The following is a 57,671-nucleotide window of genomic DNA, read 5'->3' as shown; positions in this document are numbered from 1 at the left end:
GTGGATCTGTTCGCCTGCGGCGGTCGAGCCGGTAAACGAAATCGCGCGCACGGCGCGCGCGCTGGTGATGGCCGGGCCAACCGCCGACGCCGGGCCGATCACCAGGTTCAGCACGCCCGCGGGCAAGCCCGCCTGCACGAAGGCCTCGGTCAGCCGGTAGCCGGACAACGGCGCATCCGACGACGGCTTGAACACGACGGTGTTGCCGGCGATCAGCGCGGGCGCGATCTTGCGGGCGGGAATCGAAATGGGGAAGTTCCACGGCGAGATCACGGTGACCACGCCCAGCGGCTCGCGCTGGCTGTAGACGACCATGTCGGGATCATCGTTGACGAAGGTTTCACCGGTGAAAGACTGCCCTTCCACCGCATAGAACCGGATCGTCTGCGCCGAGCGCATCACTTCGTCCTTGGCCAGGTTCAGGCTTTTGCCCTCTTCCCGGGTCAGCTCGCGGGCGAAGGCGTCGGCGTGGTCTTCCAGATATTGGGCGGCGCGAAACAGGATGGCAGCGCGCTTGGAGATGGGCACGTCGCGCCAAGCGGCGAACGCGGCGTCGGCGGCGGCCACCGCGCGGCCGGCATCTTCGGCGTCGGACAGGGGGAACAAGCCCACCACGTCGGACGTGTCCGCCGGATTGATATTCGGGGCCGTGCGGCCGGTGGCGCTGGGCACCCAGGCGCCGCCGATGTGATTCATGAAGGCCTGCTGCGAAAGATCGTCCACGGGTGCGCTTCCTTTATTGATACGGAGTGGCCGGATTGGTCGTCTGAGATAGCTTATGAACATTGTATACTTTAATCAGTAGGCGACGATCCGTGGAAACCCTGGCTGATGGGTCAGGGGTCACCGCCAGAGATAAGAAAAAGGGCCCCGCAGGGCCCTTTTTGCCTTCCGGTCCGGGTCAACTCCAGATCAGCACGGCGCAAATCGTCGAAACGAACAGCGCCAGCAACACTGGCAGCAGTAATGCCCGCACGAGCGACAGCACGTTCACCCGCGCAAACCCCGCCACCGCAATCAGTGACGACCACGCGATCAGCGTGCCGCCGCCCGTCCACACCGCGCCCATCTGGCCCACCGCCGCCAGCGTGGCCGGGTCCACGCCCACCACCGGACCCAGCGCGCCAGACAGCGTGCCGGTCAGCGGCAGGCCGGCGAAACCCGAGCCGTCGATGCCGGTGATCATGCCCACCAGCAGCACGCCAAAGGCCACCAGGAAGTGGTTCTCGGGGATCAGGTGCTGGCCGGCCGAGATGACTTCGAACAACAGGCCCGGGGCTTGCGCCTGCGGCACGCCCAGGATCTGCGCGGCGGTTTCATTGGCGCCCACGAAGAAGAAGCCCGCAATCGGCAGCACCGACCCCATCGCCTTGAAAGCGAAGACGAAGCCGTCCGTGACGTGTTCGGGGCAGACGTCCAGCATCTTGCGCGGGCCTTCGGCGGCTAGCGTCACGAACATCATCACCACGAAGGCCACGCCGCCCACCAGCGCCGCCGCATCGCCGCCGCGCAAGGCGGGCAGCGACGGAAACATGCGGGGCAACACCATCACCGCAATCACCGCCAGGAACGCCAGCGGCGTCACCACCGCGAAGGTTTTCGACCAGCGCACACGGCGGCGCTCTTCGTCGCTGATGGCGGGGCCGGTAGGCAATGCCGGATCAGCGCCCATGGTGCCGCGCGCCAGCTCGGCCTTGTCAAAGGAACCCGATTGCTCGATGCGCGCCAGGCTGCCGTCTTGCGCGCGGGCCTGCCAGGCGTCCAGCAGCGCGGCGTTGGCGGGCACGATGTGCTTGCGGATCAGCAGGTAGGCCGTCACCAGCGCCACCGCGCCGGTGATCAGCGACAGCACCAGCGCGCGGTCGGCCACCACGGCCGCGCTGACCGCCGCGCCCGCCGCCTTGGCGCTGATGCTGGGCGCCACCCCGATCACATAGTCGGACGACAGCGCCATGCCCTGGCCGGCAATGGCAATCGCCATGGCGCCGGCCAGCGGGGGCAGCCCGGCCGCGATGGCGGCGGGCAGCAAAATCGCGGACACCAGCGGCACGGCGGGCGTGGGCCAGAAGAACAGCGAAATCACATAGGTACAGAGCGCGATGATCACGAACGACGAGTGGCCGCCCCGCATCACCCGCCGGAACGGCTGCACCATGCGCACATCCGCCTGCAAGGTCTTCAAGGCGTTGAGCAGGGCGGTCATGAAGGTAATGACCAGGAAGATATTGAAAAGCTCTTTGGCGGCCACGAAGCTGGCCGAGAAGATGCCGATCAGCGCGCTGATCGGATTGCCGGTGATGGCAAGCACCACCAGAAACGTGCCGATTACCGATGGCACAACCACGTTGGCCCGCAAAATCATCGTCAGGATGATGGCGGCCACGCTGATCAGATACATCCAGTGAGCAGCGTTGAGCACGACGTCCGCTTGCATGCGCGATTCCCCTTGTGACGTGGCTGTTAGGTCGCCACAATCGGTATACTATATTTCGTTGTAAGCCATACCAACCGAAATATGCAGCGCCTAGGGAAACCGATAATTCTGAAAAACCCATGAATAAGCGCCGAAAATCAAGGGATTACCCTAGGATTTGCGGTGCGTTCGCGAACCGGGCACTTAGGCCTATCTGACTATCGTATACAAAAAGGAACATAGCCCTAGATGCTATCCACCCTGACGTTCCCGGATGCCTGGCACTACGCCGCCATGGCGGTGGTGGTGTTCGGCGCCGCCGTGGCGCAAGGCGTGGGCGGCATCGGCTTTGCGATGTTTGCCGCGCCTGTGGCGGCGATGTTCTTTCCGCAGCTGGCGCCCGGCCCGTTGTTGACGCTTGGCGGCTTCATCTCGTTATTGACCGCGCTGCGCGAACGCGCCTTCATCGACTGGTCCGCCGTGTCCTATGCGCTGGCCGGCCGCGCGGTCGGCACGCTGATCGCCATCTACGCCATGGCGCGCTTCGCCCCGCAAACGCTGGGCGTGCTGTTCGCCTGCATGATCCTGGCCGCAGTGGGCTTAAGCGTGGCGGGCTTGCGCTTTACGGCCACGCCGGGCCGCGTGTCGGGCGCGGGAGTGGCCTCGGGCATCATGGGCACGATGACCTCTGTAGGCGCGCCGCCCATCGCCATCGTGCTGCAACACACCGCGCCCCCGCAGCTGCGCGCCACCTTGGGCGTGGTGTTGTTCCTGGGGTCGATTTTCTCGCTGGCGATGCTGGCGCTGGCTGATCGCTATACGGGTTACCACGCGGGGCTGGCGCTGAGCCTTGCGCCCTTTCTGCTGGCCGGTTTTGCGGTCTCCAACCGGTTGCGCACCCTGTTGCCACCGCATGCCGTGCGCAGCGTTTTGCTCGCGGCTTGCGCGCTGGGCGCGATAGGCGTGTTGGCCAAGGCGTTCTGGGGTGCTTGATTTGCGTCGCTTCCGAACCTGCATTCGGCTACACCCGGTAATACAATGGAGAATGTATCCATTAATCCAACCATGCTCGCCATGACCACTTCGCCTGTCAGCACCCAAGCCGTAGAGACGCAGTCTTCCGCACCGCTGAAGATCGGCGAGCAGCACCCCCAGTTGTTCGCCGTCATTCGCGACAAGCTGCGCGAACGCATTCTTAGCGGCGAATTCACCCCCGGTGACCGCCTGGTGGAAGGCCGCTTATCCGAAGAGATGGGCGTGTCGCGCATTCCCGTGCGCGAGGCGCTGCGCGCGCTGGCCGCTGAAGGGCTCGTCACCATCGAGCCGCGCCGCGGCGCATCGGTATCGGTGCTGTCCGACGCCATTGCCTACGACATGGTCGAAGTGCGCGCCACCCTGGAAGGCCTGAACGCGAAACTCGCGGCGCAGCGGCGCGACGCCAAAACCGTTGAACGCCTGCAAGCGTTCCTGCGCGAAGGCACGGAAGCCGCCCGCAGCGAACAGCTGGACAAGTTCCTGGCGCTGAATTCGCAGTTCCACGAAATGCTGGCCACGATTGGCGGCAACGTGGTGCTGACCGATCTGATGCGTTCGCTGCGTGACCGCACGGCGCTGCTGTTCGCCCCCAGCAACATGCATCGCGCCAAGGCGAACTGGGACGAGCACTCGCAGATTCTGAACGCCGTCATCGCCGGCAATGGCGACCTGGCCGCGCTGCTGGCCAGCCAGCATGTACACAACGCCGCCAAGGCGTATACCGACGCGCAGCAACACGGGTCGGCGGACTAAAAAAGGCGCAAAGAGAAGAGGGGGCCGCAAGGCCCCCGTCTTTTCATTTTCGTCTTGTCGTCGCGCGTCTAATCACGCCGCGTCTTTTCAAGTCGCCGCTTCGATCGGATCGGACGCCGCGCCCACCACTACGCCCTTGCCGTTCTGCACCACCCACGACACCTTCACGTCGCCGTTCACGAAGGTCTGACACGCCATGCGGTAGCCGGCCTCGAAGTCCTCGGGCCGCAAGTGCTTGCGCTCTTTGGGTTTGATGGCGTCGGTGTGTTCCAGCCCTTCTTCAATGCGGCACTTGCACGTGCCACACAGGCCGCCCCCGCATTTGAACGGGATGCCGCCTTTCTCTTTCAACGAGACGCGCAGCAGATTGCTGTTCTCGGGCGCCGTCGCGACTTTGCCGCCGTTCGAAATAAATGTGATCTGAACCATGATGCTCAATGCTCCGCGACAGCGGCGGCGGGCCGCAGCGTCAAGGTCGATTCCATACTGCCAAAGCGCGTCAGATGCGCGAGCTCCTTGCGAGCCGCCTCCACCGACGAGAACTTCTCCAGAAACTTGGACGGCACGCGATTCACCACGTAAGGCGGCGTCTCTTCGGTGACGATCAGCCGGGTATCGCCATGCAGGCGCGCAATGCGAAAGACCGCCAGCGCGCGCCCGTAGAACACGTAGTCATAGGTCTCGATGATGTCCACCTCGTCGCCGACTTCGGTGCGGAACACGCCGGGCTTGGTCGTCAAAATCACGTATGCGGAATCCATGGCCGTCATGCCTCCACGTCCTGAAGCAATTCCACATCGCTGCTCAGCCACAACTGGCACGCCAGCCGATAGCCTTGATCGATACGATCACCCAGCTGCTTCTTTTCTTTCCAGTTCACCGGCGGCAGATGCTCCGCCCCCGCCAGCACGCGGCACGCGCACTTCGCGCACTTGCCCATGCCGCATTCGTAGCGCAGATGCGGATACGGAAATTGCTTGATGCCGGCCCGCACCACCAGATTGGTGTTGTCCTTCACCTCGTCGGTGTAGGTCTGGCCGCCTTTATGAAATACAACGGTAGGCATGAGTCTGTCGTCCAGGAACTGCGGGCCGGTTGCCCGGCATACACCGTGCAACCGGCGGGTATCGGCCAGCCAGGCAATCAGGCGGCCAGGCCCAGCTCGGGCAGCTTGATGTCGCTTTGCACGTAATCCGTGTAAAGCGCCGTGGTGTACAGCAGCCGCATCTGCGCGCCGATTTCGCAGATCTTCAGGCAGCGCTGCTGAAGCTCCACCGTATTGGCATGCTCCAGCACAATCTGATAGCCGCGTTCGCCGTGGATCTCGTCCGACACGATGTGCAGATCAAAGAACTCCACCTCTTCATCCGTGAAGCCGTACTTGTCGCGCAGCGTCGGCGTCTGCTTGCGGTAGATCGACGGCACCTGCGATTCCAGCCCCACCACCAAACCCGCCACCGCCACGATAGGGTCTTCACGCATGGCCACGGCGTAACACCAGCTTTGCAGGGCGCGCGTAGTGGGCGACATGTTGTCCGGATTCGTCACCCGTTCGCGGGTGGTGCCGCAGGCTTCGGCAAAGCGGATCAACAGATCGGTATGGCGGTCGCCGCCGATTTCTTCTTCGTACATATTGGCCAGCAGGAAGTCCTTGGCCTCGGTATAGGTGTCGGGCGTGCGGGCGTACAGATAGCCCAGGTAGTCCGCGAAGGGGCCGACGTAGTGATAGTGGTTTTCCGCCCAGCGCTGCAAATGCTCGCGGCTCAGCTTGCCTTCCGCCCAGGCAATGGAAAAGGGCGACGCATTCGCGCTCTTGCCCTTGATCGCGTTTTCCAACGCGGTGCGGAATTCATCTCGGTTCATCAGTTCTGCCATGACACGCTCCAGTCCAGTGGGAGAGATTCCAGGCTGGCTCAGCCCGGCCATGAAGAACATTGTATACCGTCTACCGTTTCAAACTGCTAGGGCAATCCCGAAGATGCACAACCTAAACAGGGTCAGACCGTTGCATATCAATGACTTGCCGCGTAGCAGCCAAACGCGGGGCAGGGTTTACGAGCAGGGCCTCGACGAGTACAATGAATACATTATCAATGCAATACGGAAATACCATGACTACCCACCATCCTCTGGGAGACGCCCCGATCGGCCAGCAACTGTTGAGCCACTACGCCCGCCGCGACGCGGTGCGCCACGCAACCCCGCTGTTCCCGTCGTCCTGGGCCGAACTCTTCGCCCCGTTCCGCGCCGCCCGCCTGCAACCGCTGCGCGCAGCCGCCCCCGCAGTCCGTCGCAACGACGACGAACCGATCTGCCAAGCGTGATCAATCGGAATCAGCCGGGGCGAGCGCCCCGGCTACATCGCCCCGCCGCCTAACGGCGGGCGCGCAAGCTGGCCCGCATCCGGGCATTCAGCAATTCAGCCTTCTGCTGCCGCCGCTCTTTACCCAGCGTCAGCATCAACACCACCACAAACCCCACCGTGTAAGCCAGCACGTCCCACCAGTCGGGCACGCTGCCCAACACCACGCGCAACACCGGCTGCTCAAGCTGCCACCCGTACACGCGCGCCAGATACTGGCCAAACTCCACCGCATACCCCGTCAGCAACGCCGCCACCGCCAGCGTCATCACGCGCGCCCGGATAAAGGTGCGATACACCAGATACGCCCACCCCACGGCAATCACATCCCCCAAAAACCCACGCAAGAACGGATAGGGCGCGCCATACAGGGCAATCAGCGCCAGCAGCGCGGTCACGGCAAGCAGGGCGGCAAACGCGCGCCCATTGAACGTCAGGGTCATGGCAAACAGTGCATCCAAACAGAGTCCAGCCCGGCAAGCGCCGGGCCACCGCGCAGCGTACTAGAAATCAAGGGAAAACCCGACTCAAGCCCGCACCAAATGCGTCACCAAAAGTTATCCCACCATATCCACCGCCTATCCACCCAAAATCCACCGCCTTACCCACACCCTTATCCACAGCCCCCACAAACAATCCCCCCAAAACGCGCAGCGAACACCCACACGCACAGCACAGCCATATGCCAAAACAGGCCGCCCGCGCGGCCGACTTTGGCGTCCCCGCAAACTCTTCCCCACCCAGCAAGTCCTGCCCAAAAACGCCAAGCACACCCCCCGCCCCAGCGCCCGCAAAGTTTCCGACAACGCAGCCTGGGGCGTGGGGGGCAGGGGGTGCGCGGGGAGTCGATGCGCCCGAGGGAATCTGAAGGAAGCGCCGCAGGCGCTGACGAAGATGACGAAGGGGCCGTCCGGAGCGAAGGCTCCGGACCGCAATCGTTGACCCGCGCACCCCCTGCCCCCCACGCCCCAGGCGGATCAAGAACCCAACCCGCGACCAAACCAACAACCCCAAATCAACCCCCAACAACCCCCAATTTCAGGCGTACCATACCCCTCACCCCGCCGTAAAAAATCCCCCCCAAAAAAGACAGACGAGCCCATGCTCCAACCCGTCTCCCCCTCCGCGGACCTTCCCGCCGCCCCCCCTGCCGCCCCGGCAGAACCCCTGACCGTCAGCACCCTCTCCCCCTTATCCTTCCCCGCCTTCCGCATCATCTGGATCGCGAACCTGTTCGCCAATCTAGGCACCTGGGCGCAATCCGTCGCCGCCGCCTGGATCATCACCACCGAACAGAGCAGCCCCCTGATGGTCGCCATGATCCAGGTCGCCGCCGCCTTCCCGCTGGTCGCGCTATCCATCCTGACCGGCGTGCTCGCCGACAACTACGACCGCCGCAAAGTCATGCTGACCGGCATGCTGCTGGAACTGTCCGGCGGCGTCTTCATCACCATCCTGGCGTTCGCCGGCCTCCTGCACCCCATCACCCTCATCGCCTCCGTCTTCTGCATCGCCATCGGCAGCGCCATCGTCACCCCCGCCTGGCAAGCCGCCGTTGGCGAACAGGTGCCGCGCGCCCACGTCGGCAGCGCCGTCCTGCTCAACAGCGTCAACTACAACGTTGCGCGCGCCGTCGGCCCCGCCATTGGCGGCCTGCTGCTGGGCGCCATGGGCGCCCCCTGGGTCTTCCTGCTGAACTGCTTCTGCTACGGCGGCCTGATCTGGGCCATCTGGCGATGGAAGCGAGACCTGCCTGAACGCCGCCTGCCGCCCGAAGGCCTGTTCGAAGGCGTCGTCGCCGCCCTGCGCTACACCCAGCACTCCACCGTCACGCGCGTGGTCATGCTGCGCTCGTTCGCCTTCGGCCTGTCGGCCAGCGCCCTGTGGGCACTGCTGCCGCTGCTGGCGCACGACCAGGAAGACGGCAGCGCCTTGCTCTACGGCTACATGCTGGGCGCGCTTGGCCTGGGCGCCATCCTGGGCAGCGCCTTCGTGCGCCGCGTGCAGGCAGCATGGGGCTCGGGCGGACTTGTCACCGTCGCCGCAGGGCTGCTGGCCGTGTGCTTGCTGGCGCTGGGCCTGACCGGCAGCCTGTGGGTCGCCTTTCCCGCGCTGCTGGTGTCAGGCAGCTGCTGGATCGGCGTGCTGGCCACCTACAACACCACCGTCCAGATGCTCGTGCCCGACTGGGTCAAGGCCCGCGCGCTGGCGCTCTACCAGACCGCCATCTTCGGCGGCCTGGCCGCGGGCTCATTCATGTGGGGCCACTTCGCCGGCACCATGGGCGTATCCGGCGCGCTGGTCACCGCCGGCATCATGCTGGGCATTACCGTTGCGCTGCTGTACCGCTCGCGCCTGCCCGAACACGTCGACACCCAATCGCTCGCCCGGGTCGACAGCACCGAACCGGCGCTGGCTGCCGCCGGCTTCAACACGCAACATGGCTCCGTGCTGGTCGCCGTGGAATACCTGATCGAACACGACAGACTGCCGGCGCTGCTCAGCGCCGCGCATCCGCTGCGATTACTGCGCCTGCGCAACGGCGCGCAGCAATGGCAGCTGTTCCGCGACCTGGAACGTGAGGGCGTCTGGCGCGAAGTCTTCCTGGTGGAAAGCTGGATGCAATACCTGCGCATGCTCGACCGCCTGACGCTGGCCGACAAGATGGTGCTGGACGAAGTCCGCGCGCTGCACAGCGGCGACAAACCGCCCGTGGTATCGCGCAATGTCAGTTATCTGGCCATGAACGAAGCGCAAGGCTTCTCGCTGCGCCGAGACCCCGAATCCCTATGACCCGCGAGGCCCGTCGATGCTTACCTCTCTTTGGCGCACATGGCGGGCCGCGCGGCACGGCGGGCCTCAGCTGGACGTCATCCTGGCGAACGCCAACCCCGACGCCCCCTTAGCCGAACGCAACCTGTGGATGGTGGACCTGTGCCGCTGGCTCGACCGCCCGGGGCGGCCAGCGCGCACACCCGCCACCGACGCCACCACCAGCGCCACCCCCGACGCCCCCGTCCGCCACCCCCAGCACGCGCGCCTGCGCTACGTGCTGCAAGTGCTGGAAAACAATCCCGAGCGCGCCGCGCCCGTCGCCGCCACGCTGCGCTCGCTGGTGGCCGACAACGATCCCACCTCGTTGCTCTGCGACACCGGTGTGGCTTCACACCCTGGCTTCTGGGGCGAATTCTGGGAACGCGCGCAGGCGCGCCTGTTGCCGCCGCCGCCCAACCGCAGCGACATGTTCGGCCTGTTCTCGCTGATCTTCCGCCGCGCCGGCGACGCGCAATGGATCGAGACGCTGGACGACGACACGCTCGCCCGCATGCGCGCACTATTTCGCATCAGCGACGGCGTGGCGCGGCCCGACCCCATCGCGCCCGAACCGCCCACCCCGCGGCTCACGCAAGCACTAACCAGCAGCATCCAGGTGCTGGTCAGCCAGGTGCGCGCCACGGGTCTGAGCCAGGACATCCGCTCGCGCCTGCCCGGCCGCGTGCAAGACACGCCTTTCTTTGCGCTGGCCGCCGCCGCGGCTGAACTGTGCGACAGCACCGCCGACACTCCCCGCGAGGTTTTCGGCCGCCGCCTGAACATGTTCCGCGCCTTGCTTGATGGCTGCCGCGCCGCCTCGCAAGGCGTCTACGACGAGCTGGAAAAAAACGGCGTATCCGTCGAAGTCGTGTTCCAGATCGAACGCATGAAACTGCGTCTGGACCGCATCGAACTGCTGCTGAGCGTGTGGGTGGACCCCACGCAGCGCCACAAGTATGTGCACCTGACCGCCGAGCTGATCCGCTCAACCCAAGCGCGCAGCAGCATCCGCCATCTGGCCGCGTCCTCGTTTGCGCAGCTGGCGCGCCGCGTGATGGAGCGCACCGCCGAAACCGGCGAGCACTACATCGCGCGTGACGCCACCGAATACCTGACGATGCTGAAAGCGTCGCTGGGCGGCGGCTTCATCATGGTGTTCACCGTCTACCTGAAGTTCTTCATCGTCTCGCTGCATCTGGACAAGTTCATCGAAGGGCTGCTTGCGTCGCTGAACTACGCGGGCGGCTTCCTGGTGATCCACTTCGCCCACTACACGCTGGCCACGAAGCAGCCCGCCATGACCGGGCCGGCGCTGGCTCACCGGCTGGATGATGCCTACACGCCGGAAGGGCGCGACGCCTTTCTGGACGACACGCTCGCCATGATCCGGTCCAACGCGGCCGCCATCCTGGGCAACCTGGCCGTGGTGTTTCCGCTGGCGTGGGCCGTGCAATGGGTGGCCGTGAACGCGCTGGACCATCCCTTGATCAACGCGGAGAAGGCGCAGGAAACGCTGGCCTCGTTTTCCATCTGGGGCGCCACCCCCATCTACGCCGCGGCCACCGGCGTGCTGCTATGGCTGTCCAGCCTGATCGCCGGATGGGCCGACAACTGGTTTGCGTTGCACCGGGTGCACGACGTGATGGCATACAACCGCCGCGTGCGGCATCTGTTTGGCGAGCGCGGCGCCGTGCGCTGGGCGGGATTCTGGCAACGCAACGTGTCGGGCATCGCGGGCAATGTGTCGCTGGGGCTGATGCTGGGCCTGGGCCCGGCCATCGTGAGCTTCTTCGGCCCGCACGTGGAAGTGCGCCACGTGACGCTCAGCGCGGGGCAGATCGGCACCGCCATCGGCACCTTGGGCTGGGACGTCGTGCGTACGCAAACGTTCTGGATGGCCGTGGCAGGCACCGCCATGACGGGGCTGTTGAACGTGGGCGTAAGCTTCGCGCTGGCGTTCAACGTGGCGCTGCGCTCGCGCAACCTGCGCCGGGGCGATCGCGATTCGCTGTCGGCCGGTGTGCGCCAGCGCATCTGGCAGCGGCCCGCCACGCTGTTCTGGCCGGTCAAACCCCGGCCCGCGCCCGAGCAGCCTTGAACGTGGTGTGGCTTAGAACGTGATGGTGGCGGTGACGACGTCCTTGTAGTCCCCCGGCCGGGGCGTCGCTTGCGCCGGCACGCGGCCATACACCGTGTACGTTTGATTGGACCCCGTGCCGGTTCCCGCCCGCGGCGCGCCGCCGCTGGCGTTGCCCCAGATCGTGGCGTAAGCCGCGTCCTGGTAGAGCTGATAGCTGACCGTGTCGGCCTGCGTCGCGTGCTTCATCTTGCGCGCCAGCACGTTGTTGGCGACGGAGCCGCCATCCAACGCCACCGAGTACGCGTTGTTGTTGGTGCACTTCACGGTGATCTGGCTGGTGGCGGTGGTGGCAGAGCTCAGCACCCCCTTGGGCGGAAACGCCATGTTGGTGGCGTTGATCGTGCAGTTCTTCTGCACCAGCGCGGTCACGGTCAGGGGAATGGAGATGCGCGTGGGCGAGGTCAGCGGGCAATTCGTCAGGCCGCTCAACAGGCCGATCGACACATCCACTGTTGCGGTCGTCGAGTACGTTTCGGAATAGCGCGTGTCGGCATTGTTCACGGTCTTGACCAGCGGCTGGTTGCCCGGCACCTTGCCGTAGAACCTGAACGTGGTGGACGCCGTGCCGCCCAGCAACGGGCCGATCAGCGTCACCGACGTGGGTGCGGTCGTCAGCGCCGTGCCCCATACCTGGCTGGTCGCGGCATCCGTGTACAGGTTGTAGTTCATGCGGTTCACACCCGCGCCCAAGGTGCGGGGGTTGTTCGACGTGCTGGTGTTGCCCAGCCCCAGGTTGAAGCAGAGCCGCGCCGCCAACGACAGGGCGGTGAAGTCGCACGTCACAACGATTTGCCCGCCCGAGTTCACCGTATCCGCTGACAGCAACGGGTTGATCGTGCCGAAATCCATTGTGCCGGTGGTGCCCGCGCCCAATGCGCAGGAGCTTGCCTCTGCTGTTGCGGCCGAGCCCATGCACAGCGCCGCCAGCAGCCACGGCGCGTATCGGCCCCGCGCCGCCCTCATTGCCACCCCCAAGGCCGCCGTCATTGCCGCCTTCATGGCCGCCCCCGCGCCAACGGTTCGCAGACAAACGGCCCCAAGGTGGGCAGCGGCCGTTTCGGATCATGTTCGTAGTCGAACTCCACGGTGCACGACACGCCCGCGCCTTTGACGCGCAAGTGGTTGCGCGCCACCAGGTCTTCAACGAACGTCAGGCCTTCGTATCCCAGCACCGAACGCTTGCCGCTTTCCACGTGCGCCACTTCGGCGCCCACCGGCACGAACGCGCCGTCCGGCAATTTCAGAATGACCGAGGCCGCCGCGTATTTCTCGATCTGGAATTTCGCCAGCACGCCAGAGCCGCCTTGCGGCACGACGACGGTCTTGGTGGTGTCGAGCTTCACGTCCACCGGCAAGTCCTCGGGGTCGATGGCGATGCGGTTGGTCTGATAGGAATTCAAGTCGGGCACCAACAGGTAGCCGCTGCGGTTGGTTCTGCCCAGCTTGCGGTTTTCGTGCAGCACGGCAACATCCGGCTCGCCATCGGTCGACACCAGCGCAAAGCTGTCGTTGATGCGGCGCGTGGGCAGCACCGTTCCGTCCATCAACACCAATGAACCCGACGCCTGCAACGCGCCCTGCGTGCGGCCGCCGTAGTCCTGCACGATGCCGGCCACCTGGCCGTAGCGCCCCAGATACTGGGCCTGGCCCTGGTTGTAGCCCATGCCGCCCACGCGCCCGTTCTGCACGCCCCAGCCCCAGCCGCCCTCGTAAGCCACACTGCTTTGCGCCCCCACGCTGTAGGTCGAGTCGCCGCCTTGCCGGCCCACCGACGCGTTCAACTGGGAACGTTCGCCCAGCATCATCGTCAACCCCAAGTACACGCCACGCGTGTTGGACTGCGTGAAATCGTTATAGGCGCTCAGCGTCATGACGACACGGCTGTGCAGATTGACCATGTACGACGCCGAGCCCAGCTTGGCGGTGGGCAGTTGCGGCATGCGGTAGCCGATGTAGCTCACGGCCACGCTTTGCGAGGTGGTCAGCGGCAGCGACACCGTCACCCGCTCTGTTTGCGTCGGCACCGGCGCATCTTCGCGCGAGCCCAGGTCGCCGTAGTCGCCCACCACGCGCGTCACTTGGGAATCGATACTGAATTCCGGGCGGATGTACTGATACCCCAGGCTGATCTGGCCGCCGTCATACTGGCCCGCGCTGCCCGACAGCGAGCCGCTCAGCACGCCCGCCTGGCCCAGCTTGACCATGGCCCCCGCGCCCACGTTGTACAGGCCCGCGCTGGCTTCGCCGTGCGCTTCCAGCGTCAGGTCATCGCTGTACCCATAGCGCCCGGACGCCGTCGCCACCGGCTGGTTGTCGTAATCGAACGAACGAATGCTGAACTGGCGCCGCACGAATCCGGCTTCAAGCGAATAGCTGGACAGTCCCCCGGCCAGCATGCGGGTATCGATATACAACGGCACCGACGTGCTGACCGTGCGGCCCAGCGCATCGCGCGTAATCAGCGTGGCCTGGCCCGCGCCCGTGATGCCGGGAATCTGGTTCACCACGAACGGCCCGGGCGGCACATTGCCCGAATACTGCTGCACGCCGTTGATGTAGAGCGCCACCGATGACGGCACCACCGACGAAGCGCTTAACGATGACACCGGGAAGGTAACCAAGTCGGGGCGCAGCGCAAAATTCCGGCCCCACTGCACGCCCGCCATGCGCACCGACCGCGACCAGTTCAACGACGAAGAAATCGTGTCGCCCAGCCGCAGCGTGCGCAGGGTTTCCTGATCAGAGCGCGTCCAGTAGGTGTCATAGCGCACGTAGCGGTCGCCTCGATCCCCCTCGCCGCCGAAGTAGGCCGTGCCGGTGTTGCTGAACACACCATTGGAATCAAAGTAGCGCTGCTCGGTAAACAGCGACAGCTTGTACATGGCGTCCGTTTGCGTATACGCGTCGTAGTTCAGCACCAGCCCGCGGCCCGCGGTGGCAAGCGGCGTAGCCGCCAGGTTGCGCCCCACCTGATAAGGCGTGCGCAAGTTGTCGGGCAGCACGATGTCCACCGTCTGCGCCGCCGCGTTGTAGGAATAGCGCAAGCCCGCCACCCGGTCCAGCGCGACCTCACGCGTGTCGGGCAGGCCCAGCTTGGACACATCCACGCCCACCGAACGCAGCGCATCGCCGCTGGCGGACAAGCGGCCTTGCGCATCGCGAAAGCGCAGCAGTTGCGAAGTGTTGACCCCGTTGATGCTGACCTCCAGAAAGACATCCCGCTCGGCGATATTGCCGAACGACAATAGATCGGGCGATTCCGCCGCCAGGGCCGGCGCCCCCAGAAAACAGAGGGCAAGGCACCAGGCGCGTCGCCCGCGAACACGGGGAGCGCGTACTGCCATGTGCTGCCTTCCTCGTTGGTGCCGGGCGTGCCGGCGCGCGATCAATCAACGCGAGGCGTTACGGTGACGACGTCACCGTTGATCAGGGCTTTGATCCGCACCGGTCCCGATGCGTTTTGTTTTGCGGGGATGCGCCATTCGCGTTCGCGCTGCGCCAAGGCGTATCCCACCAATCCTTCAATACCCGCCACCGGTTTGCCTGCGCTGTTGAGCACCTGCAACGCCGCCACCTGCGCGTATCGCGTGCCGGTGTTAGCCAGCCGCAGCACCCAGTCGCCGCCCGCGCGCGTGGCGTTCCAGGCCAGCTCGGGTTCGGGCGAGGGCGTAGCGCCCGCCACGAACACGGGCACGGAATACCGCAGGCGCAAAACCACGCCATTGATGCCGGGCGTGGCCGGGTCGGGGATTTCGTCGATAACCAGCCGGTAGCCGCGCTCCAGCGGCGCGAGTTCCTTGGATGCGCGCACGAGCCGCACCAATTGCTCGCCGCCGGGCGGCACCTGAATGATGGGGGGGCTGGCCTGAACTTCTTCGGTGGGCGTCAGAACATCGTCGCCATTGGCCTGCTCCCAGCGGTAGATCCGAACCTGTCCATAGACGGGTGTCGTGCCGGGATTGCGCAGCATGATGCCGCTTGCCGCCTGCTGCGGCGCGATATCCACCAGCACCGGCGATATCTGCAACGCCGCTGCGGATAGAAGCCCCGACCAGCCCGCCATGCACAACGCCAATACCGCCCGACACAGCCTCTGCATTGGCGCGCCCACTAGAAGTAGACCGTGGCGGTGACCGTGGACGAATAGTTGTCAGGGGCGGGCGTGGTCTGGGCCGGCACGATGCCATTGACCACCAGCGGCTGCGCCGTACCGTTGCCCACACCGCTGACGCGGTCGGCAACCTGGGCGTCGCCCCACACCACGGTCTGGCTGCCCGGCTTGTACAGCTGGTAGGAAACGGTGGCGGTGTTGGCGCCGGTGGCGCTCATGAAGCGCGTGGTCGCGGTGGACCCGGTGCCGGTGCCTGCGCTCAACCCCACCGCATAAGGCGTGGTGTTGCTGCACGTGACGTTCAGCGTGGTGGAGCCGGGAACGGCGGCATTCAAGACGCCGTGTGCGCCAAACGCCAGATCATTCGCGGCGATCGCGCAGTTGGCGTTGATGGTCAGTGTGACGTTGAAGGTGGCGGTGGCGGTGCTTTGCGCGGAAACCATACCGGGCGCGGCGCCAGCGCCGATTAAGGACAACGTTGCTGCATACCAGAACAAGCGTTTCATAAGGAAACCCTCCACCAAATAGTTGCACCATGCGACGTACGGAAAATAATCGTACGTCGAATAAATAAATCCGGCACGACTTCGTTTCAATTTACCTGCGCCATTATTACGTTTTCTAACTAAACCCACGCATATCGGATTATCCGAAGCCGTCAGTTTATCTATGAAAACTCAAACAAGTTCGCCACATACATTTAGTTATATTTATGCACCGAAGCCCGTGTCCCACCGTGACAATATTCAAACAAACCCGTTCGGGCGGTGCGAATAACTGATTCAGTAAAGGCATTAAGCCATGTGACCATGCGGTCGCATTATTAATGCCTGACCGGCCAAACCAAACACCATTGGCGCCGCCACGCCCTTCGGCTGACGAAGCGTTGAATCGCGATGCGGCATTAGAATCAGTGCTCTTGATTCCGGACGCCCCGCCCGGAACCCTCGCTGTTACCTCCGCCCCATGCTCTCGTTCTCCCGCAACACCGTTTATCCGGCTGGCGCCGGCTTGCCTGCATCGGAACGCCTGGGCGCGCTGTTAGCCGTCATGCTGGCGGTTTGCATGGCCAGCCTGGACACGGCCATCGCCAACACCGCGCTGCCCACCATCGCGCGCGACCTGCAAGCCAGCGACGCGGGCTCCATCTGGGTCATCAGCGGCTATCAGCTGGCGATGGTGGCGGGGCTGCTGCCTGCGGCGGCGCTCGGTGAAATCCTGGGCCATCGGCGCGTGTACATCGTGGGGCTGGTGGTGTTCACGTTGTCGTCGCTGGCTTGCGGGCTGGCGCCGTCGCTGCCCACGCTGGTGGTGGCGCGCATCTTGCAGGGCTTGGGCGCAGCGGGCGTGATGAGCGTGAACGGCGCGCTGCTGCGCTTTATCTATCCGTCGCACATGCTGGGCCGCGGCCTGGGGCTGAACGCGATGGTGGTGGGCTTGTCGTTCGCCGCCGGCCCCACGGCCGCATCGGCCATTCTGCTGCTGGGGTCGTGGCACTGGCTGTTCCTGATCAATGTGCCGATCGGCATTCTGGCGGCGGTGCTGGGCCTGCGCGGCCTGCCCGAAACCGCCCGCGCGCCGCACGGGTTTGATGGCGTCGCCGCCTTGCTGTGCGCGCTGACGTTGGGTTTGTTCGTGCTGGGGTCCAACGAACTGGCGCATGCCGCGCCGTGGCCGCGCGTGGTGCTGGAGTGGGGCGGCGCCATCGCCAGCCTGTGGCTGCTGATGCGCCGGCAAGCGGGGCATCCCGCCCCGATCCTGGCCGTGGACCTGCTGCGCCGGCCCTTGTTCGCCTTGTCCGCCGCCACCGCCGTTTGCGCCTTCGCCGCGCAGGCGCTGGCGTTCGTCTCGCTGCCTTTTCTGTTCCAGACGGTGCTGGGCTACAGCCAGGTGCATACCGGCTTTCTGATTACCCCGTGGCCGGTCGTTGTGGCCATCATGGCGCCGATTGCAGGGCGCCTGTCCGACAAGTATCCCGCCGGCATCTTGGGCGGCGTCGGCCTTGCGCTGTTGGCGCTGGGCATGGTGCTGCTGGCATTGATGCCCGCCACGCCGTCGGTGTGGGACATCTCGTGGCGCATGGCGATTTGCGGCGCGGGCTTTGGTTTTTTCCAGTCTCCCAATCTGCGCGCCATCATGACCTCTGCCCCGGCATCGCGGGCCGGTGGCGCAAGCGGCATGATCGGCACCGTGCGCCTGTTGGGCCAGGCCACCGGCGCGGCGCTGGTGGCCGCCTGCTTCCATGTGTCCACCACGCACGGCGCGATTGCCGCCTTGTGGCTGGGCGGATTGTGTGCGGCGCTGGCCTGCATCGCCAGCTTTTCCCGATTGCGGTTTGACGCGTCGGAACCCACGCAGGCGTCCGCGACGCGGTAGGACGGCAGGGCCGTCCGCAGGGGCGATCCAGCGTGGGCTTGGACCGGGGCAACGAAGCCGCCGACTAAGCCACCGACTATGCCGCCAACCCAGCCGGCAACGCATCGCTCAGATGGCACCAAAACGCAACAATGTTGCGCTATCTTTCAATATATTCAAGCAACACGCCGACATATTCGTAAGTTGTGAAACAGCCGCTAAATATCCCAGCGGCGAGGTCGTAATTGTCGTTGCAGCACTCGCTGTATCTGGGAACGACACGCATGACACAGTTTTTGAAAGACATCACGATCCGCCGCATGATTCTGTGCACTTTGCTCATGATCAGCGCCCTGATTACCGGCCTGTCGGCCATCAGCGTCAACGGATTGCACAGCGCCGGCGAGGCGCTTGCCGACAGCAACGAACTCCTGCACGAAGTCTCCGCCCTGTCCCGGGTCAATGATCAGATCATGCGAGCGCGCTTGCGCCTGTCGCGCCAGCTGGAATACGCCAGCGATGGCCAGGCGGCCCAAGCCGCCGAAGAAGGGCGCAGCATCGACGCCGCGCTGAACGAAGCCCGCAAGCAGCAAGCGGTCTTTATCGAACTGGCCAAAAAGGACGCGCCCGCCGCCATCCTGGAGCCCATGCAAGCGGGCTTTGACGCGCTGGTCAACGGCGGCATCGCCGTGCAGCGTCAGCATCTGGACGCGGGCGACATCCCGCGCGCCCGTGCGCACGCGGCAAGCGCCGTCGTCGCCTCCAGCCGCGCCTTCGGCAAGAGCATCGAAAACTACGAGGCTTACGCCAAGGAACGCGAAACCCAGTTGTGGGCCGATGCGGCCAACAAGCGCCAGCAGGCTTACATCGGCATGGGCGTTGTGCTGGGCATCTGCCTGTTGCTGCTGGTGCTGGGCGACCGCTATGTGGTGGTGTTCGTGCGGCAACCGCTGGAATCCATCAAAGCCCATTTCCGGCGCATCGCCAGCGGCGACCTGACGGCGCCCATTCCGCACTATGGCGCCAACTGCGTGGGCCAGATGATTCCGTACCTGCAAGAGATGCAGGCGAGCCTGGTACACACGGTGCACGCGGTGCGCGAAGGCGTCATCGAGATCAACACGGGGTCCAGCGAGATCGCGGCCGGCAACCAGGACTTGTCCAGCCGCACCGAGCAGCAGGCGGCCTCGCTTGAGGAAACCGCCGCCAGCATGGAGCAGCTGCTGTCCACCGTCACCAGCAACGCCGAAAATGCCCGCCAGGCCAACCAGATGGCGGCCACCGCCAGCGAAGTGGTTCAGCGCGGCGGCCAGGCGGTCAAGCAAGCCGTCAGCACCATGCGCGAAATTGCGCAGGACTCGGGCCGCATCGAAGACATTGTCAGCGTGATCGACGGCATCGCTTTCCAGACCAACATCCTGGCCTTGAACGCAGCAGTGGAAGCGGCGCGTGCGGGCGAGGAGGGCAAGGGCTTTGCCGTGGTGGCGGCTGAAGTGCGGTCGCTGGCGCAGCGCAGCGCGGGCGCCGCCAAAGAAATCAAGCAGCTGCTCAACACGTCCGGCGCCACGGTGCAGGCGGGCTCAGTGCAGGTGGAAGCTGCGGGGCGCACGATGGAAGAGATTCTGTCGACCATCGAACGCCTGACCCTGCTGGTCAACGACATCGCATCCGCATCGCACGAACAGGTGACGGGTATCGACCAAGTGAACACCGCGGTGAACCAGATGGATCAGGTCACGCAGCAAAACGCGGCGCTGGTCGAAGAAGCGGCGGCCGCCGCGTCTTCGCTTGAAACGCAGGCGCAGCGTTTGCAGAGCGCGGTCAGCGCGTTCCGTTTGCCGCCGCTGATCCAGGACCAACGCGCCATCGCCATCGCGGCCTGAGGGCGGCGGCCGGCTAGGTGCGGCCGGCCAGGTGCGGCCGGCCAGGTGCGGCCGGCCAGGTCCGGCCGGCCAGGTGCGGCCGGCCAGGTCCGGCCGGCCAGGCGCACCCAACTCGGCGCCCCCAGCTCGGCGCTCCCAGCTCGGCGCCCCCCACCTATTCCTTCACGTAGCAGGGGTATTGCGACTGCTGCGCGCGTGAACGCGCCGGGTCCACGTCGACCACCACGATGGATTCCGTGTCGGTGGATTGCGCCAGCGGCTCGCCGTTGGGCTGGAAGGCGAACGCGCGGCCACCGAATACCTGGCCGTCGGCGGTGCGCCCAGCGCGGTTGGAACTGACCACGTAGCAACCGGACGTGATGGCCGCCATCGCGCCCGCGGTCAGCCAACGCCCGATGGATGCGCCGCTTGCGCGCGGCACCACGATCAGCTCTGCCCCGTCGCGTCCGTATCGACGCGACCGTTCGTTGAACATCAGCTCGGTGCACAGCTGCACGCCCAGACGAATGCCGCCCACGTCGACGACTTCAAACCCCTCCATCGCCGGACGAAACCAGGTGGCTTCAAAGAACCCCGGCTCTTCCGGAAAGTACTGCTTGTGATGCAGGCGCGTGTAGCGCCCGCCCTGCAAGGCGAAGGCTTCGTTTGCCAGCCGGTCGCCTGCGGGTATGGGGCGGGACGAGACAATAGCCGGCACCGGCAGAGCCGCCAGCGCGGTCAGGCCCGCTTCGTGCATGCGCACGGATTCGGCCGCACGCGCCGGATCGTAGACGGGCGAGCCCGCGAGCCACTCGCCAAAAGGCATCTCGTTCGTGACGAGCAGGTCGGGTTCCAATTCGGCAATGCGCTCGGCAATGCCTGCCCACGTGGGGCTATCGGGGGCCAGATCCACCGGCCCTTCCATCATGCAGATCCGCATACGTTCTCCTGGATGCGCGGCGCGCCCGGCATCGGGCACGGTCAGGCCACATCGTAGAACGCCGCGCGTGGCGATAGTGCGGTAGCGGCGCACGTGGTCCGTATCTGTCGCGTCGTGGTCCGTATCCGACGCGTCGTGGTCCGTATCCGGCGCGTCGTGGTCCGTATCCGGCGCGTCGTGGTCCGTTTTCCGCCGCAGCCGTGTGGCCGCGCACGGCATCCCCTTCGACCGCAAAGCCGTGCGCGTTCCGCGCGGTTCAGGCCAGCGCCGCCATGTCCAGCAACGCGCCGTGGCGAATCACGCGCTTGGGCAGGTCCCCGCCAATCCAGTACGCCAACTCCGACGGATGCGCGATGTCCCACGCGACAAAGTCCGCCACCTTGCCGGCCTCAAGCGCCCCATGCGTGGCCTGCAAGCCCAACGCGCGTGCCGCGTGTACGGTGGCGCCCGCCAGCGCCTCTTCCGGCGTCATCTTGAACAAGGTACATGCCATGCTCAGCATCAGCCGCAACGACAACACGGGCGACGTACCCGGGTTCAGGTCGGTGGAAATCGCAATCGGCACACCATGGCGGCGCAGCAGTTCCAGCGGTGGCAGCTGCGTTTCACGCAAGGCGTAGAACGCGCCGGGCAACAACACCGCCACCGTGCCAGCCTGGGCCATGGCCAGCACATCGCTTTCGGTCAGGTATTCAAGATGGTCCGCCGACAAGGCGCCATAACGCGCCGCCAAACTTGCGCCATGCAGCGACGACAACTGCTCGGCATGCAGCTTCACGGGCAAATCCAGATGCCTCGCGGCCTGGAACACGCGTTCGACCTGTTCAGGCGAAAACGCCAGATGCTCACAGAACGCATCCACCGCATCCACCAGCCCTTCGGCGGCCAGCACCGGCAACATGCGGCGCGCCACTTCGTCGATGTAATCGTCGGGCCGCCCGCGGAATTCGGGCGGCAGCGCGTGCGCGGCAAGGCAGGTCGCCTGCACCGTCAGCGGCAGCGTCTGGCCCAGCCGGCGCGCCACGCGCAGCATCTTGCGTTCGTTGGGCAAATCCAGCCCGTAGCCCGACTTGACCTCAAGCGTGGTGACGCCGTCGCGCAGCAGATGCAGCGCACGCTTGCGCGCGCTGACATAGAGTTCGTCTTCCGAGGCTTCGCGGGTGGCGCGCACGGTGCTGGCAATGCCGCCGCCTTGCGCGGCGATCGTTGCATAGTCCACGCCTTGCAGGCGTTGTTCGAACTCGGTGCTGCGGTTGCCGCCAAACACCAGATGGGTATGGCAGTCGATCAGGCCGGGCGTAACCCACGCCCCGCCCAGATCATGGACATGCGCCGCATCCACGCCTGGCAACTCGGCCTCTGGCCCGATCCATTCGATACGATCGGCGCGCGTCACGATGGCCGCGCGCTCAATCACCGCATAGCCGCCACCCGCCATCGTGGCGGCGTGGCAGTGTCGCCAGACCTGTCTCATGCACATCTCCTGAAAGCAACTACATCAGTCCGAACCTTGCGCCAACGGCACGGAAATGCCGCCGTCACCCGGACGATTGGGATAGACCCAGAAACGGTACGCCACGCAAAGCAGCGCAATCCACACCACGCCCACGGCCAGCGCGGCCTGCGTGCGCGGGAAATAACCCAGCACGGCAATCACGAACACCATGAACGCAATGGCCAGCAGCGGACCCACAGGCCAGAACGGCACCGGGAATTTCAATTCCGCGACCTCTTCCGCGCTCATCTTGCGCCGCATCGCCACTTGCGACAACAGGATCATCAGCCAGACCCACACCGTGGCAAAGGTAGCGATGGAAGCGATCAGCATGAACACGCCCTCGGGAATCAGGTAGTTCAGCAGCACGCCCAGCAGCAGCGCAATCGACATCACCACCACGGTCATCCACGGCACGCCGTTCTGGGAGACGGCCGCGAACCCGCGCGGCGCCTGGCCTTGCTGCGCCATGCCATACAGCATGCGGCCCGCGCCGAAGATGTCGCTGTTGATAGCCGACACCGCCGCCGAGATCACCACGATATTGAGAATGGTGGCCGCGGAGCCAATGCCCAGGCTATCGAAGATCTGCACGAAAGGGCTGCCCTTGCTGCCGATCTGGGTCCAGGGGAAGATCGACATCAGCACGAACAGCGTCAGCACATAGAACAGCAGAATGCGCATCGGCACCGCGTTGATGGCGCGCGGAATGGTGCGGCCCGGGTCCTTGGCTTCGCCCGCCGTGATACCGATGATTTCAATGCCGCCAAACGCAAACACCACCACCGCCAGCGACGCAATCAGCCCGCCCACGCCATTGGGCATGAAGCCGCCGTGCTCCCACAGGTTATGCACACCGGTTGCCGCGGTATCCGCGCTCAGGCCGAAACCAAACAGCATGATGCCCAGGCCGCCCGCGATCATCGCAATGATGGCGCCCACCTTCAGCAGCGACAGCCAGAATTCCAGTTCGCCAAACACCTTCACCGACAGCAGGTTGATGGCGCCAATGAAGAACACGATCGACAGCACCCAGATCCAGCGCGGCACGTCGGGGTACCAGAAACCCATGTAAAGCCCGAACGCCGTGATGTCGGCCAGGCACACGATGATCATCTCAAACGCATAGGTCCAGCCCGTGAGAAAGCCCGCAATCGGGCCGAGATAGCTGGTGGCGTAATGCCCGAACGAACCCGACACCGGGTTGCGCACCGCCATTTCCCCTAACGCGCGCATCACCATGTACACGGCGGCGCCCGCCACGATGTAGGCCAGCAGCACCGACGGGCCAGCCTCTTGAATGGCCTTGGCTGATCCGTAGAACAGCCCCGTGCCAATGGCCGAACCCAACGCCATGAACCGGATATGTCTGGCGTTGAGTCCCCGTTTGAGATCCTGCGGTTGTGCTTGCATGTCTGTCTCCGTACTTGTTTTATAGGCGTACAGCATCAAACGCCGCGCGAGCGCCTTCTATGGGCGCGTGCGCACGGCGCAGCAATGGCGGCCGTCAAACGACGGCCGCAACATCGAAATCAAAGGCTGGGCAGCAGGCCGGCGGGCATCAGGCCATTCATGACATGCGCGCTGAGCAGGCCGCTGGCCGCCGCGATGTCAGGCGCGAAGAAGCGGTCTTCTTCGTAATGCGGCACCTGCTCGCGCAGCGCGCGGCGCGCCTGCTCAAGCTTGGGCGACGTCTTCAAGCCTTCGCGGAAGTCCAGGCCCTGGCAGGCGCCCAGCCATTCGATGGCCAGGATGTCGCGCACGTTCTCAGCCATGGCCCACAGGCGCTTGCCCGCGTTGGGCGCCATGGAAACGTGGTCTTCCTGGTTGGCGGACGTGGGCATGCTGTCAATGCTGGCGGGGTGCGCCAGCGCCTTGTTGTCGCTGGCCAGCGCGGCGGCCGTGACCTGGGCGATCATGAAGCCCGAGTTGACGCCGCCCTTTGCAACCAGGAACGGCGGCAGCTGCGACATATGCTTGTCCATCATCAGCGCGATGCGCCGTTCAGACAGCGCGCCAATTTCCGCCAGCGCCAGCGCCAGGTTGTCGGCCACCAGCGCCACCGGTTCCGCATGGAAGTTGCCGCCAGAAATCACGTCGCCTTGGGCGGTGAACACCAGCGGGTTGTCGGACACCGCGTTTGCTTCAATTTGCAGCACCTGCGCCGCATGACGAATCTGCGTCAGGCAGGCGCCCATCACTTGCGGCTGGCAGCGCAGGGAGTAGGGGTCTTGCACCTTTTCGCAATCCGCATGCGAATGGCCGACTTCGCTATCGTCGCCCAACAGTTCGCGGTACACGGCCGCCACGGCGATCTGGCCGGGCTGGCCGCGTGCGGCGTGAATGCGGGCGTCAAACGGCACGCGCGAGCCCAGCATGGCTTCCACGCTCAGGCTGCCGCAAACCAGCCCCGCAGCCATCATGTCTTCGGCTTCGAACAGGCCACGCAACGCGTAGGCCGTGGACACCTGCGTGCCGTTCAGCAGCGCCAGCCCTTCCTTGGCGGCAAGCGTCAGCGGCACAAGGCCTGCACGCGCCAGCGCCTCTTGCGCAGGCAGCCATTCGCCTTGGAAGCGCGCGCGGCTTTCGCCCAGCAGCACCAGCGACATATGCGCAAGCGGGGCCAGGTCACCCGATGCGCCGACCGAGCCTTTCAGCGGGATGTGCGGGTAGACGCCCGCGTTCACCAGCGCAATCAGGCTGTCGATGACGTGGCGGCGGATACCGGAATAACCACGCGCCAGGCTGTTGATTTTCAACACCATGATCAGGCGAACCATCGCGTCATCCAGCGCCTCGCCCACGCCCGCCGCGTGCGAGCGCACCAGCGACGTCTGCAAGGCTTGCAGGTCTTCGCGCGCGATCTTGGTAGAGGCCAGCAAGCCAAACCCGGTGTTGATGCCGTACACGGTACGGCCTTCCGCGATGATGCGTTCAACCGTCGCCACGCTGGCGTCGATGGGGTCCGCCGCACTGGCGTCCAGCGTCAGGCGCACGGGCTCGTGATACACACGGCGCAGATCCGACAAGGTCAGGTGGCCGGGCTTGATATGCAAATCCATTCTTGATCTCCTACGCCGGTCAGCCGGCTTCATGCAATGTCGTGGTTACGCGGGTTCATGCGTGGGCCGCCGCGCCGACGCGTCGCACGCATCGGCCTCAGGACGCGGCCCGCGCCGCGCAAACAGGTAATAAAGGATGCTGGGCACGATCAGCCCGATGATCCACGAGATATCCACACCCCCCAGCCGCTCGACCATCGGGCCGGTGTAAAGCTTCGTCGAGATAAAGGGCATCTGCACCAGCACGCCAAACGCATAAACCAGAATGCCGGGCATATTCCAACGCCCGTAACGCCCGTTCGGGTCGGACAGCGCCGGCACGTCGTAGCGCTCGCGGTTGACGAAGTAGTAGTCCACCAGATTCACCGCGCTCCACGGCACGAAGAACGCCAGCAGGAACAGGATGAAGGACTTGAATGCGTTCAGGAAAGAATGCTGGCCGATCAGCGCCACGGCCGTCGCCGCACCCACGATCAGCACCACCGCCACCGCACGCTGGCGCCGCGTGATCTCGACATGGCCCCGAAAGCCGCTGACGATGGTTGCGATGCACATGAAGCTGCCGTACGAATTCAGCGTGGAAATCGTGACCTTGCCAAACGCGATGCTGAAGTACAGCAGCGCCGCCATCGTGCCCGTGCCGCCCAGCCCGACGATGTACGCCACCTCGCGCCCCGCGAACTGGCCCGCCGCCATGGCCGCAGCCAGCACGCCCAGCACCATCGCAATCTGCGCGCCCAAGACAGACCCCAGCCCCACCGCCAGAAACGTCTTCACCGGAGACGTGCGGCTGGGCAGGTAACGCGAATAGTCCGCTACGTAAGGGCCATACGCGATCTGCCACGATGCCGCGAGCGACACGGCCAGCAGGAATTTGTCCCAACTGAAATGCCGGATCTGCAGCAGCTGGCCCACGTCTCCCACCGCAATAACGCGGCTGAACAGGTACACGAAGGCGATCAGCCCGAACACCGTGGCGATGCGGCCGATGATGTGGATCACGCGGTAGCCGAACAGCGTGGCCGCGATGATCACGGCCGCGAAGATCAGGATGCCGGAGGTGTCGCTGACGCCGAACAACTGGCCCAGCGCCTGCCCCGACAACACCGTGCCCGTGGCGGTGAAGCCCAGGTACATCAGGCACACCAGCACGATCGGTATCGCCGCGCCGTACACGCCGAACTGCACGCGGCTGGAGATCATCTGCGGCAGGCCCAGCTTCGGGCCTTGCGCCGCATGCAGCGCCATCACCCCGCCGCCCAGCACCTGCCCGATGAACAAGCCAATCAGCGACCAGAAGACGTCACCCCCCAACACCACGGCAAGCGCCCCGGTGACAATGGCCGTGATCTGCAGGTTGGCGCCCATCCACAGCGTGAACTGGCTGTAGAGCTTGCCGTGCCGCTCAGATTCCGGAATGTAGTCAATGGAGCGCCGCTCGATCAGCGGCGCGGCGCCTGGCTCACCGTGTTGCGCCATCGCGTTGCCCCGAGGTCACCATGGGCAGGTTCAAGCCCTGTTCCTTCGCGCATTCGATCGCGATGTCGTAGCCGGCGTCGGCATGCCGCATCACGCCGGTGGCCGGGTCGTTGGTCAGTACGCGGGCGATGCGTTCGGCGGCGGCGTCGGTGCCGTCGCACACGATCACCATGCCCGAATGCTGCGAGAAGCCCATGCCCACGCCGCCGCCATGATGCAGCGAAACCCAGGTTGCGCCGCTGGCGGTGTTCAGCAGGGCGTTCAGCAGCGGCCAGTCAGACACGGCGTCCGAGCCGTCGCGCATGGCTTCGGTTTCGCGGTTGGGGCTGGCGACCGAGCCGGAATCCAGGTGGTCGCGGCCGATGACGATGGGCGCAGACAATTCGCCAGACCGCACCATTTCATTGAAGGCCAGACCGAGCTTGGCGCGTGCGCCCAAGCCGACCCAGCAGATACGCGCCGGCAAGCCCTGGAAGCTGATGCGCTCGCGCGCCATGCTTAACCAGTGGTGCAGATGCGCGTCGTCGGGAATCAGTTCCTTGACCTTGGCGTCCGTTTTGTAGATGTCTTGCGGGTCGCCCGACAGCGCGGCCCAGCGGAACGGGCCCACGCCACGGCAGAACAGCGGCCGGATGTAGGCGGGCACAAAGCCGGGAAAGTCGAACGCATCGGCCACGCCTTCTTCCTTGGCCATCTGCCGGATGTTGTTGCCGTAGTCGAACGTGGGAATGCCCTGATGCTTGAACGCCAGCATCGCTTGCACATGCACTGCCATCGATTGCTTGGCGGCCTTGATGACGGCGGCAGGTTCGCGCTTGGCGCGTTCGCGGTAGTCGTCCCACGTCCAGCCGGCGGGCAGATAACCGTTCAGCGGATCATGCGCGCTGGTCTGGTCGGTGACAAGGTCAGGCTTCACGCCACGGCGCACCAGCTCGGGCAGGACGTCGGCGGCGTTGCCGCACAGCGCGATGGACACCGCGCGGCCTTCCTTGGTGTAGCGGCCGATGCGCGCCAGCGCGTCATCCAGATCGGTGGCTTGTTCGTCGACATAGCGTGTGCGCAGGCGGAAATCGATGCGGCTTTGCTGGCATTCGATGTTCAGCGAGCACGCGCCGGCAAGCGTTGCCGCCAGCGGCTGCGCGCCGCCCATGCCGCCCAGGCCCGCCGTCAACACCCAGCGGCCCGTCAGGCTGCCGCCATAGTGCTGGCGGCCGGCTTCGACAAAGGTTTCGTAGGTGCCTTGGACGATGCCCTGGCTGCCGATGTAGATCCAGCTGCCGGCGGTCATCTGGCCGTACATGGCCAGACCCTTGGCGTCGAGCTCGTTGAAGTGTTCCCACGTGGCCCAGTGCGGCACCAGGTTCGAGTTTGCGATCAGCACGCGCGGCGCGTTGGCATGCGTCTTGAACACGCCAACGGGCTTGCCCGATTGCACCAGCAGCGTCTCGTCGTCGTTCAGTTCCTTGAGCGATTCAACGATTTTGTCGTAGCAGTCCCAGTCGCGCGCGGCGCGGCCAATGCCGCCATACACCACCAGTTCTTTGGGGTTCTCGGCCACGTCGGGGTCGAGGTTGTTCATCAGCATGCGCAAAGGGGCTTCGGTGAGCCAGCTCTTGGCGGTCAGTTGATTGCCGCGCGGGGCGCGGATGACGACGTCGCGATATCGGGTCGGTTGGTCCAAGAGGCTCTCCTTGATCGGTTCGGCCGCGCGAACGACGCGGCGCGGCGGTTGCCCGAATCATAGGATGCCTATGCTTGTATATACAAGATGAGAAGACCATTATTTGGCTCAGGGATTTCCCCAATGAAAAATGCCGGACCTTGATCAGGTCCGGCATGTTCGATAACCAATGGGATCACCCCGGCCAGGGGTCAGGCGTTCAGCAAGCGCGGGGCTGCAATTCAATGACGCAGGCATCCACCGCGCCCGCGGCATCCAGCTGGTATTGCGCGAGCCCGCTCTGGCCTTCCACATGCAGGCAGTCATAGCGCGACGGCAACGCGTGCGCCGCGCCGTTGATGCGCACCGTCAACTCCTGGCCCGCATTCAGCACCAGCACGCTGTGCGCCGCGCTGTGAAAGGTGCAGGCCGCCGACACCCATTGCAGCCGCGCGTGATAACGCGCCGGCGCATAGAACAGATTGAAATCGCGGATGGCGCCGCCGAGCAGCCGGCAATCCACCTGCGCATCACCCAAGAACGCGTAGGCCTTGCGCGGCGCAAGCGGCGCTTGTTCGTGGCCATCGACCGTCAGCTGGATGCCCTGGCCTTCCAGCACCGTGATGATGCGCTGATACCCCGTAAACGCAGAGAAGCCGCCGTCCTGCGCCACATCAGCAATGGACAGGCGCCAATCGAACGCCGCCGTGCTGCCGCCCGGGTTGCAGGCAACCTCTTGTGTCGTGCCGCCGCCGTTGCGCCACGGCATGCGCGGATAATCGGCCGCGCGGTACAGATGGATGTCGGGGGTAGTCATGTCGTGAACTTGCCTTCCAGGCGGTGGCGTGAGCCGGGGTGGATCAGGCGCGCCAGGGTGACGGCGCGGTCGCCCGACCACGTGCGGCGGCTGATCAGCAAGCAGGGTTCATCGCGTTCGATCTGTAGCAACTGGCATTCTCGCGGCTTGGCCAGAATGGCTTCAACGACGTGTTCGCCTTCGCTCAAGGGCGCAACACGCGTCAGGTATTCGTAGGGCGTGCTCTGCGTGAAATCCTGCTTCAGATAGTCCGGCGCAAGCCGCACATTGACGTAACGGTCTTCCAGCTGAATCGGCACGTCGTCTTCGAAATGGACGATGATGGAATGGAACACCGGCTGGCCCGCACGGATCTCCAGCGCCTGCGCCTGTTCCGCGCCCGCCGCCTCTTCGGCCAGGCGCACGACGCGGCTGTGATGGCGGTGATTGCGCGCCGCAATCTCGTCGGCAATGTTGTTGACGGCAAACAGCGCCGACCGCGCCTTGGGCTGCGCCACAAACGTGCCCACGCCCTGCATGCGCACCAGCAGGCCCTCGGACGTCAGCTCGCGCAGCGCGCGGTTGATCGTCATGCGGCTGAAACCCAATTCATCGACCAGTTCGCTTTCGGACGGCACACGGTAGTGCGCGGGCCAGGCGCCGCTGCGTATCTGCTGCGCAATCATCTGCTTGACCTGTGCGTATAGCGGGGCGGGCAGGGCGTTGGTCTGGGCGGGCAATCGAGGGGGGGAAGAAGCCACGGGGGAGTCCTGGTGTGCGACGGGAAAAATCGGGTTCTAGTATAGACAGGTACACATGTCTTGCGAACGGGAACCGAATTTCCGTATACTCCCCCCCTGTATCGTTTTCGGAGCCTGCCGTGCCGCATTCGCCGGAAGAAAAGAAGCGTGTCGTCACCCGCCTGCGCCGTATCCAGGGGCAGGCGTTAGCATTGGAACGCGCGGTCAATGAAGGCACGGAGTGCGGCGCGCTGTTGCAGCAACTGGCCGCCTTGCGCGGCGCCGCCACCGGCCTGATGGCCGAAGTGCTGGAAAGCCATCTCCGGGAAACCTTCCTGCAATCCGCCCAGGGCGGGCCGCCAGACGCGAAGATCGACCCCGCAGCCGAGGTCGATCAACTGATGCGCATCGTCCGTTCCTATTTGAAGTAAGCCCACCCGACATTCGTGGAGTAACCGCTATGAAATCACGCGCAGCAGTCGCATTCGGACCCGGCAAGCCGCTGGAAATTGTTGAAATCGACGTCGCCCCGCCGCAGCGCGGCGAGGTGCTGGTGCAGATCACCCACACCGGCGTCTGCCACACCGACGCCTTCACCCTCAGCGGCGACGACCCTGAAGGCCTGTTCCCCGCCGTGCTGGGCCACGAAGGCGCGGGCATCGTCGTGGAAGTGGGCGAAGGCGTCACGTCCCTGAAACCCGGCGACCACGTCATTCCGCTCTACACGGCCGAATGCCGCGAGTGCAAGTTCTGCCTGTCCGGCAAGACCAACCTGTGCCAGAAGGTGCGCGCCACCCAGGGCAAGGGCCTGATGCCCGATGGCACGTCGCGCTTCAGCTACGAAGGCAAGCCGATCTACCACTACATGGGCTGCTCGACGTTCAGCGAATACTCGGTCGTCAACGAGATCTCGCTGGCCAAGATCAACCCCGCCGCCCCCCATGAAAAGGTCTGCCTGCTGGGCTGTGGCGTTACCACGGGCATTGGCGCCGTGCACAACACCGCGAAGGTCAAGGAAGGCGACACCGTCGCCGTGTTCGGCCTGGGCGGCATTGGCCTGGCCGTGATCCAGGGCGCGGTGCAGGCCAAGGCCGGCCGCATCATCGCGGTGGACACCAACCCGAACAAGTTCGTGCTGGCCAGCGCCATGGGCGCCACCGATTGCATCAACCCCAAGGACTACGACAAGCCCATCCAGGACGTCATCGTCGAACTGACCGACGGCGGCGTGGACTTCTCGTTCGAGTGCATCGGCAACGTGCACGTGATGCGCGCGGCGCTGGAATGCTGCCACAAGGGCTGGGGCGAAAGCATCATCATCGGCGTGGCCGGCGCGGGCCAGGAAATCAGCACGCGTCCGTTCCAGCTGGTCACGGGCCGCGTGTGGCGCGGTTCCGCCTTCGGTGGCGTGAAGGGCCGCACGCAGCTGCCGGGCATGGTCGAAGACGCCATGAGCGGCAAGATCGATCTGGACCCGTTCGTGACGCACACGCTGCCGCTGGAACGCATCAACGAAGCCTTCGACCTGATGCATGAAGGCAAGTCGATCCGCACCGTGATTCACTTCTAAGCGTCACGTTCGCGGCAGGTTCCGGCAGGCCCGGCGCGCAATGCGCCGGGCCTGTTTTTTTATGACGCGCCCAAGACAAGTTCGCGCGCGTTCATGACACCGCTGTCATTCATCTTCACGTCATCTTCGGCCGCAACCATTCGCCCTTCATAAACGAGGGATCACACGAATGATTACGTGGAAGAGGAATGCGGGCGCGGCCATGCTGAGCGCCCTGTTGCTGGCCGGTTGCGGCGGCAATGACGATGATGACGACACGTCCGCCAGCCCGGCGCCAGAACAGCCCGCGCCCGAGCAACCCGCCGCCAGCCGGCCGATGGAACTGACGATCCTGCACATCAACGATCATCACTCCAATCTGGACAGCAAGAAAAAAGATCTGAAGCTGAAGAACGCCGCCGGTACGGCGGTGACGGCGAATGTGGACGTGGGAGGTTTCCCGCGCGTCACCGGCGCCATCAACGCGCTGTCGGCGCAGTCCGCCAACGTGCTGAAACTGCACGCGGGCGACGCCAACACCGGCACGCTGTACTTCAACCGCGCGGGCGAAGCCGGCGAGGCCGATGCGGCCATGATGAACACGGTGTGCTTTGACGCGATGACGCTCGGCAACCACGAGTTCGACAAGGGCGACACCGGATTGAAGCGCTTTATCGACCTGCTGCACGCCGGCACATGCCAGACGCCGGTGCTGAGCGCCAACGTCACGTTCGCCGACGCCTCGGCGTTGAATCCGTCACGCGCCCCCGGCATGGTCAAGCCGTCGATCGTGTTGCAGCGCGACGGCCAGGCGATCGGCCTGGTTGGCCTGACCATCGCCAACAAGACGCAGCAATCGTCCAGCCCCGACGCGGGCACGCTGTTCTCGGATGAAGCCGCCGCCGCGCAAACGCAGATCGACGCACTGCGCGCCCAAGGCGTGAACAAGATCGTGGTGATGAGCCATATCGGCTACGACTACGACAAGCAGATCATTCCCAAGCTGAGCGGCGTTGACGTCGTGGTGGGCGGTGATTCACACACGCTGCTGGGCCCGGATTCGATGGTGAGCTACGGCGTGGGCACGCCGTCGGGCGCTTACCCGACCGTGCTGCAAAACAAGGACGGCAAGCGCGTCTGCCTGGTGCAGGCCTGGGAATACTCGCAGGTGGTGGGCGAACTGAAGGTCAGCTTCGACGCCAACGGCGACGTGACCGAATGCGCCGGCACGCCGCACGTGCTGATGGGCGACGCGCTGACGGTGGGCGGCGCCGCCCCCGCCGCCGCCGACAACACCGCCATGCTTGCCGATGTGGCGGCCAGCGGCTTCCTGCGCATCCAGCAGCCGGACGCCCAGGCCACGGCCGTGTTGCAGCCGTTCAAGGCAAAGGTGGACACCTTCAGCGCCAGCATCGTGGCCTCGGTTCCGCAAGAGCTGTGCTCGCGCCGCGTGCCGGGGCTGACGCGTGACCGCAGCCGCTCAAGCGCTGACTGCAACACCCTGGGCAGCGTCGACCTGCGCGGTGGCGACATGCAGCAACTGGTGGCGCAAGCCTATCTGGATGTGGCCAACGCCAACTACGGCGGCGCAGACATCACGCTGCAAAGCGGCGGCGGCGTGCGCGTGGCGCTCAAGGGCAATGTGACGGCGGCCAATGTGATCGAGGTGGTGCCGTTCGGCAACATGCTGTGGCGTCTGGACGTAACCGGCGCCGAGGTCAAGGGCATGTTGGAAGACGGCATGCAGGCAGTGTTTGGCGCAGGCGGCTCCACCGGCCCGTACCCGTACACGGGCGGCTTGCGCTGGGATGTGAACGGCGCGCAAGCGCAGGGCAGCCGCGTCACCAACATCGAAGTGCTGGATGCGGCCACCAGCACGTGGCAGCCGCTTAACGCCGCGCGCACCTACAAGTTGTTCGTGTTGAGCTTTAACGCAACCGGCGGCGACGGCTACAAGACGCTGGCGAGCGTGCCCGCCGAACGCCGTCAGGACATCGGCGTGCTGGACGCCGACGTGCTGCAAAGCTATATCGACAAGCAAGCCAAGGACCCCGTGTCCGGCCTGCCCGTGCTGAACCTGCTGCCCGTCAGCCTGTACAGCACCAAGTCGTATAGCGAATAAAGGAACGGATCAGGAGGTCAGGCCGAATTGCCGGCCTGGCGTCTGGCCTTCCAAGTACACCTTTTCGGTCTGGCCGACGAAGCGCGCCAGCGAAAATTCCCGCAGCGCCGTGTTGCGGGCTTCTTGCCCCATCTTCACGGCGATGCTGCGGTCATTCAAAATCGACGATACCGTCGTCAGCACGCTGCTGACTGAACCGGGCGGCACCACCCAGCCGTTGCGGCCGTCGGTCACGTTCTCGGTCAATCCGCCCACCTTGCTGACGATGACGGGCTTGCCGGCCGCCATCATTTCGCGGCAGGCAAACGAAATCGTCTCAAGCCGCGACGACAGCACGAAGCCCACATCCAACGCCGCCAGGAACGGGCGCACGTCATCCAGCAGACCCGTGAAAATAACCTGATCCGTCATGGCCAGATCGGCCACGCGCTGGCGCTGCTCGTCATCGGGCGCCTTGCCGGCGATCAGAATCACGACCTGATCCCGCTGATGCTCGGGCAAGAGCGACACGGCGGTCACCATGTCCAGCCAATTCTTGTAGATGGCGGTGCCGGCGTTGCTGCCGATCACCAGCCGGCGCTGCATGCTGGCCGGCAACAGGGCGGCACGCGCCGCCGCCGCTTCTTCTGCGCTGGCCGGTTGATATTGCTGCGTGCAAACGCCGTTGTGCACCACCCGCAGGTCTTCATCGCGGAACACGGAATCTTTCATACGGCGAAAGGTATGGCCGCACACGCAGATGACGCGGTTCGTGCCCCACTTCGCGCGCATGCGCACGCCCAGGCTGTTCGAGGCCCGATCGGTGTGTTGCGTGTAGACGATGAACGGACGCTTGGCGCCCATGCCCACCGTAGCCAGCATGCACAGGCGGTGGTCGGCAGACCCATTCACATGGATGACGTCGAACTGCTCTTTGCGCAGCAAGGTGCGCAAGCGGCGCAACGCGCTTAACTGCTGAAACGGGCGCCCCTTGAACTCCAGGTCGATGGAATGCACGCCGGGCAAGGCATGCGCCTCGGCCAGCAGACGGCTGCCGCGCGGCGCGGCAACCGTAATGTGCGCGCGCTGGCGCAGCATGCGCGCCAGCGACATCACATAAGTGGTGTGGCCGCCGCCATCGCCCTGATGGAAATTGGTGTAGAGAATCTTCATGATGTAAGGCCCGAGAGCAGTTGCGGGGAAGGCGGAGACTCCCCTTGATTGAGCAAACAGCTCCAATGACGCTTTTCGAATACGTCATCGCCCAGACGGCTGCCGGGAGACAAGTTGTAGACCTTGACGCCACGTGCGGCGAGCAAGCGGCTGGCCGCGCGGAAAGCGGGTTCGATGTGGCCGGTGAATTGGCGGTCAAGTGCGGTGGCCAACTGCGCCCCGGGTTGTTCGTAGAAGCGCGGCCCAGCCGCCGCGGTCAGGTCCAGGCCGTGCAGGTACACGGTGTGCGCCCCCATCCAGGCCAGCAGCTGCAACGCCGTGTATGCCACGGTGCCGCCGCCAAAGAGGCCGCGCGCGGGGTTCAGGCTGAAGCCGTGCGCGTGTTCAGGGTTGTGCGCGTCGAACAGCACCAGCTCGGGGTCACGCGCCAGTTGCGCTTCGAGTTCATCAGGTTGCGCGCGCGGTTGCAGCGCGCGCTGGTGCACTTCTTCGAACAGCGCGATGCGGCAACGGATGGCGCCGGCATCAAACAGGAAGGCAATCCAGCGATAGACCTCGGGCGTGACGAACAGCAGCAGGTCTTGCGACAGCACCTCGGCCACAAGATCGCGCCGGCGCTTGACGAAGCCGGCGTCCAGCATCGCGTAGTAATCGAAGCGCAACGCCGGATGCTGGCGGCGCAGCGCGATGGACCCGTTCACGCCCATGACGGAACGTAGACCGCATTGCGCGTAATCGATCTGCGCAACCGACGGACCGCTAAGAATCAGGTGTGCGTCGCCGTGAATGGCGCGCGGCACCTGTCCCATCGGCAGCGTGGCCGGCCCGCGCACGCCCACCAGATCGCACGCCACCAGTTGCTCACTGCCTTCGCGCCGCACCTTCACCAATGGCCACAGCGTCTCGTTGTGCCGATAGGCTCCGCCACGCGTGTAGCGGTAAAAATAGCGAAAGCCTTTGGTCAACGGACGCGAGCGGAGCAGGCGAGGGACAAGCGCAAAACGGGTCATGAATGGGTGCCACTGAAAGCGCGGCGAAACCTAGCGAGAGGCGGATTCTACTCAGCCGCCCCCCCTCACGACGGGTTCGAAACATTTGAGATGTAACAGCATTGGCGGCCGCCATTTGCCCCTTAATTTGGCGGCTGCCACCTGGCGTTTCCGGGCTTCCCACATAGCGGAACGGGGGCAGCCAAACGCGTCGACATTGCACCAGAACCGTGCATGCGCACTGTGCCTTCGGCACTAGCCGGCCTGATCCGGGCGGGACGCGCCAACGTACCTTCCATTACGTTTTGCGCCAAAACGAAAGGCGACTGCAAGCAAGCACCGCAGCCGCCGGTTGCCGCGTTCAGCGCGCGTGGCGCACGCTCATCAGGCTCAGGATCTCGAACATGATCTGCGCGCCCGCATGCGCGGTGTTCGCCGTGGCGTCATAGGCCGGCGCCACTTCAACCAGATCCCCGCCCACGATGTTGATGCCCGCCAGCCCGCGCAGCATCGCCTGCGCTTCGCGCACCGTCACGCCGCCAACCTCTGGCGTGCCGGTGCCGGGTGCGAACGCCGGGTCCAGGCAATCAATATCGAACGAGACGTACACGGGCGAGTCGCCCACCACCTCGCGGGCGCGGGCGATGATGGCCGGGACGCCCATCGTGGCGATGTCTTCGGCGTGAATCACCGTCATGCCGGACGCGTACGAGAATTCCCACAGGTATTCCGCCGCGCCGCGGATGCCGATTTGAATGGTGCGGGTGGGGTCCAGCACGCCATCCAGCACGGCCTGGCGGAACGGGCCGCCGTGATGGAAGCGGCTGCCATCGAACGGGCCACCGGTGTCACAGTGCGCATCAAAGTGGATCAACGCCAACGGTTGTTCGCGCCCCAGCGCCCGCAGGATCGGCAGCGTGACGGAATGGTCGCCGCCGGCGGACAACGGCATGACGCCCGCCGCGTGAATCTTGGCATACGTGTCTTCGATGTCCTGATGCGATTGGTCCAGGCTGAAGCGGCTGCGCATGGGCACGTCGCCAATGTCGGCCACGCGCAGGTCGCGCGTGGGGGTACAGCGCAGCACGTGGTGGTACGGGCCGACGCGTTCAATGGCGCGCAGCGCGCGCGGCCCGAAGCGGCAACCGCTGCGGTTGCTGGCGCCCAAATCCATCGGCACGCCTGTCAGCGCCACTTGCAGGTCACCGAAGTCGGGCGCGCTCCAATCGATCTGGTGTGCGGGCGCATCCATCAGCGTGGGCATGCCCGCGTAAGGCGCGCTGCGCGTGCCGCTGGCGTCGATGATGTTGGCGGCCACGGCGCTGAAATGCGGGTCGTGAATCTGCGCTTCGTTGTCGCCGCCAAAGCGGGCGCGCAAGGCCGCGAGCTTGTCGGGGGTGTAGGTCATGCTGGTCTCCTGTCAGGGATGGATGGGGGGATGGCTGATGTCGGCGGGATCATTCCGCCCCGGCTGGGCGGGCGGGCGCGTCGCGATGCCGCTGCGGGGCGGGCGCTTCCCGGTGTCGCTGCGGGGCGGGCGCGTCGCGGTATGCCCGCGCCGCCTCCGCGCGGCCCAGCAGGCTGATCGCAATGAAACTGATGGCGCTGGCTGCCAGCGCGGCATACACCGGCGTGTTGGCCGCCAGCCCGTCTTTCAACATGAAGCCAATCGCGGTGAAGCAGCCCAGCAGCATGCTGGCGATGGCGCCCGCGGTGGTGGCGCGGCGCCAGTAGATGGCGCCCAGTAACGGCACCAGCATGCCGCCCACCAGCAGGTTGTAGGCGCAGGTCAGGGCGCTGAGCACGTCGTCCACCACCAGCGCGATACCCAGCGCCGACACGCCCGCCAGCAGCGTGATCAGCCGGTTCAGGCGCACATCCGTGAACGCGCGGCCGCCGCGCAGCGCGGGCAGCAGGTCTTCGGTCAAGACGGTGGACGTGGCCAGCATCGCCGCGCTGGCGGTGGACATCATGGCCGCCAGCGCCGCCGCGATGACCAGCCCCCGGATACCGTCCGGCAAGCTGGCCTGCACGATGGCGGCAAACGCGTTGTTCACATTGTCCAGATCGGGCAGCAGCACTTTGGCGGTCATGCCGATCAGCGCGCCCACCAGGCCGTAGACAATGCAGTACAGCCCCGCCACGGTGCCCGCCACCTGCGCCACGCGGGTCGTGCGGGCGGTGAAGACGCGCTGCCAGATTTCCTGCCCGATCAGGATGCCCAGGAAGTAGATGACAAAGTACGTGATGATCGTGCTCCAGCCGATGGCCGCCATGTCGAAGCTGGCGGCAGGCAAACGCGCGACGAGCTCATCCCAGCCACCGACTCGCATCAAACAGATGGGCAGCAAAATGAACATCAGCCCCACCGTCTTGATCACGAACTGCACGATGTCGGTCAGCGTCAGCGACCACATGCCGCCCACGGCGGAATACAGCGCAACGACGCCGCCGCCCACCACCACCGACACCCAGAACGGCAGGCCGAACAGCACCTGCATGACGGTGCCGATGGCAATGACGGAAGTGGCCGCCAGCATCAATGCATACGCCATCATCACCAGCGCGCTGACGTGCTTGGTGTTGGCGCTGAACCGCCGTTCAAGCACCTGCGTCACCGTGTAGATGCGCAGCTTCAGCAAGGGCTTGGCCAACACCAGGTTCAGCACCATGATGCCCAGCCCCAGCGCGGCGCATAGCCAGAAGCCCGAGATGCCGTACACATAACCCAGCCGCACTGTGCCGACGGTGCTGGCGCCGCCCAGCACGGTGGCGGCCATGGTGCCCATGTACAGGCTCGGCCCCAGATTGCGCCCGGCCACCAGAAAGTCTTCCTGCGTCTTCGCGCGCCGCATGCCGTACCAGCCCAGCAGCAACATGCCCGCCAGATAAATCAAGACGACGCCAATGTCCAGAATCATGTCCCACACCTCCCCACACGCCTATCGCCGGCATCACACCGAGCCGGATAGAAGTTATTAATCGCCGTTTCACCGTATTGCAGTGCCCGGCCGTTTTGATGTGCGGTCGATGGCTTCCTTCAGCCGCCCCGACAGCCCTGTGGATAATAGGAATGACGCCAACGCTGATCCATATCTCGTTCGACTTACAAGCATCGATGCACGTCGATGTTTTATAGGTGCTAACCCTATGCTCTCCCAAGTTTCCGACCTTGATCTCCGCTTGATCCGGGTGTTTATCGCCATCGTGGATGCGGGCGGCGTGTCGGCCGCGCAGGACATGCTGGGCGTGGGGCAGTCCACCATCAGCAGCCAGCTGGCCACGCTGGAAACGCGGCTGGATTTCAAGCTGTGCGAACGCGGACGCGGCGGCTTCCGGCTGACGGCGAAAGGCCAGCGTTTTGAAAAACTGGCGCGCGGCGCGCTGGCGTCGTTGAACACCTTCAGCGCCGAAGCGCGCAACATGCATCGGCAGTTGGTGGGCGACCTGACGCTGGGCCTGATCGGCAACGCCACGATGGCGCACAACGTGCGCATCGGACAGGCCATCGAACGCTTCCGCCAGCGCGACGAAGCCGTGCGCTTGTCAGTACTGATCCGCGGGCCGCGCGAACTGGAAGAGCTGCTGTTGAAAGACGACATGCAAGTTGCCGTGGGCTACTTTCTGCACCGCGTGCCGATGCTGGACTACACGCCGCTATTCCAGGAGCGCCAGGTGGCGTACTGCGGCGCAACGCATCCGCTGGCGCCGCGCGCCGGCCGCGTCACAGTGGACGAGGTGGCCAACGCCGACTGGACCTGGCGCACGTATCCGCTGCCAGAAGCCTCGTTCACGGGCCGGCCCCGCCGCATCACGTCACAGGCCGACAACATGGAGGCCGCCGCCATGCTGATTCTGTCGGGCGCGCATCTGGGCTATCTGCCTGAACACTTTGCCGCGCCCTATGTTGCGGCGGGCCTCTTGCACGCGCTGGACGCCAACACGTTCCGCTATGACGTCGACATCAGCATGGTGGCCAAGAAGCGCCCGTATCTGAACGACATCACGGTGGCGTTCCTGGAGGACATCCGGGCGGCGCTGGGGGTTGCGGCCAATGACGGCGCGGGCGGCCACCCTGGCCGCACGGAAGTCAGCGGCATCTGATATTGTTCCCGAACGCCCTTACGCCTTTCACCCACGCCCGATGCCGCTACGCCCCGACTCCCCCGCCTTGCAAGACGCCATCGCCGACGCCATCAGCACGGCCACGCGCGGCGCAGGCCGTGTGAACATTCTTATCGCCGGCAAAACGGGGGTAGGCAAAAGCACGTTGATCAACGCCGTCTTTCGCGGCGAACTGGCCAAGACCGGCGCGGGCAAACCCGTCACGCAAAGCACGCAGGAATACACAAAGCCGGGCCACCCGCTCACCATCATCGACACGCGCGGCCTGGAAGTGGGCGACTACGCGCGCTCGCGCCAACAGCTGACGGACCTGATCCAGGAACGTTCCGCCTCGGACGACCACGACAAGCATGTGCACGTGGCATGGCTGTGCATTCAAGACAGCAGCCACCGCGTTGAAGACGCCGAAATCGAACTGTGCGACATGCTGGCCAACGCCGGCATTCCCGTCGTGGCCGTGCTGACGAAAGCGCGCAAGAACAGCCCCTTTCTGGACGAGGCGCGCAAGCTTTTGCCGCGCGCAAAGCAGGTTGTGGCGGTGCGCGCGCTGCCAGAATGGATCGACGAGCTGGACGCCGAGCTGCCGCCGATGGGCCTGGACAACCTGATCGAAGCAACGGCTGAATACATCCCCGAGGCGCAGCAACGCGCCTACGCCAACGCGCTGTCCACCCGCAACAAGAAGGCCCTGGAAGTAAAAAAAAAGCGGGCTGAGATAGAAGTGAATGTGGCCGCAGGGCTGGCCGCATCGGCCGCCGCCGCGCCCATTCCGTTCTCGGACGCCTTTGCGCTGGTGCCCATTCAGGTGGGCATGATCGCCAAGATCGGCATCACCTTCGGCATGGAGCTGGACACCACCGCCATCACCACGCTCGTCACGTCCACGCTGGGCGCGTCGGCAGCCACGCTGATCGGGCGTTCGGTCGTGTCGGGCATGCTGAAGTTCATTCCCGGCGCGGGCAGCGCAATCGGCGGCACCATCGCCGCCACCACGGCGGGCGCCATCACCAAGCTGCTGGGCAACGCCTACGTGGCGGTGCTGTATGACTTCAGCCAGAAGAACCCCGGCAAGGACATCGACATCGGCATGATTGCGCAGGCGTTGAAACAGCGGGTGAAGCTGTAGATCGCTGCAATCAAATGTGTTTCAGCGACACGATTCGCAAGAATCGCGCTTTTCCTGCTAACGCGTTAAATATTGCGCGCTCCACGACGTTAAGCCGTATATCCCTCAGTTTTTTCGCGGGACAGCCCACGTGTGCGCCGGCAAGGCGCGCAAGACGCGGCCGCTCCAGCCCGCCCCCCATCCAATGATCATCGACAACTCCGACGTCATGTACCGGCACCTTGTGCAGGGCGTCGTCGACTACGCCATTTACATGCTCCATCCGGACGGCACCGTCGCCAACTGGAATGCCGGCGCCCAGCGCGCCAAGGGCTACACCCAAGAAGAAATCGTCGGCAAAAATTTCGCCTGCTTCTACAGCGAAGACGACCAGGCGGCCGGACTGCCGCAATTCGGCCTGGCGACCGCGCGCGAACAAGGACGCTTCGAGGCCGAGGGATGGCGGGTGCGCAAGGACGGCACGCTGTTCTGGGCCAACGTCGTCATCGATGCGATCTACGACGAGCAGGGTGCGCTGCTGGGCTTTGCGAAGATCACGCGCGACGTCACCGAACGGCGCGAACGCGAGCAACAGCTCTTGAAGGCCAAGGAACTGGCCGAACACTTCAATAGCGAACTGACGTCGCTGTCGAGCTTCCTGGAAGCCGTGGTGTCGCACATTCCGTCGTGCGTGCTGGTGCTGGACGCGGTGTCGCGCAACATCCTGCTGGCCAACCGCCAGGCGGAGACCACCTTCGGCGCGTCGCGCAGCGACATGATGGGCAAGCCCGCGCAGCGCAGCCTGCCCCCGCCTGTCTGCGCGCTGTTCGACCGGCTGACCAATGAAGCGCTGCGCTCGGATGGCGGCTTGCGCGAAGCCGAAGAAGAACTGATCACCGCGCGCGGCCCGCGCACCTTGCGCACGAAGACACTGGTTTTCCACAGCAACGACCCGCGCTCGCGCTACGTGCTGCTGATTACGGACGACGTCACCGACGAAAACGCGGCGCATGCGCAAGTGCGCTACATGGCCCACCACGACACGCTGACCGGCATGCCGAACCGGCGCCTGTTCCGCGAACAATTGCTCAAGGCCTTGAGCAGCCGGACGGGCGGGCGCAGCACGGCAGTGCTGTGCCTGGACCTGGACAACTTCAAGAGCGTGAACGACACGCTGGGCCACCCCTGCGGCGACGAACTCTTGCGGCTGCTGGCCAAGCGCCTGCCCAAGAGTTTGCGCGAGCACGACACGCTGGCCCGCCTGGGTGGCGACGAGTTCGCCGTGGTGCTGCCCAACATCGGCGAAAAAGACGACGTGCGCAAGATGGCGGAACGGCTCATCGACGTGGTGCGCCAGCCGTTTGAAGTGGACGGCCACACCGTGCCCATCAGCGTCAGCATCGGCATCGCGCTGGCCGAAACGGCTGACTGCACCGCCGACCATCTGCTGCGCTACGCCGACATGGCGCTGTACGAAGCCAAGCGCAATGGCCGCAATTGCCTGGCCTTCTTCAAGCCAGAGATGGAGACGGCGGCGCTCAAGCGGCATGAAGTCGAAATGGATTTGCGCCAGGCCATCATGTGGCAGCAGCTGCAACTGCATTACCAGCCCATCATGGACGTAAGCCATGTGCGCATCGTGGGCCGCGAGGCGCTGATGCGCTGGCAGCATCCGGTGAAGGGCCTGATCATGCCCAGTGACTTCATCCCCATCGCCGAAGAAACCGGGCTGATCCACGAGCTGGGCGCCTTCACCTTGCACGAGGCCTGCGCCGAAGCGATGCGCTGGGACGACCATGAAACCGTGGCCGTGAACCTGTCGGCCAGCCAGTTCACCAATAGCGCGCTGGTGTCGCTGGTGGAGTCGGCGCTGTCGAAGTCCGGGCTGCCGGCGCGCCGGCTGGAGCTGGAAATTACCGAATCCGTGCTGCTGGCCAATTCCGCCGCCAACCTGAACACACTGAATCGCCTGAAGGAGCTGGGCGTGAAGGTGGCGCTGGACGACTTCGGCACGGGCTATTCGTCGCTGGGCTATCTGCGTTCGTTCGAGTTCGACAAGATCAAGATCGACAAGTCGTTCACGCAAGACGTGGAATCCAGCAAAGAGGCGCTGGCCATCATCCGCGCCATCAACGGCATCGGGCGCAGCCTGGACATTCCCACCACGGCGGAAGGCGTGGAAACCGCCGAGCAGCTGGACCGGCTGACGCAGGAAGGCTGCTCGCATTTCCAGGGCTATCTGCTGGGCCGGCCGGTGTCGCACGACGCCACAGCCGAAGCCACAGCCGACGCCACACCCAACGCCCCACACAACGCCGCACCCGGCGCCGCGGACTAGCGCGGCCGGACGGCCCCGGAATCAGGGGCCGTCCCCGCAATTCGCGGCCCCTGGCGCGCCCGGCCAGACCTATACTTTTCAAATCATCGGGTGCGCTGCGACGCGCCATCCTGCCCGATGCCTGCCGTGCCGCGCGTCGGAAGTGCCATCACGCAAGCCGCCCCAGCGGGGTCTCCCCCGGAGCGCTGCGCAAGGAGAATTCCATGACTCGCAAATACATCGACTGCCGCGAATTTCCGAGCGACATCAATTGCTCGGTGGCCTTTGCCGCGGATTCCGACGACGAGCTGTTGGAAACCGCCGTGCAGCACGCCACCACCGTACACAAACACACCGACTCGCCCGAACTGCGCACACAACTAAAAGGCATGTTCCGCGACGGTACGCCGCCCGCAGATTCACCGCAGCGCGTTTGACCGCGCTGCTTACCAGGCCAGCGTCTGCACAAACTGCGCGACGCCGGTCTGGATACCCTCCGCCGGCAGGGGCGCCCTTAGAATGCTGCGGCGCTTGTCCCGGTCCACCACCCAGAACACCATCTGCGCAGGCGGCGCACCGAACGGCCCGCTCAGGCTGATCGTGCGGCCATCATGGGGCTTGGCTTCCACCTGGAACGTATATTGACGGCCTTGTACCGCACCCTTCATGCCTTCCTGCGCGTGCGGCGCGAAGGCCTCGGTTTTCAGGTTCAGAATGCGCAGGCCCAGGTTGTCTTCAATGAAGGACCGCATGGACGCTTCCAGCTTGTCGTCCGGCACCGCTGCGTTCTGGTTCAGCGCCAGGCCCAATTGTTCGCCTGTCTTCAGCTTGCGATAGTAAAAGCGGTTCGAGTCGATGGGCTCCAGCCGGAATTCGCCGATGCGCAACGGCAGCGTCATGCCCGTGTCGTCGTACACCACCACCGGGCTTTTTTCAGCGAGTGACCATCCATCGCCCAGGCTGCCCACCCACTGGATGAACTGACGATTCAACGCCACTGCTTCCTGCGTGCGGCCTTGGCGGTACGCGACGTCAGCCGCGATATCCAGCGCGGTCTGATAGAGCGATTCGTCGTGATACGCCTTGCTCGCATGCGCCCAGGCCGGCAGCGCCAGCTCCAGGCTGCGCCGGGCTTCGGGCAGATCGTCGCGGTCATAGGCGGCGCGGCCGATCACGGTATTCAAGCGCGCAATCTCCAGCGGAAAGACCGCATCGGGCAGGGCGGCTTCAGACAGCTCGGCGGCCTGGTCCCAGTCATGCGCCATCGACCAATACGAATCGATTTCGCGGTCCTGCTCCTGCATGGTCTTGTCACGGAAGAGGCGCACATCCCCCGTCCACGTCATGGCCTCAAACAGCTCACGCAGTTGGGCGATGGCCGCGTCCTGCTTGCCTTGCGGGAACGAGGCGCGCGCCTCGACATACCACTCGCCGCGCGCCGCGATCCATTGCGCTTCAATGCCCTTGCCGCCGGGGTAGTCGGCCTGCAACGCGCGCTTGGCGGCCACGGCGTCCTTGAACGGCAAGCCCGGCAACGCGGCTTCCGTGTCGGGCGCCGGTGTCTGGTCGCCTTCGGGTTCGCCCATCCGCCTGGCCAATGCCTGGCGCCGCGCTTGCGCGTCTTTGGCGCGCAGGTCTTCGCGATACAAGACCCAGATGCGGGCCGACAGCGCACTGCCGTCGTCCAGGGTTTGCATGTAATCCAGCTGCGCGCGCTCCGTGCGGCTGTCGGCCGGCTTGAAGCTGACCAAGGCCCAGCGGCCCGTGGCAAGCGGCAGGCTCATGCCGGCCAGCGTGTAGTTCAAGCGGCCAGCGGCAGCATCACGCGTCCAAAGTCCGGGGTAGGCGTTGCCCTGCGCGTAAATGCGCGCCTGCAAGCGCGCCACATCGGCGGCTTCGTTGGCGGCGGCGGCTTCGCGCACGGCCATCACCAGCAGTTGTTCCGTGGCGTCTTCGCTGGCGTTGCGCTTGTCGAAAATGACGATTTGCGCTTCGGCCTCGCGGCGCGCTTCGTCGTAGCGCTGTTGCTTGTGCAGCAGGCGGACGAGCGTGGCGACGGCATCGTATTCTTCGTAGTGGTTTTCGCCCTGACGCGCCGCTTCGACTGCCTTGCGGGCCGCGCCGGTAGCGGCGGGCCAGTCCTTTTCAGCGATCAGGCGATGGGCCTCCTGCATGTGCTGCACGAAGGGGGAAGCCTGCGGCGGGCTGGCGTCGGCGGATGCCGGAACGCTTGTGGCGGCGTCCTGATTCTCCGCCCATGCCGCAGCGGGCCAGAGGGTTGCGCTGGCGGACAAGAGCGCGGCGGCAAGCAGCGTGCGAGTCAGAGGGGTGAGCATGGGCGTCATCTTAAAACTCCCGCACTTCGTCCATGGCCTCTTCCACGCGCGCGCGGTCCAGTGCGTCGATGCCGTCGCCCGCCACCTCGCGCCGCTTGGCCTCCACCGCGTCGACGATGCCCATCAGCGCCATGTAGATCTGCTCGCGTTCCACCGTTTCAATGAAGCTGGAACGGCGGTCCATGGCGTTGAAGCCTTCGGTGTACGCCAGCACAACGGGCCGCAAGGCGTCGGCCAGCGGACCGGCTTGCGTGGCCATGTCAGCCGCCAGCTTCAGCGCATCGGTGCGTGCCTTGCGGTACAGCGTGGCGGCCTTCTTGGCTTGCGCCGACGTCACGAATTCGCTGCCATCCCATTCGCGAAACGGGTTGTCCAGATTCGCGGCCAGCCACTCGGGCTTGCGCGGCTGGCGCACGCTCAGGTTCAAGCCGCGCGCCGTCTCGGCCTTGTAGGCTTTCTTGGCGGCCGCCGCCAAATCAGCCGGCACGCTGGTCAGCCACAGCATGACCAGCGCTGGCCATGCCGACGGCCCCGGCAGGGCGGCATCCGCAGGCGGGAACACGTCGTTAAGCATCAACGTGGACAGCGACTTCAATGCCGCCAAGCGTTCCAAGCCCTGCAAGATTCCCGGTGCACCCCAGATGCGCAGGTCCTGCAAACGCGGGAACGCCTGCACGATGTCGTTGGCGTCCAACGACTTCACGCCATGCAGGTTCAGCGACGACACCTCAGGCAAGCCCGACCACACGGGCGCCACGGCTTGCAGGTTCACCGTGAGCCAACGGCCGTTGTCTTCGCCATGCACCACCAGATCGGCGCTGGCCGTGCCGTTCAACGTCAACGTATCCAGGCCGTCGTTCAGATGGATTTCGTGCACGCCCGTCATGTCGATGGCCACACGCCCCAGGTTCGTGCCGCGCAGATCAATGACGGGCGTGTCCTGGCCCGACAGAATCAGTTCGTTGATCGTAGGCCGTGTGCGCAGCCACGGCAGCAGCCCAGGCACGGGCGCATCGGCTTCCACCGTGGTCAGCAAGGGCAGGGCATCCAGGTCCGCCAGCGCGGCCAGCGCGCTCAGCACCTTGCCGTTCACGCGGCCCGTGGACCGCGTCAATGCCAGGCCGCCCGCCTCCAGCACCACCGTCTTGTCGTGGCGTTCTACCCGGGCCGCCGTCTTGAAACGCGCGCGCACATCGGCGTCGATGGCATCCCAGCGGCGTTGCAGAAAATGCGTATCGCCATCCGGCCAGCCACCGCCAAAGCTCTGGGTATCGGCCGTGACCAGCGGCTCGCGCCGGCCCACATGCTGAAAGCGCTGCGGCACAGGACCTTGCAGCCACAGGTGCTGGCGGTGCGCATTCCAGAACATGAAGTCGAAACTGCCGGGCCGCATGGCGTCCAGCGCCGCGTCGTCGGGCAGGCTCTTGCCCAGCCAGTCCAGCGTCAACACCGCCAGTAGCCCCGCGCGATTTTCGCCCCCCACATGGGTCACTTGCACCGCCGTATAGGCATCGAGTCGGCTGTTATGAACGACGTAGATATCTCCGGGCGCAGGCGTCATCGTGGCGGGTCCTTTTGGCGATTTAAAGGGGGCCAGTATACGGGTGCAAGGTGTCACGGCCGTGGGGGGGCACCTTGCACCCCACGCGCTACTCCCGCGGAATATCCTCCGCCCGCACCGCCCGCCCCAGCAGCCAGCCCTGGCCGATGGTGGCGGGTTGGCGCGACGACAGGTATTGCGCCTGCTCTTCGGTTTCGATGCCTTCGACGATCAGCCCCAGGCCCAGCTCGCGCGAGATATCGATGACGTGGTCAATGATGAGCGTGCCCGCCTGCTCCGCGCCAATCGCCTGCGTGAAGCGGCGGTCCAGCTTGATGGCGTCGGCCTGGATCTCGGCCAGGTAGTTCAGGTTGGAATTGCCGGTGCCGAAATCGTCGATCAGTATCCGGAACCCCTGACGGCGCAAGGTGCGAATCGTGCCCAGCACATGGCTGTCCGCCAGCGGCGTGCCTTCGGTGATTTCCAGCGCCACCCGTTGCGGCGCGATGCCTTGTTCGTTCACCCGGCGCAGCAAGAAATCGGGATACGCGTCGTTCTGCAAATCTTCCGCCGACACATTGATGCTGACGTAGAACGCCGGGTCGGTGCGCAGGCGTCCCGCCAGCTCGTGCAGCGCCCGCTCCGTCACCAGCCGCGACAGCTCACGCCCCAGGCCGATCTCTTCCGCCAGCGGCACGAACAGCGCGGGCGGCACGGCCGAGCCGTCGCGCGCGCGCCAACGCGCCAAGGCCTCCACGCCCACGAGCCGGCGCGTCGCCAGTTCGCGCAGAGGCTGATAGCGGACCTGCACATCGCCGCGCCGGATGGCTTTGCGCAAGGTGGCGCGATCGCTCTTGGATTGTTGGCGCCACAACACGCACAAGCCCGCCAGCAGCCCGCCCACGAGCGCGCCGGCAGAGGCCAGGATCAAGGCGGGCAAGGGGAACCACGACTGCACATGGGCGCGCGATACGGCGCAGATGTCCACCGTGCCGGGCGCGCATTCCGCAATCACGCGTTCGGCCCGCCAACTGGTTTGCGACGCGTTGTCGCCTTGGTTGAATGCCAGCCCGTCGGTGCGGCCAAAGCGGCGGAACACATGGGCGCCATCGCGCGTTTCGACTTTGGCGTCGATGCCGGAACCCGGTTCGGGAAATCCGTCAAAGGCGCCCGGCGCGGTAAACACCACCACGTTATTGCGCGCGGCCATGTCGCCGATGATGCGGCGGTCGATGATATTGGCGGCGCCCACCCATAGCGTGACGCCGTTACGGGTCTTGAAGGCTTCGGGCGGCAACGCGTGGGGTTCCGCCAACAGCCCCCACGCGGCGGAACACACCAGCATGCCGTCACGCAGGCGGCCGATGTCGCGCAGAAAGGTGGCGTTGAACAACAGCACGCGCAACGTCGCAATGTCGGACGCCGAGCAAAGCGCCGTCGTGTGCGTGGCGGCGTCGATCAGGCGATGGCTTTCCTGCGCCACGCGCAGGGCGTGGGCCAGCAGGCGGGAATTATGGGCCGCCAGCCGGTCGTCGACCTGATTCAGTTCAATCAGCCGTCCGCCCAACAAGCCCGCCAGGAAACCCAGCGTCGACATCAACAGGACTACGGCCGTAATTCGAATACGTGACATCGGGGTAAGGGAGGGACACTGGCGGCGCTTCTCAAGGGGAGCACCTGCGCGTAAGGCAATGTAACCGCAAGCGTCCCGTCCCCCAAAAAGAAAAACGCCCATCTCGTGAATGGGCGTTCTTTTTTTGGCAAAACCTGCTGCCCGCTTATCCCTGAACCAGGGCGGACTGGCCATTGCGGGCCGTGCGCACCACGTTGAACAGGTTCTTCGGGTCTTGCAATTGCGGCGCCACTTCAATTTGGGCGCCAATGCCATGCCGCGCGGCGCTATCGCGCAACCAGCGCAGGGCCGAGAAGTCTTCCAGCGCAAAGCCCACGGAATCAAAAATGGTCACGGCATCCGCGCTTGGGCGGCCGCCATTCTGGCCGGTCAGCACCCGCCACAATTCCGTCACGGCAAAATCGGCCGGCATCTGTTGCAAGTCGCCTTCGATACGCGTCTGCGGTTCGTATTCCACGAACACCGGGCCCATGCGCAGCACGTCCGCGTGCAGCTCGGTCTTGCCCGGGCAGTCGCCACCCAGCGCGTTGATGTGCATGCCGGGTTCGACCATGTCGGCGGTCAGGATGGTGGCGTAGGCCTTGTCGGCGGTGACGGTGGTAATGATGTCCACGCCCTTGACGGCCTGGGCGGTGCTGTCGAAACGCACGATGCGCAACGACGGCGCAACGGTAGCCAGATTGCTTTCCAGCTTGCGGGTGGCCTCGGGGTCCACGTCATACACATGCAGCGTGTCGATACCCAGCACATAGTGGAACGCCAGCGCCTGGAATTCGGCTTGCGCGCCGTTGCCAATCAAGGCCATCGAACGCGAATCGGGGCGGGCCAGCGCGCGCGCGGCCAGGGCCGAGGTGACGGCGGTGCGCAAGGCGGTGGTCAACGTCAGTTCGCTGATCAGCAGCGGTTCACCCGTGCTGACGTGCGCCAGCGCGCCAAAGGCCATCACGGTGGACAGGCCGGCTTGCGGGTTGTCGGGGTGGCCGTTCACGAACTTGAAGCTGTAGAGCTCGTTGTCGGCAGTGGGCATCAGTTCGATGACGCCGGTGGCGGAATGGCTGGCTACGCGTGCGCATTTATCGAATTCCTGCCATCGCAGAAAGTCGGCCAACACATAGTCCAGCAGGTCGGTGAAGACCTTGCGCGGGCCTTGCAAGGCCACGATGTTGGCAACGTCGGAAGTCGTCAGCAGTGTCGTCATATTTTTCTCCCCAAGTTATGGAACAGAAATTCTGGCTGACGGCCAAATCAATTCATAGTGACAACATTCCACACGAAACGCTAAGATTCTGGCAATTCGACAGCCACAATTAGCACTTTTCACAATGGATACGCTGGATCAAAGCCTGCTGGGCCTGTTACGCGCCAATGCCCGCCTGTCGGTGGCGACGCTGGCGAAGAAGCTGGACGTCTCGCGCGGCACCATCGACAACCGCATCCGCAAACTGGAAGAGCGCGGCATCATCGTGGGCTATACCGTGCGGCTGCGCCCGGAAGCGGAAACCGATGACATCGTGGCCTGGATGAGCATCGCCGTCGAAGGTCATGAAACCCGCAAGATCGTGAACCTGCTGATGGGCGAACCCAGCGTGGCGGGCCTGCACGACACCAATGGCCGCTGGGACTTGCTGGCGGAATTGCGCGTGCCCACCATCGACCAGTTGTCCGAAGTGCTGGATCGCCTGCGCACGCTCAAGGGCATCTCGGCCACCGAGACCAGCATTCATCTGAAGACGTTCAAGGCGTTCTAAGACATCGCGCCCTCGGGCAATCCACGCACGAGAGCGCGGGGAAACCCGATATAAAACTTTGCATAGCGTCCATGATCCAGCGTTATGCGTGGGGCACTTGGCCTTGGCCCGCCGCCGCTAAATCGTCAATCCAATCAGTGCCTTAGCAGAATCGCCCGCGCACGCCACCGCCTTGCACGAGGCGCCGCCGCGCGGTATCGAATTTCTGCGGACGCATGCATGCTTGCATCTTCAGCCGCGCCCGGCTTTGGGCACCTTGCGGCAGGCAACCCTGCATCCCCACACTCCATGACCGACTTCGACCTGACTCTGCACAACGGCCGCATCGTCACCGCGGATGCCGATTTTATTGGCGACATCGGCATCGTTGACGGCGTCATCACCGCGATCTCGTCAAAGCTTCCTGCCGGCAAGCGCGCCATCGACGCCGCGGGCCGCTTGGTGATGCCCGGCGGCATCGACAGCCACTGCCACGTTGAACAACTGTCGAGCATGGGCGTGCTGTGCGCCGACGACTGGTACAGCGCATCGGTCTCGGCCGCGCACGGCGGCAACACCACCATCGTGCCGTTCGCGGCGCAGCATCGCGGCCAGTCGCTGCGGCAGGTGGCCGATGAGTACGCCGCATCGGCGGCGGCAAAGTCAGTCATCGACTTCAGCTACCACCTGATCATTTCCGACCCCACGCCGCAGACGCTGAACCATGACCTGCCCGAGCTGATCCGCGCCGGCATCACGTCGTTCAAGGTCTTCATGACCTACGACAAGCTCAAGCTCGACGACAAGCAATTGCTGGACGTGTTCGCCATTGCCGCGCGCGAAGGGGCGTTGCCGATGGTACACGCCGAGAACAACGACGTGATCAGCTGGATTGCGCGCCATCTGCTGGCGGCCGGACACACCGCGCCGAAGTACCACGCGGTCAGCCACGACCCCATTGCCGAAAACGAAGCCACGCAACGCGCCATCAGCCTGGCCTCTGTGCTGGAAGTGCCGGTGCTGATCGTGCACGTGTCGACGCAAGGCGGCGCGCAGGCGATTCACGCCGCGCAGACGCTGGGCGCACCCGTCTACGGCGAAACCTGCCCACATTATTTGCTGCTGACCGCCGAAGACATCGACATCCCCGGAGTGGAAGGTGCCAAGTTCTGCTGCAGCCCCCCGCCGCGCGACCCCGTGTCGCAACAGGCGCTGTGGCAAAGCCTGGATAGCGGCACGCTGGCGCTGCTGTCGTCCGACCATGCGCCGTACCGCTACGACGAATCCGGCAAGTTGCCCGCTGGCGACGCCACCACGTTCAAGCAAATCGCCAACGGCCTGCCCGGCCTGGAAGTGCGCATGCCGCTGCTGTTCTCCGAAGGCGTGCGCAGCGGCCGCCTGACTTTGCAGCAGTTCGTGGCGCTGACGTCCACCAACCACGCCCGCATGTACGGCCTGTATCCGAAGAAGGGCACGATCTCCGTTGGGGCTGACGCCGACATCGCCATCTGGGACCCCGAACGCGTCGTGACCTTGTCCGCCAATGGCCTGCACGACAACGTTGGCTACACGCCGTATGAAGGCCGCCAGGTTACGGGCTGGCCCACCACCGTGATCAGCCGCGGCGACGTCATCGTGGATGACGGCGCCCTGCATGCCGAACGCGGCCGCGGCCAGTTCATCGCGCGAGGTCTGCCCGCCCCGTTGCAGAAGACGCGCGAAATCTCGCCGCGCGCTGCTTTGCTGCGCAAGATTTTCCCGACCGTGATTGAGCCGTGATGCACCACGCCCATCACCTGAACCCCATTCGATAAGAACACCCTGGAGATTGATATCGTGAGCAACGCAACCCCCTCCCGCAAAATGGGCCTGGCGGTCGCCCAGATGGGCGCCGTGAACCTGGCCGACACCCGCGCGGTGGTCGTGCGCCGCCTGGTCGACATGATGCGCGAGGCCGCCGCCCGCAAAGCCGAATTCGTCGTGTTCCCGGAACTGGCGCTGACGACGTTCTTCCCGCGCTACTGGATGGAAGACGCCGAAGCTGTCGACCGCTACTTCGAAAAAACCATGCCCAACGCCGATGTGCAGCCGCTGTTCGACACGGCGCGCGAGCTGGGCATCGGCTTTTATCTGGGCTATGCCGAGCTCACGCCGGAAGGCCGCCAGTTCAACACCGCCATCCTGGTCGACCGCAGCGCAAAGATCATCGGCAAGTACCGCAAGATTCACTTGCCCGGCCACTCGGACCACAAGGTCGACGCGCCGTTCCAGCATCTGGAGAAGAAGTTCTTTGAAGTGGGCGACCTGGGCTTTGGCGTGTGGGAGACCAACGACGTCAAGATCGGCATGTGCCTGTGCAATGACCGCCGCTGGCCCGAGACGTATCGCGTGATGTCGCTGCAAAGTGCCGAGCTGATCGTGCTGGGCTACAACACGCCGTCGTTGAACATCCACTGGGACGAGCCCGCGCACTGGCGCACCACCACGCACGAAATCGTGCTGCAAGCCAGCGCGTATCAGAACGCAGTGTGGGTCGGCGCCGCCGCCAAATGCGGCCATGAAGACGGCCACCACATGATCGGCAGCTCGATGATCGTGGCGCCGTCGGGCGAAATCGTGGCGCGTTCCAGCGGCGAGGAAGACGAAGTCATCACCGCGAAGATCGACCTGGGCATGGGCCAGACGTTCCGCGACCACGTGTTCAACTTCGCCAAGCACCGCAGCCCGCACCACTACAAGCTGATCACCGAACGCACCGGCGCGGGCGAACCGCTGCCCGTGCCAGAAGTGGTTTAAGCCCGGTTGATGATTGCCTGCGTCATGGCAGGCAATTCTTTTTTGACGATCTGGGAAAACTGCGTCAGAAACGCCTTGGCGATGGATGGCGGAGGTTCGATCCGGGAATGGGACACGTGCACGGACAACGAAATCGCTGGCTCGATACGACGCACCACGATGCCGTGCATCAACGTATCCGTGAGGCCGTACGAATCCACCAGGGCCACACCGACGCCCTGGCGCACGAACGAACACGCCGTCTGGGACGAACGCACCTCGATGGCTGGCGTGACCGCCTGGCCCAAGGGCTCCAGGTAGTTGAACAAGGTTTCGCCCAGCGGCGTATCACGGCCGTAGCCCACCAGCATCTCGCCAGCCAGCATCGCCGGATGGATGACGCTTTCGCGCGCGAGCCGATGGCCCGCGGGCAGCACGCAGACGATCTCGCCCTGCGCGAGCTCGCTGGTGATCAGGTTGGGATGCTCGGGCTTGAACGTAGAGATAGCGATGTCCGCATGCCCCAGCAGCAGCTGGGGCAGCAGCGCATCCATGCCCAATGGGCGATAGCGGATGCGCACGCCCGGGTTGCGCGCGCAGAACTTCGCCGTCGCCGCCGGGATCAGCCATTCGCCGAAGCTGGGGCTGGACACCACGCTGACCAGCCCGCCGCCATGGCCCGCCATGCCAGCAGCCATGTCGTTCAGCCGGTTGACGCCCGCCTGAATGGATTCCACTTCCTGGAAAAGTTTGCGCGCTTCCTTGGTGGGATGCAGGCGGCCTTTGAACCGTTCAAACAGCGCGTAGCCCAAGCGCAGTTCTATCGACGCCAAGACGCGGCTGATGGCGGGCTGCGTCACATGCAGCAGCCGCCCGGCGGCGCTAAGCGAGCCCGTGATCATGATGGCGTGAAACACCTCGATCTGCCGCAGGTTCAGCGGGCCAGACCGGACCTTCCCGGGTAATTCAGACATGCTGCTTTCTTTCCTCTTGACCTGAGCGGTAGGGTCAGCGCGCGTTTGCGCCGAATTTTTTCCGCTTCTTTTGCAGGGATTCTACTCAATCATGTCCACCGCTCGCATCACGCTCGTCAACCCGAATTCGCTGACCAAGGTCACCGACGCCATCGCCCGGGCGGTGGTGCCGTTCCAGCGCCTGCCGCTGGAGTTCCGCTGCCTGACGTCGACAGGCGGGCCCGCCGGCATTCAGACCCAGGCAGAAGCCGACGCCAGCATCGCGCCGATGGCGCAGTTGTTTCTACAAGAAGCAGACACGACGGATGCGTTCATCGTCGCCTGCTTCAGCGACCCCGGCCTGCATGGGCTGCGCGACCTGGTGTCCGCGCCGGTGCTGGGCATCGGTGAAAGTTCGGTGTTGACGGCCATGAGCATGGCGACGCGCATCGGCGTCATCGCCATCGCCGCCGCGTCCGTGCCACGCCACCTGCGCTATTTCCGCGCGATGGGTGTGGCCGATCGTATCTGCGCGGAGTTGTCGCTGGATATGAAAGTCAGCGAGCTGGCCGACGCCGAGCTGGCGTTCGCGCGCATGGCGACGGTGGGCAAGACGCTGCGCGATGCGCATGGCGCCGAGGTGCTGATCATGGGCTGCGCCGGCATGGCCGACCTGCGTGGCCGGCTGGAAGACGCATGCGGCCTGCCGGTAGTGGAGCCCACGCAGGCGGCGGTGGCGATGGCGGCGGGAAGGGTGTTCAGCCGATAGGAAGAGTATGGATGGCGCGCCATCGCGCGCCATTCATCACGCCGCCTGCTGCACAAAATGCCCTGCGGCGACCTGCACCAGTTCTGCCACGTGCGGGTTGTCGCCCACCTTGCGGATCGGGCTGGGGATATCCCGCGCCGCGCGCACCGTGCGTTGATGGCGGCGCGCCGGATCGGGAATCGGCACCGCCGACAGCAGCCGCTGCGTGTAGGGATGACGCGGCCGATGCAGCACTTCCTGCGTGGGTCCGATCTCAACGATCTGGCCCATATACATGACCGCAACCCGGTGGCTGACCTTCTCCACCACGGCCATATCGTGCGAAATGAACAGGTACGACAAGCCCATCTCGGCCTGCAATTCCTTCATCAGTTCAATCACGCGGGCCTGCACGGAAACGTCCAGCGCCGACACCGGTTCATCCGCCACGATGATCTTCGGGTTCACCGATAGCGCGCGTGCAATGCACAGGCGCTGGCGTTGTCCGCCTGAAAACTGGTGCGCATAACGGTCCAGGAATTCACGCGGCAGGTTGACGCGTTCAAGCAGCTGCGCGGCGCGTTCACGGCGCTGTTCGCGCGTGTAGCCGCCGTGTACTTTCAACGGCTCGCTGACCAAGTCCCACGCATGCAGGCGCGGGTTCAAGGACGCGTAGGGGTCTTGGAAAATCATCTGAATATGCCGCCGCATGTCGCGCATCTTGTCAGGCGACATATGCGTGACGTCCTGGCCCGCCAGGCGGATCACGCCTTCGGTCGGCTGCACCAGCTTCATCAGCAAGCGTCCGGTGGTCGACTTGCCCGACCCGGACTCACCCACCAGCGCCAGCGTCTCGCCCGCGCGCAGCGTGAACGACACGCCTTCCACCGCATGCACGTTGGCCACCACCTTGCCGAACGCGCCCGCCTTCACGGGAAAGCGCTTGGCCAGGCCCGCCACTTCCAGCACGGCGGGGCGGTCGTGCACCACGGCTTCGTCAGGCGACCCATCGCCCAGCTTGGGCACGGCGGCCAGCAGGTCACGCGTGTACGGCTGTTGCGGCGCGTCGAACAGCGCCACGGTGGCGTTTTCCTCGACCTTGTCGCCATGGCGCATCACGACCACGCGGTCTGCAATTTCAGCCACCACCCCCATGTCGTGCGTGATGAACAGCACGGCCATGCCGACTTCGCGTTGCAGGTCGCGGATCAAGTCGATGATTTCGGCCTGCACCGTGACGTCCAGCGCGGTGGTCGGCTCATCGGCGATCAGCAGCTGCGGACGGCAGGCCAAGGCCATCGCGATCATCACGCGTTGGCGCATGCCGCCAGACAAGTCACCGGGATACTGCGTCATGCGGCGCTGCGGTTCCGACATCTTCACCGCCACCAGCATGGCTTCGGCCTTCGTCCAGGCTTCCTCGCGCGAGATGTCCTGATGCAGCAGATAGACCTCGGCCAACTGGTCGCCCACCGTCATCACCGGGTTCAGCGATGTCATGGGTTCTTGGAAGATCATCGAGATCTCGTTGCCGCGGATGCGGCGCAGCTTGGACTCCGGCAGCTTGAACAGGTCCACTTCCTGGCCGTCACGCGGCACAAAGCGCGCCGCGCCCGTGGCGATGCGGCCGCCAGCGCGTTCGATCAGGCGCAAGATGGACAGCGCCGTCACCGATTTGCCCGACCCCGACTCGCCCACCAGCGCCACCGTTTCACCACGCCCGATGGTGAAGTCCAGCGACTTCACAGCGCGGTAAGGGTTGGCGCGGGCGCCAAACGCCACGCTCAGGCCTTCCACCGCCAGTAGTGTCTCGTTGTTCAAGGCGCTCTCCGTCATGCGCGGCTGGGGAACACGCGCGGCGACATGGCGTCGATGCTGCGTCCCGCGTAGTCGCGCTGCGACACCGTCGCGATCGTCTGCGCCTGCGCGCGTTCCACTTCCTGCATGCAGCGCTCGATGTCGATGGTCAGCAGTTCGCCGTTCTTCACGACCTGTTCACCGTCCACATACACGTCGCGGATGGCGCGGTCGCCAGCCGAATAGATCAGGCTGCGCAACGGTTCCCGGCCGGGGCGCATGTAGGGGTGTGACAAGTCGACCAGCGAAAAGTCGGCCTTGCCGCCCACCTTGATGCGGCCGATGTCGTCGCGGTCCAGCATCTTGGCGCCGTTCACCGTTGCGGCATTGAACACTTCTTCGGTGGATGCGGCGCGGAAATGGCCGGCCTGCAAACGGGCCACATAGCAGGCCAGGCGCATCTCATCGAGCATGTTGTGCGGGAAGGTGTCGGTGCCAATGCCCACGTTGATCCCGGCGCGCAGGTAGCGGCCCAGGAAGCTCATCGCAATACCGCGGCGCACGAACACCGTGGGACAGTGCGCCACGTGCGCGCCAGAGCGTTGCAACAGGCCGAAGTCGTCGGCATGCGGCCAGTACAGCGTGCGGTGATCGTTCAGGAAGATGCCGTGGCCGATGATCAGGTCGGGGTCCAGCAAGCCCTGGTCGTCCAGCCATTCGATGGGCGTGCGGCCATGGCGGCGCGTCATCTCGGAAAATTCCACCACGCTTTGCGCGGCGTGAATC

The 57,671-nt window shown here is 65.0% G+C and carries 48 protein-coding genes (2 of these 48 cut by a window edge); 18 read left to right on the top strand and 30 right to left on the bottom strand.

Annotation, left to right across the window (positions count from 1 at the left end; genetic code table 11):
- Both AC1DB0_RS09415 and AC1DB0_RS09410 read right to left on the bottom strand, forming a co-directional pair.
- Positions 1 to 696: the 5' end (the start) of an aldehyde dehydrogenase family protein gene (locus AC1DB0_RS09415; RefSeq protein WP_476757451.1), read on the bottom strand. It extends 738 nt beyond the left edge of the window; 696 of the gene's 1,434 nt are visible here — the first part of the coding sequence; it begins with the start codon at positions 694 to 696; its stop codon lies off the left edge, out of view.
- A gap of 205 nt (positions 697 to 901) precedes the next feature.
- The gene (locus AC1DB0_RS09410) at positions 902 to 2,434 is read right to left on the bottom strand and encodes a hypothetical protein (protein WP_054421157.1); all 1,533 of its coding nucleotides are present in this window, start codon (positions 2,432 to 2,434) and stop codon (positions 902 to 904) included.
- Positions 2,435 to 2,662: 228 nt separating this feature from the next.
- On the opposite strand from AC1DB0_RS09410, the gene AC1DB0_RS09405 reads away from it, so the two are divergent.
- Positions 2,663 to 3,406, top strand: coding sequence for a sulfite exporter TauE/SafE family protein (locus tag AC1DB0_RS09405; protein WP_054421156.1), 744 nt, complete (start codon positions 2,663 to 2,665; stop codon positions 3,404 to 3,406).
- An 81-nt stretch (positions 3,407 to 3,487) separates the two neighbouring features.
- The gene (locus AC1DB0_RS09400; protein WP_175170602.1) at positions 3,488 to 4,201 is read left to right on the top strand and encodes a GntR family transcriptional regulator; all 714 of its coding nucleotides are present in this window, start codon (positions 3,488 to 3,490) and stop codon (positions 4,199 to 4,201) included.
- Between the two features lie 87 nt (positions 4,202 to 4,288).
- Here AC1DB0_RS09400 and AC1DB0_RS09395 read toward each other — a convergent pair whose 3' ends face one another.
- The 4 genes from AC1DB0_RS09395 to AC1DB0_RS09380 form a co-directional block, all read right to left on the bottom strand.
- Positions 4,289 to 4,639, bottom strand: coding sequence for a 2Fe-2S iron-sulfur cluster-binding protein (locus tag AC1DB0_RS09395; protein WP_454668179.1), 351 nt, complete (start codon positions 4,637 to 4,639; stop codon positions 4,289 to 4,291).
- Positions 4,636 to 4,962, bottom strand: coding sequence for a hypothetical protein (locus AC1DB0_RS09390; RefSeq protein WP_054421398.1), 327 nt, complete (start codon positions 4,960 to 4,962; stop codon positions 4,636 to 4,638). Before AC1DB0_RS09390 ends, AC1DB0_RS09395 begins: the two co-directional genes overlap by 4 nt.
- Positions 4,963 to 4,967: 5 nt before the next feature.
- Complete coding sequence (locus tag AC1DB0_RS09385; RefSeq protein WP_054421154.1) at positions 4,968 to 5,267, bottom strand: 2Fe-2S iron-sulfur cluster-binding protein; 300 nt, start codon at positions 5,265 to 5,267, stop codon at positions 4,968 to 4,970.
- A gap of 77 nt (positions 5,268 to 5,344) precedes the next feature.
- A complete protein-coding gene (locus AC1DB0_RS09380; RefSeq protein ID WP_476757406.1) occupies positions 5,345 to 6,076 on the bottom strand; it encodes a TenA family transcriptional regulator in 732 nt (243 codons plus the stop codon).
- 236 nt (positions 6,077 to 6,312) lie between these two features.
- On the opposite strand from AC1DB0_RS09380, the gene AC1DB0_RS09375 reads away from it, so the two are divergent.
- Positions 6,313 to 6,525: a hypothetical protein gene (locus AC1DB0_RS09375; protein ID WP_476757405.1), complete on the top strand. Its 213-nt coding sequence runs from the start codon at positions 6,313 to 6,315 to the stop codon at positions 6,523 to 6,525.
- A 49-nt stretch (positions 6,526 to 6,574) separates the two neighbouring features.
- Here the strand turns inward: AC1DB0_RS09375 and AC1DB0_RS09370 are convergent, their stop codons facing one another.
- Positions 6,575 to 7,006: a ribosomal maturation YjgA family protein gene (locus AC1DB0_RS09370; RefSeq protein ID WP_054421397.1), complete on the bottom strand. Its 432-nt coding sequence runs from the start codon at positions 7,004 to 7,006 to the stop codon at positions 6,575 to 6,577.
- 658 nt (positions 7,007 to 7,664) lie between these two features.
- Between AC1DB0_RS09370 and AC1DB0_RS09365 the strand changes: the two genes are divergently transcribed.
- Positions 7,665 to 9,356, top strand: coding sequence for an MFS transporter (locus AC1DB0_RS09365; RefSeq protein ID WP_447980841.1), 1,692 nt, complete (start codon positions 7,665 to 7,667; stop codon positions 9,354 to 9,356).
- 16 nt (positions 9,357 to 9,372) lie between these two features.
- Positions 9,373 to 11,475, top strand: a complete 2,103-nt coding sequence (locus tag AC1DB0_RS09360) for a site-specific recombinase (protein WP_476757404.1) — start codon at positions 9,373 to 9,375, stop codon at positions 11,473 to 11,475.
- Positions 11,476 to 11,487: 12 nt separating this feature from the next.
- Here AC1DB0_RS09360 and AC1DB0_RS09355 read toward each other — a convergent pair whose 3' ends face one another.
- From AC1DB0_RS09355 to AC1DB0_RS09340, 4 genes are read right to left on the bottom strand one after another with little or no spacing between them, the layout of a single operon-like run.
- Positions 11,488 to 12,516, bottom strand: coding sequence for a Csu type fimbrial protein (locus tag AC1DB0_RS09355; RefSeq protein ID WP_476757403.1), 1,029 nt, complete (start codon positions 12,514 to 12,516; stop codon positions 11,488 to 11,490).
- The gene (locus tag AC1DB0_RS09350; RefSeq protein ID WP_054421149.1) at positions 12,513 to 14,861 is read right to left on the bottom strand and encodes a fimbria/pilus outer membrane usher protein; all 2,349 of its coding nucleotides are present in this window, start codon (positions 14,859 to 14,861) and stop codon (positions 12,513 to 12,515) included. The genes AC1DB0_RS09355 and AC1DB0_RS09350 overlap by 4 nt, the downstream gene beginning before the upstream one ends.
- 41 nt (positions 14,862 to 14,902) lie before the next feature.
- Entirely contained in the window at positions 14,903 to 15,580 is a 678-nt protein-coding gene (locus tag AC1DB0_RS09345; protein WP_156336335.1) for a fimbrial biogenesis chaperone, read from the bottom strand.
- A 47-nt stretch (positions 15,581 to 15,627) separates the two neighbouring features.
- Positions 15,628 to 16,134 (bottom strand): Csu type fimbrial protein, encoded by a 507-nt coding sequence (locus AC1DB0_RS09340; protein ID WP_476757402.1) that lies wholly within the window; start codon positions 16,132 to 16,134, stop codon positions 15,628 to 15,630.
- A gap of 460 nt (positions 16,135 to 16,594) precedes the next feature.
- On the opposite strand from AC1DB0_RS09340, the gene AC1DB0_RS09335 reads away from it, so the two are divergent.
- Together AC1DB0_RS09335 and AC1DB0_RS09330 are read left to right on the top strand one after the other, a co-directional pair.
- On the top strand, positions 16,595 to 18,004 hold the full coding sequence (locus AC1DB0_RS09335; RefSeq protein WP_054421147.1) for an MFS transporter: 1,410 nt from the start codon (positions 16,595 to 16,597) through the stop codon (positions 18,002 to 18,004).
- 263 nt (positions 18,005 to 18,267) lie between these two features.
- Positions 18,268 to 19,866: a methyl-accepting chemotaxis protein gene (locus tag AC1DB0_RS09330; protein ID WP_476757401.1), complete on the top strand. Its 1,599-nt coding sequence runs from the start codon at positions 18,268 to 18,270 to the stop codon at positions 19,864 to 19,866.
- Positions 19,867 to 20,020: 154 nt separating this feature from the next.
- Here AC1DB0_RS09330 and AC1DB0_RS09325 read toward each other — a convergent pair whose 3' ends face one another.
- The 8 genes from AC1DB0_RS09325 to hutC form a co-directional block, all read right to left on the bottom strand.
- On the bottom strand, positions 20,021 to 20,785 hold the full coding sequence (locus AC1DB0_RS09325) for a carbon-nitrogen hydrolase family protein (protein ID WP_054421393.1): 765 nt from the start codon (positions 20,783 to 20,785) through the stop codon (positions 20,021 to 20,023).
- A 256-nt stretch (positions 20,786 to 21,041) separates the two neighbouring features.
- Positions 21,042 to 22,259 carry an imidazolonepropionase gene (gene hutI, locus AC1DB0_RS09320; protein ID WP_175170614.1) on the bottom strand — a complete coding sequence of 406 codons (1,218 nt, stop codon included), beginning with the start codon at positions 22,257 to 22,259 and terminating at the stop codon, positions 21,042 to 21,044.
- A gap of 24 nt (positions 22,260 to 22,283) precedes the next feature.
- The gene (locus AC1DB0_RS09315) at positions 22,284 to 23,693 is read right to left on the bottom strand and encodes an amino acid permease (RefSeq protein WP_346552511.1); all 1,410 of its coding nucleotides are present in this window, start codon (positions 23,691 to 23,693) and stop codon (positions 22,284 to 22,286) included.
- A 119-nt stretch (positions 23,694 to 23,812) separates the two neighbouring features.
- The gene (gene hutH / locus AC1DB0_RS09310) at positions 23,813 to 25,342 is read right to left on the bottom strand and encodes a histidine ammonia-lyase (RefSeq protein ID WP_175170616.1); all 1,530 of its coding nucleotides are present in this window, start codon (positions 25,340 to 25,342) and stop codon (positions 23,813 to 23,815) included.
- A 45-nt stretch (positions 25,343 to 25,387) separates the two neighbouring features.
- Positions 25,388 to 26,821 carry a purine-cytosine permease family protein gene (locus tag AC1DB0_RS09305; protein ID WP_476757400.1) on the bottom strand — a complete coding sequence of 478 codons (1,434 nt, stop codon included), beginning with the start codon at positions 26,819 to 26,821 and terminating at the stop codon, positions 25,388 to 25,390.
- Positions 26,805 to 28,502 (bottom strand): urocanate hydratase, encoded by a 1,698-nt coding sequence (gene hutU / locus AC1DB0_RS09300; RefSeq protein ID WP_476757399.1) that lies wholly within the window; start codon positions 28,500 to 28,502, stop codon positions 26,805 to 26,807. Before hutU ends, AC1DB0_RS09305 begins: the two co-directional genes overlap by 17 nt.
- Before the next feature lie 199 nt (positions 28,503 to 28,701).
- Positions 28,702 to 29,298 carry a HutD/Ves family protein gene (locus tag AC1DB0_RS09295; RefSeq protein WP_476757398.1) on the bottom strand — a complete coding sequence of 199 codons (597 nt, stop codon included), beginning with the start codon at positions 29,296 to 29,298 and terminating at the stop codon, positions 28,702 to 28,704.
- Positions 29,295 to 30,038: a histidine utilization repressor gene (gene hutC, locus AC1DB0_RS09290; protein WP_476757397.1), complete on the bottom strand. Its 744-nt coding sequence runs from the start codon at positions 30,036 to 30,038 to the stop codon at positions 29,295 to 29,297. Before hutC ends, AC1DB0_RS09295 begins: the two co-directional genes overlap by 4 nt.
- Before the next feature lie 119 nt (positions 30,039 to 30,157).
- Here hutC and AC1DB0_RS09285 point away from each other — a divergent pair, with 119 nt between their 5' ends.
- The 3 genes from AC1DB0_RS09285 to AC1DB0_RS09275 all read left to right on the top strand — a co-directional run bounded on the left by AC1DB0_RS09285 (position 30,158) and on the right by AC1DB0_RS09275 (position 33,688).
- Complete coding sequence (locus tag AC1DB0_RS09285) at positions 30,158 to 30,448, top strand: metal/formaldehyde-sensitive transcriptional repressor (protein ID WP_054421139.1); 291 nt, start codon at positions 30,158 to 30,160, stop codon at positions 30,446 to 30,448.
- A 29-nt stretch (positions 30,449 to 30,477) separates the two neighbouring features.
- Positions 30,478 to 31,587 carry an S-(hydroxymethyl)glutathione dehydrogenase/class III alcohol dehydrogenase gene (locus tag AC1DB0_RS09280; protein WP_054421138.1) on the top strand — a complete coding sequence of 370 codons (1,110 nt, stop codon included), beginning with the start codon at positions 30,478 to 30,480 and terminating at the stop codon, positions 31,585 to 31,587.
- 169 nt (positions 31,588 to 31,756) lie between these two features.
- Entirely contained in the window at positions 31,757 to 33,688 is a 1,932-nt protein-coding gene (locus AC1DB0_RS09275; RefSeq protein ID WP_476757396.1) for a bifunctional metallophosphatase/5'-nucleotidase, read from the top strand.
- 9 nt (positions 33,689 to 33,697) lie between these two features.
- Here the strand turns inward: AC1DB0_RS09275 and AC1DB0_RS09270 are convergent, their stop codons facing one another.
- From AC1DB0_RS09270 to AC1DB0_RS09255, 4 genes are all read right to left on the bottom strand, one after another.
- Positions 33,698 to 34,840, bottom strand: a complete 1,143-nt coding sequence (locus tag AC1DB0_RS09270; protein ID WP_342067665.1) for a glycosyltransferase — start codon at positions 34,838 to 34,840, stop codon at positions 33,698 to 33,700.
- Complete coding sequence (locus tag AC1DB0_RS09265; RefSeq protein ID WP_476757395.1) at positions 34,837 to 35,850, bottom strand: hypothetical protein; 1,014 nt, start codon at positions 35,848 to 35,850, stop codon at positions 34,837 to 34,839. The genes AC1DB0_RS09270 and AC1DB0_RS09265 overlap by 4 nt, the downstream gene beginning before the upstream one ends.
- A gap of 340 nt (positions 35,851 to 36,190) precedes the next feature.
- Positions 36,191 to 37,237 (bottom strand): agmatinase, encoded by a 1,047-nt coding sequence (gene speB, locus AC1DB0_RS09260; RefSeq protein ID WP_476757394.1) that lies wholly within the window; start codon positions 37,235 to 37,237, stop codon positions 36,191 to 36,193.
- A gap of 49 nt (positions 37,238 to 37,286) precedes the next feature.
- The gene (locus tag AC1DB0_RS09255; RefSeq protein WP_476757393.1) at positions 37,287 to 38,750 is read right to left on the bottom strand and encodes a sodium:solute symporter family protein; all 1,464 of its coding nucleotides are present in this window, start codon (positions 38,748 to 38,750) and stop codon (positions 37,287 to 37,289) included.
- A gap of 229 nt (positions 38,751 to 38,979) precedes the next feature.
- Between AC1DB0_RS09255 and AC1DB0_RS09250 the strand changes: the two genes are divergently transcribed.
- From AC1DB0_RS09250 to AC1DB0_RS09235, 4 genes are all read left to right on the top strand, one after another.
- Entirely contained in the window at positions 38,980 to 39,933 is a 954-nt protein-coding gene (locus AC1DB0_RS09250) for a LysR family transcriptional regulator (protein WP_175170626.1), read from the top strand.
- Positions 39,934 to 39,973: 40 nt separating this feature from the next.
- Positions 39,974 to 41,080: a YcjF family protein gene (locus AC1DB0_RS09245; RefSeq protein ID WP_476757392.1), complete on the top strand. Its 1,107-nt coding sequence runs from the start codon at positions 39,974 to 39,976 to the stop codon at positions 41,078 to 41,080.
- A 184-nt stretch (positions 41,081 to 41,264) separates the two neighbouring features.
- Positions 41,265 to 43,397: a putative bifunctional diguanylate cyclase/phosphodiesterase gene (locus AC1DB0_RS09240; RefSeq protein WP_427948534.1), complete on the top strand. Its 2,133-nt coding sequence runs from the start codon at positions 41,265 to 41,267 to the stop codon at positions 43,395 to 43,397.
- Between the two features lie 203 nt (positions 43,398 to 43,600).
- Positions 43,601 to 43,813 carry a DUF1059 domain-containing protein gene (locus tag AC1DB0_RS09235; protein ID WP_054421132.1) on the top strand — a complete coding sequence of 71 codons (213 nt, stop codon included), beginning with the start codon at positions 43,601 to 43,603 and terminating at the stop codon, positions 43,811 to 43,813.
- Between the two features lie 9 nt (positions 43,814 to 43,822).
- Here the strand turns inward: AC1DB0_RS09235 and AC1DB0_RS09230 are convergent, their stop codons facing one another.
- From AC1DB0_RS09230 to AC1DB0_RS09215, 4 genes are all read right to left on the bottom strand, one after another.
- On the bottom strand, positions 43,823 to 45,712 hold the full coding sequence (locus AC1DB0_RS09230; RefSeq protein WP_476757391.1) for a hypothetical protein: 1,890 nt from the start codon (positions 45,710 to 45,712) through the stop codon (positions 43,823 to 43,825).
- Between the two features lie 10 nt (positions 45,713 to 45,722).
- A complete protein-coding gene (locus AC1DB0_RS09225; RefSeq protein WP_476757390.1) occupies positions 45,723 to 47,273 on the bottom strand; it encodes a hypothetical protein in 1,551 nt (516 codons plus the stop codon).
- An 88-nt stretch (positions 47,274 to 47,361) separates the two neighbouring features.
- The gene (locus AC1DB0_RS09220) at positions 47,362 to 48,849 is read right to left on the bottom strand and encodes an EAL domain-containing protein (RefSeq protein WP_054421390.1); all 1,488 of its coding nucleotides are present in this window, start codon (positions 48,847 to 48,849) and stop codon (positions 47,362 to 47,364) included.
- 181 nt (positions 48,850 to 49,030) lie between these two features.
- A complete protein-coding gene (locus tag AC1DB0_RS09215) occupies positions 49,031 to 50,083 on the bottom strand; it encodes an ornithine cyclodeaminase (RefSeq protein WP_054421129.1) in 1,053 nt (350 codons plus the stop codon).
- A 124-nt stretch (positions 50,084 to 50,207) separates the two neighbouring features.
- Here AC1DB0_RS09215 and AC1DB0_RS09210 point away from each other — a divergent pair, with 124 nt between their 5' ends.
- From AC1DB0_RS09210 to AC1DB0_RS09200, 3 genes are all read left to right on the top strand, one after another.
- Positions 50,208 to 50,633, top strand: coding sequence for an Lrp/AsnC family transcriptional regulator (locus AC1DB0_RS09210; protein WP_054421128.1), 426 nt, complete (start codon positions 50,208 to 50,210; stop codon positions 50,631 to 50,633).
- 288 nt (positions 50,634 to 50,921) lie between these two features.
- Positions 50,922 to 52,391, top strand: coding sequence for a dihydropyrimidinase (gene hydA, locus AC1DB0_RS09205; protein ID WP_476757450.1), 1,470 nt, complete (start codon positions 50,922 to 50,924; stop codon positions 52,389 to 52,391).
- Positions 52,392 to 52,475: 84 nt separating this feature from the next.
- Positions 52,476 to 53,408, top strand: coding sequence for an N-carbamoyl-D-amino-acid hydrolase (locus AC1DB0_RS09200; protein WP_175170696.1), 933 nt, complete (start codon positions 52,476 to 52,478; stop codon positions 53,406 to 53,408).
- On the opposite strand, the gene AC1DB0_RS09195 is transcribed toward AC1DB0_RS09200, so the two are convergent.
- Positions 53,405 to 54,361, bottom strand: a complete 957-nt coding sequence (locus AC1DB0_RS09195; RefSeq protein WP_054421125.1) for a LysR family transcriptional regulator — start codon at positions 54,359 to 54,361, stop codon at positions 53,405 to 53,407. The genes AC1DB0_RS09200 and AC1DB0_RS09195 overlap by 4 nt on opposite strands.
- Before the next feature lie 91 nt (positions 54,362 to 54,452).
- On the opposite strand from AC1DB0_RS09195, the gene AC1DB0_RS09190 reads away from it, so the two are divergent.
- Complete coding sequence (locus tag AC1DB0_RS09190) at positions 54,453 to 55,109, top strand: aspartate/glutamate racemase family protein (RefSeq protein ID WP_054421124.1); 657 nt, start codon at positions 54,453 to 54,455, stop codon at positions 55,107 to 55,109.
- Positions 55,110 to 55,145: 36 nt separating this feature from the next.
- Here AC1DB0_RS09190 and AC1DB0_RS09185 read toward each other — a convergent pair whose 3' ends face one another.
- Positions 55,146 to 56,924, bottom strand: coding sequence for an ABC transporter ATP-binding protein (locus AC1DB0_RS09185; RefSeq protein ID WP_346552499.1), 1,779 nt, complete (start codon positions 56,922 to 56,924; stop codon positions 55,146 to 55,148).
- Positions 56,921 to 57,671, bottom strand: the 3' portion of a protein-coding gene (locus AC1DB0_RS09180) for an amidohydrolase family protein (RefSeq protein ID WP_476757389.1). 704 nt of this gene lie beyond the right edge of the window; only the last 751 of its 1,455 coding nucleotides appear in the window; its start codon lies off the right edge, out of view — the gene reads right to left on this strand; its stop codon occupies positions 56,921 to 56,923. The genes AC1DB0_RS09185 and AC1DB0_RS09180 overlap by 4 nt, the downstream gene beginning before the upstream one ends.

This window comes from Achromobacter sp. 10T422 (genome assembly GCF_056394065.1).
This window is presented reverse-complemented; position numbering and strand designations above follow the sequence as displayed.

Coding starts and splice junctions, on each gene's coding strand:
- AC1DB0_RS09365 (WP_447980841.1), top strand. CDS start 7,665: ATGCTCCAACCCGTCTCCCCCTCCGCGGACCTTCCCGCCGCCCCCCCT.
- AC1DB0_RS09345 (WP_156336335.1), bottom strand. CDS start 15,580: ATGGCGGGCTGGTCGGGGCTTCTATCCGCAGCGGCGTTGCAGATATCG.
- AC1DB0_RS09385 (WP_054421154.1), bottom strand. CDS start 5,267: ATGCCTACCGTTGTATTTCATAAAGGCGGCCAGACCTACACCGACGAG.
- AC1DB0_RS09370 (WP_054421397.1), bottom strand. CDS start 7,006: ATGACCCTGACGTTCAATGGGCGCGCGTTTGCCGCCCTGCTTGCCGTG.
- AC1DB0_RS09255 (WP_476757393.1), bottom strand. CDS start 38,750: ATGATTCTGGACATTGGCGTCGTCTTGATTTATCTGGCGGGCATGTTG.
- AC1DB0_RS09250 (WP_175170626.1), top strand. CDS start 38,980: ATGCTCTCCCAAGTTTCCGACCTTGATCTCCGCTTGATCCGGGTGTTT.
- AC1DB0_RS09240 (WP_427948534.1), top strand. CDS start 41,265: ATGATCATCGACAACTCCGACGTCATGTACCGGCACCTTGTGCAGGGC.
- speB (WP_476757394.1), bottom strand. CDS start 37,237: ATGACCTACACCCCCGACAAGCTCGCGGCCTTGCGCGCCCGCTTTGGC.
- AC1DB0_RS09410 (WP_054421157.1), bottom strand. CDS start 2,434: ATGCAAGCGGACGTCGTGCTCAACGCTGCTCACTGGATGTATCTGATC.
- AC1DB0_RS09265 (WP_476757395.1), bottom strand. CDS start 35,850: ATGACCCGTTTTGCGCTTGTCCCTCGCCTGCTCCGCTCGCGTCCGTTG.
- AC1DB0_RS09340 (WP_476757402.1), bottom strand. CDS start 16,134: ATGAAACGCTTGTTCTGGTATGCAGCAACGTTGTCCTTAATCGGCGCT.
- AC1DB0_RS09185 (WP_346552499.1), bottom strand. CDS start 56,924: ATGACGGAGAGCGCCTTGAACAACGAGACACTACTGGCGGTGGAAGGC.
- AC1DB0_RS09280 (WP_054421138.1), top strand. CDS start 30,478: ATGAAATCACGCGCAGCAGTCGCATTCGGACCCGGCAAGCCGCTGGAA.
- hydA (WP_476757450.1), top strand. CDS start 50,922: ATGACCGACTTCGACCTGACTCTGCACAACGGCCGCATCGTCACCGCG.
- AC1DB0_RS09380 (WP_476757406.1), bottom strand. CDS start 6,076: ATGGCAGAACTGATGAACCGAGATGAATTCCGCACCGCGTTGGAAAAC.
- AC1DB0_RS09360 (WP_476757404.1), top strand. CDS start 9,373: ATGCTTACCTCTCTTTGGCGCACATGGCGGGCCGCGCGGCACGGCGGG.
- AC1DB0_RS09195 (WP_054421125.1), bottom strand. CDS start 54,361: ATGTCTGAATTACCCGGGAAGGTCCGGTCTGGCCCGCTGAACCTGCGG.
- AC1DB0_RS09350 (WP_054421149.1), bottom strand. CDS start 14,861: ATGGCAGTACGCGCTCCCCGTGTTCGCGGGCGACGCGCCTGGTGCCTT.
- hutI (WP_175170614.1), bottom strand. CDS start 22,259: ATGAGACAGGTCTGGCGACACTGCCACGCCGCCACGATGGCGGGTGGC.
- AC1DB0_RS09400 (WP_175170602.1), top strand. CDS start 3,488: ATGACCACTTCGCCTGTCAGCACCCAAGCCGTAGAGACGCAGTCTTCC.
- AC1DB0_RS09190 (WP_054421124.1), top strand. CDS start 54,453: ATGTCCACCGCTCGCATCACGCTCGTCAACCCGAATTCGCTGACCAAG.
- AC1DB0_RS09215 (WP_054421129.1), bottom strand. CDS start 50,083: ATGACGACACTGCTGACGACTTCCGACGTTGCCAACATCGTGGCCTTG.
- AC1DB0_RS09325 (WP_054421393.1), bottom strand. CDS start 20,785: ATGCGGATCTGCATGATGGAAGGGCCGGTGGATCTGGCCCCCGATAGC.
- AC1DB0_RS09305 (WP_476757400.1), bottom strand. CDS start 26,821: ATGGCGCAACACGGTGAGCCAGGCGCCGCGCCGCTGATCGAGCGGCGC.
- AC1DB0_RS09315 (WP_346552511.1), bottom strand. CDS start 23,693: ATGCAAGCACAACCGCAGGATCTCAAACGGGGACTCAACGCCAGACAT.
- AC1DB0_RS09225 (WP_476757390.1), bottom strand. CDS start 47,273: ATGACGCCTGCGCCCGGAGATATCTACGTCGTTCATAACAGCCGACTC.
- hutH (WP_175170616.1), bottom strand. CDS start 25,342: ATGGATTTGCATATCAAGCCCGGCCACCTGACCTTGTCGGATCTGCGC.
- AC1DB0_RS09245 (WP_476757392.1), top strand. CDS start 39,974: ATGCCGCTACGCCCCGACTCCCCCGCCTTGCAAGACGCCATCGCCGAC.
- AC1DB0_RS09330 (WP_476757401.1), top strand. CDS start 18,268: ATGACACAGTTTTTGAAAGACATCACGATCCGCCGCATGATTCTGTGC.
- AC1DB0_RS09235 (WP_054421132.1), top strand. CDS start 43,601: ATGACTCGCAAATACATCGACTGCCGCGAATTTCCGAGCGACATCAAT.
- AC1DB0_RS09270 (WP_342067665.1), bottom strand. CDS start 34,840: ATGAAGATTCTCTACACCAATTTCCATCAGGGCGATGGCGGCGGCCAC.
- AC1DB0_RS09230 (WP_476757391.1), bottom strand. CDS start 45,712: ATGCTCACCCCTCTGACTCGCACGCTGCTTGCCGCCGCGCTCTTGTCC.
- AC1DB0_RS09375 (WP_476757405.1), top strand. CDS start 6,313: ATGACTACCCACCATCCTCTGGGAGACGCCCCGATCGGCCAGCAACTG.
- AC1DB0_RS09220 (WP_054421390.1), bottom strand. CDS start 48,849: ATGTCGACGCTGGGTTTCCTGGCGGGCTTGTTGGGCGGACGGCTGATT.
- AC1DB0_RS09200 (WP_175170696.1), top strand. CDS start 52,476: ATGGGCCTGGCGGTCGCCCAGATGGGCGCCGTGAACCTGGCCGACACC.
- AC1DB0_RS09405 (WP_054421156.1), top strand. CDS start 2,663: ATGCTATCCACCCTGACGTTCCCGGATGCCTGGCACTACGCCGCCATG.
- AC1DB0_RS09275 (WP_476757396.1), top strand. CDS start 31,757: ATGATTACGTGGAAGAGGAATGCGGGCGCGGCCATGCTGAGCGCCCTG.
- AC1DB0_RS09335 (WP_054421147.1), top strand. CDS start 16,595: ATGCTCTCGTTCTCCCGCAACACCGTTTATCCGGCTGGCGCCGGCTTG.
- AC1DB0_RS09210 (WP_054421128.1), top strand. CDS start 50,208: ATGGATACGCTGGATCAAAGCCTGCTGGGCCTGTTACGCGCCAATGCC.
- AC1DB0_RS09390 (WP_054421398.1), bottom strand. CDS start 4,962: ATGGATTCCGCATACGTGATTTTGACGACCAAGCCCGGCGTGTTCCGC.
- AC1DB0_RS09295 (WP_476757398.1), bottom strand. CDS start 29,298: ATGACTACCCCCGACATCCATCTGTACCGCGCGGCCGATTATCCGCGC.
- AC1DB0_RS09355 (WP_476757403.1), bottom strand. CDS start 12,516: ATGAAGGCGGCAATGACGGCGGCCTTGGGGGTGGCAATGAGGGCGGCG.